The sequence below is a fragment of the Fictibacillus phosphorivorans genome, assembly GCF_007673525.1.
GTDB lineage: Bacteria > Bacillota > Bacilli > Bacillales > Fictibacillaceae > Fictibacillus > Fictibacillus phosphorivorans_C.
Window position 1 is genome coordinate 3,193,582 of record NZ_VDZU01000001.1, and the last position, 57,197, is coordinate 3,250,778.

Consider the following 57,197-nt stretch of genomic DNA (forward strand, 5'->3'; position numbering starts at 1 on the left):
TTTTTGAAGCGAGATTTCACCTTTATCTCCTTCACCATCTGTTAGAAAGACCGTGTGAAGACTTGGGAGATCCTCTCTTGGTACACGCTGATACAACTCTTCATTTGTAATCAAGAACGTTCCTTCACAGTCACTGATTCGGTCTCTTACTGCATCCGACATGAATGCTTCAAATAACGGACCCACAATAGCTCCAAGCTTTATGGCAGCTAACATCGCGATATGACAGTGATGGTGTTTTGGCAAGAAAACAAAAATAAAATCTCCGCTCTTTACACCATGCTTTTTTAAAACCGCTGCCCACTGATCTGTTGTTTCCTTTAGTTCTCTATAATTCGTTTTTATTTCTTGTGAATCGTCTATATAATGAAGAGCTGTTTTTTCACCTCTTCCTTCTTCAACATGACGATCTACACATTCATAGGCCATATTCGTCTTACCATCACTTCGTCTATTGAATCTTTCGGTAAAAGTTTCCCAAGAAAATTCTGTATTTCTTTGATCTTCTGAAATATTATGTGTTCCTTCGACTGGATGAATGGTGGCTAGTTTTGTCATTGATGTTCACCTGCTGCTTTCTTTTCAACGTTTAATAGATGTAAGATGTGAGCTTTTTGTTTAGAAAGGTAACCGTCTCCACGGGTTCTCGGTCTTTGTTTTTCTATTGAAACTTCGCTATACACTTCACCTGGCTGACCTTTTAAGATAAAGATTCGGTCACATAAATAAAGAGCTTCATCAATATCGTGAGTAACTAAGATCATCGTGGTTTTCTTTTTTTGCCATATGGATAAAAGAAGATCTTGAAGCTGCATTTTAGTAAAAGCATCTAACGCACTGAACGGTTCGTCTAATAATAGAATTTCCGGTTCCGTAATAAGCGCTCTTGCTATTGCTGTACGCTGTGCCATCCCACCTGATAAATCTTTGGGGTAATGGTTCTCAAAACCCGTTAAACCTACTAGATCTAAATACGTTTTATATTTATCCGTATTCCTCTCTTCTTTTTTCAGTCCGAATGAAATGTTCTTTTTTACAGACAACCAAGGCAGAAGGCGAGGTTCTTGAAACATCATACCGATCTGATTATTCGATCCATTTTCTATTGAAATCGTACCTTCATACTGTTGATCGAGCCCTGATAATACGCGAAGCAATGTGCTTTTCCCACAGCCGCTCGTTCCTAGAACTCCAATTATCTCCCCTTCCTTTACAGAAAGGTTGATATCTTGAAACCCGGCCGTGCCATGATTAAACGTACGTTTTAAACGATTTACCTTCAGCATTTGTTTCCCCTCCTTCTATCCTTGATTGGTCATACTGTCTTGCCATTTTAGTGAACGATGTTCGACCCATTTCAAAACGGCATCCGTTATTTTTCCTAAGACTGCAAATAGCAAAATGCTTGCAATTACCGTGTCTGGTGAGTATGTGTTTTGACCTACCACGAGCAGATAGCCTAGTCCTTCACTTGCTCCCATAAGTTCTGCCGCTACTACGAACATCCACCCAAGTCCTAACCCGCTGCGCATACCTGTAATAAATGAAGGTAATGCAGCTGGCAATATAATGCGTTTTGTTAGCTGGTAAGGTGTGAGCTGATATATTCTTCCGACCTCAATAAGCTTACGATCCACACCTTGGATTCCTGCCACAATATTTAAATAGACAGGAAAAAATACACCTACTGCGATTAATGAAATCTTGGAAGGTTCTCCAATTCCCATCCAAAGGATAAAGAGCGGTACCCACGCGAGAGAAGGGATAGATCGAATGGCTTGAAACAATGGGTCTAATAGTCTTTCTGCTGTTTTTGCATAACCTACGATTGCACCGATTACAACCGCCGCTCCCGTTCCAATTGCAAATCCTAAGAATACCCGCGTCAGGGTAATAGAGATATGACCGAACAGTGAACCATCTTGATACATACTGATTATTTTTTCTAAAATAATGGTTGGTGCTGGCAACAGATGTGCGGCGAGAAGTCCTGTTCTAGCGGCGATTTCCCACGTTATTAATAAAATGATAGGCAAGATAGAGCCTATAAGGATTCCTCTTCCTAATTGGAATATGCCTTTAGAAGCTGAGAGCTTTTGAGGGGAAGCTCTCTGGGCTATTTTCCACTTATGAGTTTCAGAAATCATCGACACTTCCTCCTCTCTCTCCTTATTGGTTGATCACTTTTTCTGCGTACTTCGGGTTGATCAATTTCTTTACCAGATCTTTGATGTTAGTATCTTTTTTGACAATCTCTTCTTTTTGGAGTACTTCGCCTGCAGCCGATATAGCTTTTTCATGCTGTGATCCTGGAACAGGTTCCTCGAAGTTGTTTCGTTGCAGTTGTTTTTTTGCGACATCTTCTTTAATCCCCGCTTCTTCTGATAAAAGTTTTGCTGCTTCCTCTGGATGTTCAATCGTCCATTTTCTAGCTTTTTCGTAAAGTTCAACCACTTGTTCTACTTGCTTTGGATGGTTTTTCGCAAATTCAGAGCGTACGTTTAACGTGCCATACGTATTAAAATCTGGATTGCGATAAATGTACTTCGCTCCGGATTCAACTTCTGTTCTAGCCATATGTGGATCTAATCCAGCCCAAGCGTCCACTTGCCCTTTTAAAAGTGCGTTCGCTCCATCGGCATGTTGTAGATTTACGATCTGTACGTCTTTTGCAGAAAGGCCGGCATCTGCAAGTGCTCGTAGTAAAAAGATGTGCGGGTCCGTACCAAATGTTGCCGCTACTTTTTTGCCTTTCAGATCTTTTACATCTTTAATCGTTGATCCATCTGCTGCAACAAGTGCTGTCCATTCTGGCTGAGAATAGATATAGACTGACTCGATCGGAGCACCTTTGTCTTTTGCGATTAAAGCTGCCGCACCAGCTGTGGATCCAAAATCAACGCTATCTGAATTCAAAAACTCGAGCGCTTTGTTACTTCCTTGACTTTGAACCCATTCCACTTCAATGCCTTCTTTTTTGAACGCCTCTTCCGCCCAGCCAAACTTTTTAAGTGCTAGACTTGTTGGAGAATAAAAGGCATAATCTAGTCGGATCTTCTCTGGTTTTTCTCCCTCTTTTGCACTGCTTGAACAGCCTGCTAACACTAAAGCGCCAGCTAAGCTTAATGCCAGTGCTGCTTTCTGCCAGATCTTCAACATGTACTTCCCTCCACGTTTATCTCTTTTTGTATGGCTATTTTTGTGAGTTACTCTTGATAGTCGTTGACTTTTGCTCCAGGATGCTCGCTTTCCAATTTCTATTTTTAAAGTTCACACGCATACGTTGAAATGGTTCCTCTTAGTCGTTGTGCTTCTTTATACGTACATCTGTTATGAACAACATCAATTCCGGCTTCTTTCGCGATTCTTGCAGCTTCTGGCGAGATGACGCCTTCTTGCAGCCAGAACACTTTTGGCTGTGTGATCGCCGCTTCTTTTGCGAGCTCGATCGCCGCTTCTGGACTTCTAAATACTTGAACCACATCGATCGGAAACGGAATGGATTTTAAATCTGGATATGCTTTTTCATCTAGCACTTCTGTCTCTCTTGGATTAACCGGAACAATTTTATAGCCAAGGCGCTGCATTTTTCTAGCTAATCTATGGCTTGGTCTAGCAGGGTTAGAACTGAGTCCTACGATTGCCAGCGTCTTAGGACGTTGAATTTCTTGACCGTTCTCGATTGCTCGATACAGTGATGATTGCAATGCCCAACGAATAACACCCTCATCGTTAATCGTGATCTCTGTTTTATCCGATCCTATTCCTGTTGCTGTTTGTATCGCACGATCAAGATCATTCGTAAGATCTTTTACGGATTCAAGTCCGATCGATAACCGAATCAGCTCTTCTGTTACGCCTGTTGCTATTAATTCTTCTCCACTCAACTGCTGATGAGTAGTAGAAGCAGGATGGATGATCAATGATTTTGCATCCCCAACATTTGCAACGTGTGACCATAAGGAGATGTTGTTGATGACCTTACGTCCTGCATCTCGCCCACCCTTGATTCCAAAGTTTACGATCGAACCAAAACCATTGCTTAAATATTTTTTAGCAAGCTCATGACTTCTGTGCGAAGAAAGACCAGGGTATGAAACCCAATCTACTGCTGGATGTTTTTCCAGGTATTCCGCTACTTCTTGTGCGTTCTTCGCATGTTTTTCCACTCGTAGATGCAGTGTTTCTAAACCTTGTAAAAGAAGAAATGCATTGTGTGGACTCAAACATGCCCCGAAATCTCGTAAAAGCTGTACGCGTAATTTAGTCGCAAAAGCTAACGTTCCAAAGTCATTTGCGTATCTTAATCCGTTATAACTGTTATCTGGCTCAGTGAATCCTGGATATTTCTCTGAGTTCCAATTAAAGCGTCCTCCGTCTACCACAACACCGCCAATAGCTGTTCCATGTCCGCCTATCCATTTTGTTGCTGAGTGAATGACGATGTCTGCTCCATAGCTTAATGGTTTGGTTACATATGGCGTTGCAAACGTATTATCAATAATTAAAGGTACACCGCTCTCATGCGCAATTTCTGCTACTGCCTCAATATCTAATACGTTAAGACTCGGGTTACCGATCGTTTCAGCAAAAAATGCTTTCGTGTTTGGAGTAACCGCTTTTCTGAAGTTCTCAGGGTCTTCTGCATCTACAAACTTTACGTTGATTCCGTATTTTGGAAGAGTAGTAGAAAACAGGTTATAAGTTCCTCCATATAGATTCGTAGCTGCAATAATTTCATCGCCTGCATGTGCGACGTTTAAGATAGCAAGAGCAATCGCTGACATACCGGAAGAAGTAGCGACAGCTGCAACACCATCTTCTAGAAGTGCAACTCTTTTCTCAAAAACATCAACAGTTGGATTTCCGATTCGGCTGTAGATATTTCCTGGCTCGTCGAGTGCGAAAAGGCTTTGCGCATGATCTGTATCAGAAAAAACGTAGGAAGTAGTCTGGTAGACAGGTACTGCTCGTGATCCTGTCGTTGGGTCAGGCGCTTGCCCCCCATGTAATAGCAATGTTTCAATATCGTATCCGTCAAAAGATTTTGTCATTGTATTCGCTCCTTCTTATTATTCAAATAAAATCTATAGGAAAACTAGGGATAAAGATTAATGCTCTTCCCTTTTGCTATATTCAATTTTTAAAATGAAATAAGTGACTAAGTGATGTTTGTGATTGAAGTATGATAAGGGGGAAAAAGAAAAACCCCCTTCCTAAGAAGAGGGTTTTGGTCCTCCTCTTATCTTTCAGATCAAAAAATAGATCTGTAGGAATTGGCACCTTTCCAAACCAAAATGTGGTTTGTTGGTTGCCGGGCTTCATCGGGCCTAGTCCCTCCGCCTCTCTGGATAAGAGATATTCAAATTATGTTTAACACATTAACGTGCTGATGTTTGTTTTGTTCTTGAATAGGATTATAGAGTATGATGTTTTAGAAAGTCAACCGTTTTTTGAAAAGTCATAAAAGTTATACAAAAGAATGAGTGTTCAACTGTCAGCTTTGAATTAAGATTATGCCCATGCTATGCCGGTTATGCTAACTTTGTTCCACTTTTTTCATCAAACCACTGAAACTCTTCGATTTTTTTTACAAGTACCGTTATTCGATTGGCAATTGCCTCTTTCTCTCCGAATCGGATTTTCTGTTCAGACGTTAATTCATCATTCTGAAGCAGCTGCCAATGCGTTACAGTTAGATCAGTAAGTTGGATAAACTCCTCTTGTTTAACTCGACGCTTTACTGCTAGATCTCCATTAGAATAACCTTCTAAAAATCCGTCTGCCATTCTTTTCAATTGATCTTCATACCGATCAAATTCGTGCCGTGCATAACGCGGTGCATTAAAAAATGTTGGGAACAAGGTACGGTAATTATTAAGAAAATTCCCCGCCAGTGAATCACCACTATATAGGATCGGTAAAGGATCGATCAAACAGACAGTACCATCTGAATAAAGCAATACGTTCTCTGGAGATGTATCTTGGTTCGTAAGTACAATCGTATGATTCTCGATCTCTCTATCTTCCATACAGTTTTGAAGGTCAATCAGAGCTGATGGAGACACGGCACCATCATATGTATGAATAAATTTTTGAAAATCATCTATGTATTCCTTGTTTTCTTCTTTCATAGATTCAGAAACATCTGACTGAAAATTCCCTTCAATATGTTTTCCGTTCCATGAGAGATAACCGAACCCTTTTAAGCCATGATGTGCAGCATTCATCTTGCGAAAGAACTCACCAAGTTCTGCTCCGATATGAAACGCTTCTACAGCCGTTAGTTGATCAAGCTTGATCGCCTTTCCCGCATAAGATTCAACGGTAAATGTTCTGTCTTTTTCTACATGATAGTTGAAAAAAGCAGGGCAGATTCCTGGTTTAACTTGGTTAGCTAGCTCATAATATGCCCTAGTCCCTGCATATTCTGAGTGAATGGCTTCTTCATCAAACTCAACGTTCTTCCCGTAGGCCTCTCCTTTCGGAAAACGAACGACCACAGCATCTCCAGAACGCAGCTGAACAAGATAAGCAAGATGCCACGCTCCTTCACCTAAATATTGAACTTGAGTCGGATCTTTAAGTTCTTCTAACCCACTTTTTTGCAGTGCATAATCAATCAAGTCAAATGTCTCTTTCATAAGAAGTTCCTCTTTCTAAAATTGAAAATACGTTACATGAAACATATATTCGGTGTCTGTCGAAAAAAATCCTTTTTTCTTAGGTTTTCTTGTAGGTCTGAAGCCTTATGGAGGGATAAGAAGAGGCGTACATGAGGAATGTAAAAGCGGTGTGGCCGTGTATTTTCGTATGGCGCTCGTATTTTTCGTATGGCGCTCGTCCAACGAGCCTAACAGACGCTGGACGAGCTCTTCAAGAACTTACAAAGTGCCGATTACCATCAATCAATCTACATATGTGACGATTTCTTCTACTGCTTTTCTTGCGAGTTTTTTCGGTTGATCTTGTGGATGCCCCAGTGAAATTACCATGTTGATCTGTTTCTTAGACGGAATTTCTAAAAAGTCGCGAATCGCATCTTGCGCAAGCAATACTGGGCCAGTCATCGGACAAGTACCAAGTCCACGCGCATGGGCTGCAAGCATCAAGTTTTGAATCGCTAAGCAGCTGCTCTTGATTCCTTCCTCTTCCCAAACCGATTCTTTAGCAAGTTCGATCGGATCAAAGATTTTTTCACGAAACTTAGACTCGTAAGGAGTGGCTAAACAGATAATCAACACAGGTGCCCCAGAGAACGCCGTCGCATACGGACCGAAAGAGCGCGTCAGCAATTTTGCTTCCTTCGTTTTGCCGTTCTCTTCAGCTCTTGCAGCCAATTTATGAATAGCATCCCACGTCATCTCTTCAATTTTCTTTACTTTATCTTTGTTTCGAATCACAATAAATTCCCACGTTTGTGAATTCGTGTCACTCGGGGCGTAACGGGCGCAATCCATGATTTCATAAATGTCTTCTTCAGCAACCGCTTGATCCGTAAACTTTCGAACACTTCTTCTGCCGTGCACGATTTCTTTAAAATCTTCGTATTTCATGATTGTCTCCTCTAGCACATGTATTGGATATTCTAAATGTATTATACAAAAGATTGGAACTCTCTACAAAATACGTAAAAGAACAGTGCTTATTTTGCACTGTTCTCTGTTGATTCTATATCTTTTTTCGTTTTAATTCTTAATCCGATTAGGATGAGTGAAGCTCCTAATAATACACTTACAATATGGATGGGATCCATATTAAGTGACTCCCTTTGAACATTTAACTTCTCTACGTACATTCCTAGCAGATAAGTACTGATCAGAACGATTATCCCAGCAGTAATGAGTCCAGCCTTAACATATGGCTTCATGGAAAAACCACCTTTTCCCTTTTACATTTAACTTATTCTTAGGAAAAGATAGAATACCTTTATTCTTTAAAAACAAATTTAGCTAACTAATTGGCTTTTGCAAGATTCATCCGTTCTTCAACGAAAGAACGCACTTCCTCTTCAGCTTTTTTCTTGATAACAAATTCTACATATCTTTCACCTGTATGAAACCGAACTAATCCCCAGCTCGGATACCCCGGGTTTTCAGCTTGAAGCCCCGTTATCCAATCCACTGAATCAATCTGATTCCAATCATAAAATTTCGTTGCCGATACAACGCCCCTCTTGCCGATCGCTCCGCGCCATATTTGAGTAAAATAAAGCAGTGTTAGAAACACAAGTAAACAAATCATTAATACATTAACGGGCATTGAGAGTTTCAACAAACCAAAACCTTGTGTGATAATGACCACGATCATAATCTCATGTGTCCAAAAATTCTTTTGTGTATATTCTCCACTATAAGAAAGTCCATAGACAGGAACTGCTCTTTTTTTGTCTTTCACATTTTTCAAAAGGTAGTAAACGGCTGCAATGATTCCTAATACGATTAAGATTCCAAAAAACACATTTAAGAAAAGTTCCATGTTTAAACACCCCACGTATCTTATATACAATAATACGAATAAACAATGGAAAAAGTTTCAAAAAAGTGAAAAGACACCTTTTAAGAGGTGCCTTCAAAATCTACCTTTATTTTCGTTCAACCATCACTAAGATCTTGCCATCTTGTAAATCCTGCATGTATCTCTCTGCATCACTTTCCGAAACGTCCATGTTTTGAAGAATTTCTTTCATATCCGTCTCATCGTGATCAAACATTGCAGCAAACGGTCCAGCTGCTAAAAGTGGTCCGACCCCTGGTACTCCGAGGCCAGGAACAGCAATCCCTCCGCCGATACCTGTTAGAAAACCTGCGATCGTGCCATATGTCGCACTGTCTGCATCATCTTCTGTAATCTTTCTTTCGTTTACATGTGTCTCGTCTGCCACATGATCAACCATCTCATCATCTTTCGCAACGATCGAAATATCAGATGGATGATATCCTTTTTCGACCAATGCCTTGATTGCGCCAACCGCTTCTTCTTCTTTCGTATATGTACCTATGATATCTTTTTTCATTTGGTTTCCCTCCAAACGCTTCTTTACAAGTAGGTTCCCCTGTTAAGCATTTTTTAAACGGTACTCAATCTTGTTCAAACCAACCTTTTTTCTTGAACCAAATGGACATAACAGCTCCTAAAAAGACCATAAAACCAAGTACATAGAAGTAACCATTCTTAGTTTGAAGCTCAGGCATGTTTACAAAGTTCATCCCATAAAGGCCCGCAATAAAGGTTAACGGCATGAATATCGTTGTAATTACAGTTAATGTTTTCATGATATTGTTCATACGGTAAGAGTTAAGAGAGATGTAATTATCACGAATATCAGATGTCATCTCTCTCGCTGAAGTCATCATATCGGTTAACCTCAGGAGATGATCATATATATCATGAAAATAGGACCTTTCATCCGCATCTAAACCCACTCGTTTTGATTCGAGCATCCGATACAGAAGCTCGCGCATAGGTACGACAGTTTTTCTTAATGTTAAGAGATCTCCTCTAATATCAAAGATCTGGTTAATGATTTTGGGTGCTTCATCATCTTCGTTGCTTTCGATGGAAATTACCCGTTCTTCTAATTCATGCATAATGGGAAAATACATATCTACCAGTTTATCCATCATCTTATGAAGAAGTTCATTTTTACCTAGTTCAGGCGGAATCGTCTCGAGCCCACTTAAATACTTCCATACAAAATCAATCTCTGGAACGTTTGTTTTATGATACGTAACCACACAGTTTTTTGTTGTGAAGATATCAACCTCAGTTGCTTCAAGTGTGTTTTTGTCTAAAGCGTGAACCACATAAAACAGGTGATCTTCATAAAATTCAACCTTTGGACGTTGCAAGGCATTCACACAGTCCTCAACAGCAAGAGGATGGAAGTCAAAAAAAGTACGCAATAAATTGGTTTCACCAGATGTCGGACAGTCAAAGTCAACCCAGAACCAATCAGGCTTCATTTCATTGATTTGCCGAAACGGTGGATTGATGATTACTTTATGATCGATGATAGCGATTGTACGGACCATGATTACACCTTCTTTCACTTATTATCATTTCCCTAATTTCTTTAACTTTTTTCAGTGGTTTGAAACATTTGTTTAGGTATGTAGCATTTATCTACAATAATCGATGCTTTTTATTTTGACAATAAAAAAACTACGATCTTTTAATGATCAATAAACAACTTTCTATTTTCCTTAATCTGTTAAAATATAGTGAAGTAAGATATGGGGGGATTGTTAGTATTGAACAAAAGAATGGTACTATCTTTTGCCTTTATTTTATTGATAGTTTCAAGTGTTTCCGTTTATAAATTCGTTCTTGAGAAGCACCGTTACTCATCTGTTTCTATAGTTCCCGAGCATCGCAAAGACCTCCCACTTTACGAGGGATTAGAATTTCAAGATCATTATTATTTGATTAAGGGCAACCATTGGTATGAGATTTATAAATTTTATAGAGATACTCTTCCGCACCATGGATGGAAGCCCGTTTATAAACATGCCTCTATAGAAGATTGGGGAGGATTTATGTTGAGGTTCCAAAAAGGTGATAAAGAACTCCATATTGATGGAGGCTGGCACCCAAATGTTAATGAAACAGAAACTACTTTTGACCTTAATCCTGTCCACCATTAAACATAATAAGTAGATGAAAAATTTATTTGTTAATATTGATGGAATCCTAACCGTATGTTGAGATGTTTAAACCCTTAGCCACTTGAAACCGCCAAGGGTTTTTACTATGCGTTTTTTTGATTCGCCTCAAGCAGTGGCTCGTACATCATGATGGCATGATTCTCGGTAACATATTCATCATCGATCTGTTTTCTTTGACGGTTAAATACTTTGCGATGAATCAAATTATGTCTTAAATATCCACCCCAATAAGCAGGCGTGATCCAATGTTCCTTTTCATACACTTCATACGATTGCAGTGGTTCTTGATCTGTCCGCCATTCTCCCACAAGGTGAGTATCCGTTAAAAATAAGTGAAGCTGGTAGGGCTGATTCGTCGTGTTCTTAATCTGCAAGTCTAAGTAGTTATAAGCACAAGTCGCTCCGCTTCCAAACGGCTGTGTACGCTTCGAGTCTGGAAACACATCATAACTGTGTCGGTGACGCTCTGTGACAGAGAGCGATGTATGCAGGGTCATCCAATAGATCAAGTTTGAGAGCTGACACAGGCCACCACCCGTACCCTTCTTAAATTTTCCGTAAAACAAGACCATTCCATCAACATACCCTTTTGAGCGTGTTGTCGTTCCAATGCTTTTCCAATACGAAAATGTTTCCCCAGGTTGGATCACGATACCGTTTAATTGTTTGATAGCAATCCTGAGGTTCTTCACTTTATTATGCTGATACCACATGTCTACATCTATTAATTTCCGAAGAAGAATCGTCTGATGTGAAAAATGAACATAGGGCAGCTGTTTATTCTTCCTTGTTTTGGCGTACGTCTTTTCATCTGTAAACCACTCTATATATCTTTTAAGCATATAATACTTTTTTCCTAACGAGATTCGTAATGCCGAACGCCGTTTCGGACGCAGGTCAAAATGGTTCATTTCCTTACTCCTTTTGCTCAATTTCATTATGGGAAATAAATTGTTTGGGGTCAGACCCCATTTCCCATTATCTTCTAATTCTTCATTTGTCATTTATTTTCCTTTGGTGCTTGCGTTATAGTGGGGATATTACAAATAAAAATTTACTTCATAAAGTTTATATTTTATGATGATAGGTAGTTTATAGAGTTGGAGGAATTATTGGATGCTCGACAAATCGTTTTTACAGATGAATACCGTATTTATAAGCATCCTCATCGAGGCACTTCCATTCGTTCTGATCGGGGTGCTTATCGCTGGTGTCATACAGATGTTTGTCACTGAGGAGATGGTGGCACGTATCATGCCTAAGAATAAGATAGGTGCTGTGTTATTCGGGGCTGTTTTAGGTGCAATCTTTCCGGCGTGTGAGTGCGGAATCGTACCGATCACAAGAAAGCTGATCGAAAAAGGTGTTCCTGTTTTTGCGGCCATACCTTTCATGCTCACAGGTCCGATCATCAACCCTGTCGTTTTATTTTCAACGTATGTTGCGTTCGGAAACAGATGGGAAGTTATGATCTATCGAGGCTCTCTTGCCATGATTGTTGCTGTTTTATTAGGTTTTATCCTTGCCGTTCAATTTAAAAATGTAAAAGTACTTAAGAATGAATTAGGTGCTGTTTCCCGCTCACCGTTTAACAACGAAACGGCAGCAACGGTCTCATCGCCAAAGATTTCTTTTTATAACAAACTGAAAGGTACGTTCGTGCATGCTGTAGAAGAATTCTTCTCTGTCGGAAAATACTTAGTGATCGGTGCTTTGATTGCTGCGAGTATGCAAACGTACGTAAAAACATCAACACTTCTAGAGATTGGACAAGGTGAAGTATCATCTTCTCTTGTGATGATGGGATTAGCCTTTATCCTCTCTCTTTGTTCAGAAGCTGATGCTTTCATCGCGTCTTCGTTTCAAAGTACATTTACAATCGGTTCAATCGTTGCGTTTCTTGTCTATGGTCCGATGCTGGATGTGAAGAACGTCCTTATGATGCTAGCGGCTTTTAAGAAAAAGCTCGTTGTTAGTCTTGTTGTATATATCACGATCCTTGTTCTAGTCGGATCTCTATTTCTTTAAAGGGGGTGCACATCTATGATTCGAATCCTGATCTTAATCGGATTTACCTTTTTGTTCATGCATCTGCATGCTACAGGGGATATTAGCAAATATATTAACATGAAATATTCATATATCTCGTTCTCTGCCATATTTATTCTTGGCTTTCTTACGCTCGTTCAGTTCTATATTTATGGAAAGAGTGATGATGGTGAACATGAACATGATGATTCATGCACACCTGATTGTGGACACGATCATCATAAAAAACCTTCTCGACTAAAAAATGTAACTGTAAACAGCATACTCATTTTCCCCATCATTTCTGGGTTATTCTTTCCTATCGCCTCTCTTGATTCTGAAACCGTAAAAACGAAAGGGTTCCACTTTAAAGGCCTTGAGAACGAAGGGGATTTTGGTGAGCACCAGTTTTTAAAGCCGGATACCAGTGTTTATTATGGAAAAGAAAGCTATAATTCTATCATGGATAAAGAACTGAAGCCCTTTACAAAAGGAAATCAGGTTGTACTTAACGATAAGAACTATCTAAAAGGCATGGAGAGCATCTATTATAAACCTGGCATTTTTCTCGGAAAAAATGTTCAGTTCAAAGGGTTTACTTACAATGCAGAAGATCAAACTGCTAAATCAAACGAACTTTTCCTTCTACGTTTTGGAATCATTCACTGTATTGCCGATTCTGGCGTTTTTGGCATGATGGTCGAATTCCCAAAAGGCACATCATTTCCTAATGACAGATGGATCGAGATTGAAGGGAGTATAGAAACCCAATATTATCAACCGTTTAAAGCCGATATTCCTTATGTAAAAGTGAAGGACTGGAAAGAAATCGAGAAACCAAAAGAAGAATATGTGTATCGAGGATATTAAAGGAACCGGACATTTTACGTCCGGTTTTTCTTTTTGCTTATATATTTTGCGATCGTATTAAATTCACGACGATTTCGCCGAGCTGTCTTCCAAGTGACAGCCCCTCATCATTATCTACTTTAAAATGGACACCAGCATATAACCTAGACATCGCGCACTCTTCCATGAGCCAGTGAATGCGATTTCTTTCTTGAGGAAAATAATAGCTTAGTATGGGTTCAGAACACCCTGCCATAACAGCATGTGCCGAAGGATAACCAGGAAAACTAGGCGTCATCAACACTGTCTTTAAGTTTTGGTCGTATTGACAGGGTCGAGCTACATCCCAAAGATATTTAAAATGCCACGTGATGACGAAAGCATCATTGATTGCAGCTTGATAAAACGCTAAAAATCTAGCAGCCTTTGTTGAAGCAAGTCCATATGTTTCCATCATCTGAAATACGACTGGAATGATCTGTTTATTCACTTCTCCGGCAGCCCACATTTGTGCAATGCGTATCTGTTCAGGTGTGATCTGCTGCATCACCTGTTGCACAATTTGAAGTTCATTGGCCCAATTAATAGTATTAGGATCCCTGATTCTCCACGTGATTTGATTACGAAACGGATCCAAGAATGTATTACTTTCTCGTGTTATAAAAAACATCGGCCAATTACCTGCTTTTGGCGTTACGGGTGTCGGGGGATAACTTTCACCCGGATAAGGTATTTTAGACCACCTCAAATAATTTCTCATCTCATCCCCCCTGTTTCACGTGATACCCCATGTTATGTGAAGGGACAAAATGATTAGAACAAAGTCATAATCTTAAAAGTGGTTAAACAAACATTTTCTATTCATATAGGAGATTAAGAGTAATTGATGTTCCCTAAGTGCCGTATATACATATACTGTTGTATAGTTGGCCAAGCTCTAACAGCTTGTGGCAGCTTTTTCAGTTGAAAGTTGGTGGAAGATTTGAAGAACGTAATAAAAAATGAAGTGTCCTTTAATGTGACTGACGATGAACAGTTCGCATCCTTTTGGAACAAGGTGTTTCCTAATCATTGGGAAGACTTTACGTTTCAAGTTTTGGATCATTTCTTACATCCGGACCGAAATTATTTAGATATAGGCTCTTGGATCGGACCCACTTTACTCTATGCAGCAAATAAGTCGAAACATTCGTTTGGCATTGAACCTGATTCAGTAGCCTATGAAGCATTGAAAACAAATATTAAGCTAAATCCAGAACTCAAAGAAAAAATTACGACTGTTAACAAAGCTCTATCTTATAAATCAGGGACGATGAACTTATATAAACGAACACAATTTGGTGATTCTAGTTCAAGTTTAGTTCGATCATTATCAGATGATTTTCAAACGGTTTCTGTAAGTACTCTTAAAGAATTAGTGTCTGATTATAAGATTACAGATCTCGCACTCATTAAAATGGATATTGAAGGAGGAGAGTATCTCCTCATTCCTTCTATGCAGAAATATTTAAAACGGTACAAGCCGCCTTTATATCTATCACTTCATCCTGAATTTCTAAAAAGCTCGATGAAAAAGAAATGTTCATACTTTTCGGAAAGAAAACTACGTAAATCTTATATAAAAAAAGTAAAAAAACTTATACAAAGTTTAGATATGTATGACTACATTTATTCCTCTCCTTCAAAGAGAATCGAAAAATCAAAATTACTTCAAGCTCTGTTAAAGAATGATGACCCGATCGAACTGCTTTTCACAACCACTGCCTTAACTTTAGATCAACGATAAGGTGTTGCCGAATGCGCACCTTTCCCTTTCATTCATTCCCTCTATTCAATCGGCTCCTCATTTGGTATCATTTCCCTTAAAACATGAGGAGCTGATTATAATGACTTTGCTTAAACAATCGTTTAACTTTGTTGCTGATTCGTATGAAAAGTACCGGCCAACTTATCCCCAAGAGCTTTTTGAGGACATTATTCGTTATGCAAACCTTGATGAGGATCATACCCTTTTGGAAGTAGGAAGTGGGACTGGTAAAGCTACAGAAGGTTTTGTTAAAGAAGGCATCTCAACCATCACTTGTATTGAATATGGCCTAAACTTAGCTCAGCTCACTCAGAAGAAGTTTTCATCGTATCCAGATCTTCGCGTAATCCATTCAAGTTTTGAAGATTGGAATCATCCAGAAAAGGTCAAATACAATCTTGTTTTTTCTGGAACAGCTTTTCATTTTATTCCTTATGAGACCGGGTATCGAAAAGCCGCCTCTCTTTTGAAAGATGATGGGGTATTAGCGCTCTTCTGGTTTGTTCATATTCCTTCTTATGAACCCGTGTACGTTTCTATTCGTAAAGCGTATGCATGCTTTGCTCCTCACTTAGAAGACAGTCATGCTCCTACCCTTGCTGAATTTATTGAGAAACAAAACAAACAGACGATGGCATCAGGAGCATTTCAAGATTTACAAACACATACATACACATGGAACCAAACCTATACAGCTGAAGAATATGTAGGATTATTAGATACACATTCTGGTCACCAATTATTAGATCCTGAACAAAAAGCATTGCTCTATGAAGAAATAAGAAATGCGATCCTAACGCAAAATTCAGGTGTGATTACAAAAACACATGCAGTTGCATTATTCTTAGCAAAAAAGAAGTGAAATTTTTAAAATCTATAAGCATTCCCCTTCAAATGTCCTGTTTTCTCTTTGTATGATATATTCCTAGGAAAGCTGTACTATTGTTTCGACAATTAAGAGGATATTTATCGATTGAGAGAGAATTATGGAGAAAACCAAGAAGGGAGGAAAAAAAATGAGTGAAGTGATCATCCGTCATCTTGTGAAACGTCATTTCACAAAGAAAAACATACAAGATCAGCATCTTCAACAGCTGCTTGTACATTTTCTTCTTTCAGCAAGGAAAGATAAACATTAAAAAAGATAAAGATATCGCCATCATATAATTCTTTTATTAAACAAGAGTATCTGATTTTTAGCAGATACTCTTTCTTATTTATGGGTGTTTAATGCTTTCGTTAATATTTTCAGAGCTTGCATGATCGTGTTTCTTTCAAATTCAGAGAGTCCTTCGATATTTTTATTGAGACGTGTACTCAAGATCGTATTTAAATGAGATAACGTACGAACTCCTTTTTCACTTAATAGAAGAAAAGAAATTCTTTTATCACTTGGATTCACGCATTTTTCAACAAGACCCATTCTCATTAATGATTTCACTTGCCTGCTGAAGGTCGTTATATCCACCCCAACGTTATCTGCAATGTGTTGCATAGAAGGCTTTGAGTGTTTACTGATCTCATAAAGAATATGACTAAGTGCTAAAGTCAAATCTTCATCTACCAAGCGACAACTGTTCTTTTGTATCGTTTCATATCTTCTACTTAAATTCTGCAGCAGATCTCTGACATCCTCCACAATTAAGCACCACCTTGTATCCACTATAAGGTATACGCCGAATTATTAAAATATTTTTAAAATAGCCTTAAAGTCAAAATAGGTTTTTTTACCTATATCCCTTCAAGGAATATCCTCTTTTTTTGGCGTATTCTGTAGATTCGAGAGTGTTTTTAGTAGAAAAGACTTATCCACATACAAGAAATAAGGTTTAATTGTTATTCTATAGTGGTACCCCATAGTTATAGAGATAAAATTTGGCAATTAAATGTTTGGGGGTATCATTGAATATGTACAGAGTGGAGCAGAAACGCAGCAAATTAGGTATGTGGCTCGAACAGCATAATAAAGATACTGATTGGTTGACCCGAACGTCTGGTATCGAAAGACAAACGATAGAAGAGCTCGCCTATAATCCAAATAAAAATCCAAGAATGATATGTTTACGGAAGATATTATATGCGGTAAAAAAGGTTGATCCTACTACTAAACTAAGTGATTTATGGGATATGAACTAATACAAGCACCTCAGACTAAAATGAGGTGCTTGTTTTTTTATGTTAATCTTTATTCAATAAATCATCTACTTTTGAACGCATAGAACTCACTACTGTTTTTTTGTATCGAACAGCAAGTAACAGCACAATTAGTCGTTTACGTAGAGACAGTTCATAATAACGTGGATTCTCTTTAAGGAAACTCTTAATGATGGAAAGCGCAGTTGGACTCACTTTATTGAAACGTTTAACTTCCTCCTCCTTTTTTAAAAATCTTAAGCTCTGTAACCAATCCTTTATGTCTGTTGTTCTAGGATGTTCATCGATCATACATAATGCATACTTACTTTTTGTGTGTTTTGTTAAATATTCATATCGATCATTACCGCTAATAACACTGTACCCCGTTTTCTTATCTCTCTTTACTACAAGCATATGCATAGAGTCCCACATTCGATTTTTTAGCATCTTCACGTGTTCCGTTAATTTTACCGTATAATCCGGCTTTATTTTAGATAGAAGAATATATTGAACATTCAACTTCATGCTATATCTCCTCTTTCCTGTGGAGCATCGTGTAAGTATTCTATGACAGTAAGTGTGCAAATGGTGCCTATGGATAATCGTCTAGGTTAGTTTTGAAAGTAGTTGATTTCCGCTATAGGTTGTTGTTTCCACAGGCAGACGTAGCTACAATATGAAACAACTTTAAGCAATAAGTAAAAAAGCCACTCCCCGCACGTTTTTTGCTAACGTAACGAGGAGTGACTCTTAAATGTTTTTATGCAGCTCTATTCTTCCGAATAAAATTACGAATATCACGATTTCCGATAAACTTCTTAGACTGCTCACACCAAAGCTTAAACGTCAATGATTTTAAACTAGTAAGAAGCGTAAGCGTTGGTACATCTTGAAGTCGTGGATCACTTTTATGTGCTTTTTCCAAGTGATAGTTCGGCACACGAGAGTTCAAGTGATGCACATGGTGAAAACCGATGTTCCCTGTAAACCATTGTAATACTTTTGGCAGTTTATAAAACGAGCTTCCTTTAAGAGCAGCTTCAACATAGTTCCATTTTTCGTTATGTTCGAAATACCCATCTTCAAACTGATGCTGAACATAAAATAACCAAACTCCTGAGAAAGTTGCAATGTAGAAGATCGGCAATTCAACTAATAAGAAAGCTTTCCAGCCAATCGTAAATCCAACTGCTAATACGATTGTTACAAGTGCGATGTTCGTTAACCAAACATGTATTTTTTCTTTCTTTGAAGCATTCTTTGCATTAAATCGATAATCGATCAAGAAAATATATAGTGGTCCGATCAAAAAGAGCACGATCGGGTTTCGGTATGTTCTGTATTGTAATCGTTTAAACCAAGAAGCTTCTGCGTACTCTTGAAGCGTCATTGTCCATACATCACCAACCCCACGTTTCTCAAGGTTTCCGTTCGTTGCATGGTGTGTTGCATGGCTATTCTTCCATTGTTCATATGAACAAAACGTAAACAGACCTGTAAAAATCCCCACGATTTGATTAGCTTTCCTGCTTTTGAAAAATGAATAGTGTGTGCAATCATGAAAGATGATAAATGTTCGAACTAGAAAGCCTGCTGCTGGCACTGCACAGAGAAGTGTCAACCAAAATGATATATTTAAACTCAAATAAGCCAATACCCATAGAATTAAGAATGGTCCTACTGAATTAACTAACTGCCATACACTCGCTGATATACGCGGGCGCTCAAATGGTGCTAATTTTTTCTTCCATTCACGAATGTCGTACTTCGAATGTTCGCTCATTAAATCAGTCTCCTTTAACTTCACATCTTCACTATCTTATCACATATTCTGAATTTAGCACCCACCTATATTTGTCGAATTGTGAACATATTATATGACTAGGTACTAAAACCACGTAAAAACCGGCCTCTCACAAGGGAGAAGGCCGGAAAATAAAATGTTATTTTTTATTTTTTTGCGTTGATATAAAGTTTGCCTGATGCTCTTTCGCTCGTTTTGTTGCCATAATCATCTGAAGCGATTACTTCAACTACTGCACCTGGTGCTTTAACATTTGTAGTTGCTGTGTAGTAGCCTTCGTAATGACCTTCAGATGTTTCACGCATTGGAAGCTCAGTTGCGTTCGCCACCCCGCCAGCATTTGTTAGCGGCATATGGATAACGAATACTGCATCCAATCCTGGCGCACTGTCGAATTCGATCTTCACAGACTCTCCGCTCTTCAGCTCTTTGTCTGTGTCTGGTTTCAAGTTTTCAACTACTGGCGCTTCAAATTGCGCATAAACGGTTACTGTCTTAGAGTGGCGATTTCCAGCTTTATCAAGCGCAACCACTTTGATCACATTTTCTCCTTCATTTAAGAGCATGCGGTGACTATAGTTACCGTTTTCATCAACTTGGGCTTTTTGTCCGTTTACTTTTACCCAATCTAGGTTCGTTTCATCAACTGTACCTTTTACAGTTACAGATTCCCGGTTTGTCTTTAGACCATCAGCCGGTGATGTGATGCTCACTTTTGGTTTTGTTTGATCAAGCGTCACTGTCACTGGTGCGGATTCATCTGTTGAACCGCTCTCAGTGAAGGCTTTAGCCGTTAAGGTGTTTGCACCCTCTTCTAACGTAACTTCAGCAGAGAATGTACCTTCGTTTGTCGTTTCTGCAGTAGCTACTTCCTCTCCATCTCTGTAGATTTCAACAGTGGTGGTCGGAGCAGCGTTACCTGTGACAGTTACTTTTTCTTCGTTTGTAAATGCTCCATCGACTGGAGAAGTAATGGATGGTGCCGTTACTTCATAGTTTACAGTCGCTCTGATCATATAGTTACCTTCTTCTTCTGGAGATTGAGACCATGCTCCACTCAAGCTCTGGAAGCTTCGTCCTGACCACTCTCCATCTTCATCTGTTGCAAGACCTGGTGTGTTCGGGTTCGCAAAGTTTTGGATATACACCATATAGAAGTCTCCTTCGACCATGATGCCGTGCTGACTTAAGTCAACATGTGTCCACTCGCCGTTACGTAATGCTGTAGCATCAAACGGTCCTGCGAGCTTTTTACCTGGTGTCCCATCCGGTCCACTTGCATCGTATACAGCTACTTGGAATGCTGTTCCACCTGGTACTGGCCATTCAGTATCCCAGAATCGGAATAGTCCTCCAGTTACAGCCGCTTTTTCATTACCATCTGCTAAAGACATCTTAACTGCCCAAGCGTTTCCTGCAGCATTCCATGCACGTGCATTTTCAGCTGTACCATCGTCATACCCAATCTCACCCGGGTAACCGATGAAAGGCTTTAACGCGATGTCTCGATCTGTTGTTTCGCCACCAGAAACGGTAACAGAAACTTCTTCTCCATAATAAGAAGGTGCAAGAACTTTAAGCGTGTATTCGCCTTCATAGGCAGAGATCTCATACGTACCATCTTCATTCGTCTGTACAGGTGCAATCGCAGCATCTTCCATGAGCATCACAGTAGCTCCTGCGATCGGTTCTCCTGTCACCTCATTCGTAACCGTACCTGACACGGTTCCTCTTGGAATTTCTTCAAGTGTAAAGTTCGCACGTGCTGTTCCGTCTGCTTCTAGTGTGATTGATTGTGTTTGCGAACGGAAACCATACGCCTCTGCTTGTACAGTATATGTTCCTGCAGCATGCGTTAAGCTATACGAACCATCTTGAGGATTCGTGTAAACAGAACGTCCTGTTTCAAGAACACTAACTTCTGCACGCATCGGAAGTGCTAGTGGAGCACCCTTACCATCTTTTGAAGGTTCTTTTTCAGAAGAAGGTTTCATCGGCTTGATTTTAGATGGATCCACTTTTGGTTTTGCTTGAGACATAGGCGCTTTTTCAACTGCTGGTGCTCCGCCAAGTTTTGCTTTTTTCGTTGGTGTAATTGGCTGGTCATGCAACTTCACATCATCTAGGTACCAGCCCGCTTTAACGACTGAACCGTCAGAAGTTACATTGAACGCAACGTAAATGCGTTGACCTGCATATTCACTTAAATCTACTTCTCCGTCAATCCAACCACCGGAAGTAGAGTTTACGCGAAGCTTTTGAGTCCAGTTTTCCATATCTGTTGATACAAACACGTGACCGTAATCATAGTTACGCTCTAGATCGTGCCACTGTTTAAATTGAAGGTATGTGTTCCCTTCAGGAAGGTCAACTGGAGGCATAACAAGTGTCATGTTAGCACTGTTCGCATAGTTTCCAGCAAGGCTTGAAGCATATACCTTTTCACCTGAGAATGCTGCACCAGGTCCGCTTGTTGGTACACCATGCTCCCAGCTGTTATTTGCTCCAAAAGATGTCCATCCTGTAGGATTTCCTTCAAAATCCTCACTGTATCCTGAAGAGATTCCAGGTAGCAGTGCAACTGTATAGTTATCAGTTGAAACGGAACTTCCTCCAAAATCGATGGCTGTCCATTTATAGATGATGGAATCACCCGTTAATGCTGATCCTGGAATAGAAGCGCTGTACGTACCTGATTTATAATCTCCACTTGTACGTTCAGCAGCCACATCTGTCCAGCTTCCGTCTTCGTTCTGATAACTTAATGCAACTGAAGTGACACTAATGTTATCTGAAACTTCTGCTTCAAGATTTAACGGCATCTCCTTGTAAGATTCAGTTGGTCCTTCATGTGTAATGGAAGGAGCTTCATTGTCTTCTCCTTCTTTCGTTACAGTTCCCTCAATTCTTCCTAATCCAGTTACTACTGAAGATACGGCTGTAAATGCGTTCACAAGTCCATGTCCATATCCATTGTTCGGAGATTCAGGGAAAGTCGCATCTGTAAGAGGAGTGGCTGAATTCAACAAGATCTCTTCAAGCTCTTCAACAGTCAGACTTGAATCAGCTTGCTTCAATAAAGCAACTACTGCTGAAACGTGTGGTCCGGCCATTGACGTACCATTCCAACCACCTTCATATGCACTTCCAGGAACCGCTGACCGGATATTTACTCCCGGTGCTGAGATTTCAGGTTTTGTCTCGTCATATGGAGAAGGTCCTTGAAGTGAGAAACTTGCTAAAGTGTTATTGATATCTGTTGCACCTGTTGCAAAAGATTCTGGATAGTTTGCTGGAGTTGCAACTGATCCAGGCCCACCTGGGTTAAAGATCGTTGTGTTACCTGCAGAGAATTCTGGGAAAATCTCAGCAGATCGCCAAGCTTGAACCATCTCTCTGTACCATTCATCAAGTCCTGCTCCGCCACCCCATGAGTTGTTTACAACATCTGGCGCTTTTTCAGGGTGCGGATTACCTTCTGCATCTTTTGGCGCTAAGATCCACTCACCGGCTTCAAGAAGATCAACATCTGATCCACCTGATGCAGAGAACGCTTTTACAGCAATCCATTTTGCTCCTGGAGCAACACCGATCTTATTGCCTCCGTTCGGTTCAGCACCTACCATTGTTCCCATCGTATGTGTACCATGTCCATCATCATCATATGGAGTAGCTTGATTACCAACAGGATCGAACCAGCTGAACTGGTGATCTGCTGCATCTGGATTTTGAGGATTGTATCCGCGATACTTTTCTTTTAGTGCGGGGTGGTTCCATTGAACACCTGTATCGATATTGGCAACAACTGTACCAGCTCCATCAATACCCATTCCCCAAACCTCAGGAGCACCTACACGTTCGATATTCCATTCAATAGAAGAAGTATCGTTTTTCGGTTGCACCTGTAGTGATGACTTTGGAAGTTGCTTTTCTGGAAGCTTTACAGAACTTACAGGTTGAATAAGCTGTCTTGTTTCATTCGGAAGAACTTTTTCAACTTCTGGAAAAGCTGCGATTTCTTCCATTACTTCTTTTGTTGCCGTAACGGCCATACCGTTAACAACATAAAAAGATTGGATTTTTTCAGCTTTACCTGCTTTTTCTTGTTTTTCTAAGTATTTTTTCGTGTGCTGTTGAGTTTCAAGCGCATTGGCGCGAAGTGTGGAAACGATCGTAGAACGTTTCATTAATTTTGTTTGATTAGAAGAAAGTTTTTGAGATTTAGCTTCTTTAGCAGCTTTTTTTGCCACTGCAGCCGTATCTACTTGTTCTTTGAACTTAATGAGGAATGTAACTTTATCCTTCTTGCTGAATTGCTCGTTCAGTTTCTTTGCAACCTTGCTCGTCTTACCGTCTAATGCTGCCTCTTTCGCTGAAGTAGAAGCCTTACCTTTAGTAGTTGCAGCATTCGATTGAGATGGGAACATCATTGGAACAATCATTAAAAAAGCTAAAAATACGGATAGCCATCGTACTTTTCTTCGTTTTTTACTCATGTAACTTTTCCCTCCCTGGTCTATTTGTTTTTGGTTGATCTAACCTAGCAAGAATTCTGTCACACCTCCTGTACTTTTTATGAAAATATAGTAATTCTTTGTTGTTATATAAAGGTTAACGGAATGACTCTGTAAGATTATGTAATATTTTGTCGCAGAAAGTACTAGTAATTGGAAAATAAATCCTTTGTATGACAGCTATTTTACTAACTCGTGACTTTTGGTTAGTCATTTTTTTCTATATATTATTTTTTTTCAGATTACGAAACTTATGGCACGGTACATATCTACTTATTTTTGTAATATAAAATAACCGAAGTGAAAAATGAGGACTCAGTCCCTTTATCGGTGTTAAAAATAAACTAGATTAATTCCAATATTTTCTTTGTTTTTTACAATGGCAGTGATATAAGAAGATTCGCCAATCCTTCAGTGAGGCATTGTTCCTTTCTTAGATGCAGGTCTTATGTTGGAAAAAGCGGTATATTTTCCTATTAAAGTTACAAACTATTAATTGAAATACTATGGATTGTAACAATATCTTCAGTTCAATCTCTATAAAATGTCGGTTTTTGACAAGGGTTCTCTCGTAAAGAATTTTGATGTAAACAAAAAAACCTTCCTCTAAACGAGGAAGGCAATGATTATTCTGGCCGTTCTAACGAAAACGTTTCTCCAAGCTTTACATAGTTCGTTCCTGCTAATCTGCCAACAGGCTTTAGCTTATCAGCATCTATTCTACCATTCTGATAGAGTTCATCTGAGATATGATAATGAACAACTCTTCCGATTAATAGATCAGTAGAGGGCTTGTCGGGTGTACCACCAAGTGGAATAATCTGTTCAACTATACATTCCATGCGTATTTTGGATTCAGCGATACCTGGAACTCCTACTTTGACCGATTGAGCTTTTGTTAAATTTGTAAGTTCAACTTCGCTCTGATCCGGCTCAAGGTTGGCAGCGGTTTGATTCACAGCATTAATATACGTTTCGTCTGGAATATGAACTACGAATTCACCTAGCTCTTCTGCATTTCGTGACGTATCTTTTTGATTACCATCTTTCCTCCCAACGGATATGGCGATCAGAGGAGGATCGGAAGTTAACGCATTAAAATAGCTGAATGGTGCAGCGTTTAGGACACCATCTGATGATAGAGTGGTAACGAACGCAATCGGTCTAGGAATTATACTTCCGGTTAGAAACTTATAGTTCTCTTTTACGGATAATTCTTGAGGATCGATAGACTTCATGATTTTTCACCCGCTTTACTATTTTTTAAGCTGTTATTGTAACTCTTGTAACTCTTTAAATAGCAGATAATGATTCAATTGTGACAATAGGCTGTCTCTATGATCTAATCGTCTTATCTTTTGACTTATTTTTAACAAATATGACTTATAGCAAGTGTTTGCTGAACCACTCAGCTGCTTCTTCCACTTCAGCTCTTGATAACTGATGGCCCATGTCATCCCATTTCAGATGTACTTTTGCGCCTGCGTTGTTCAACAATTGCTGCAACTCTTCTGTTTCTTGAGGGGGGCAGATCGGATCGTTTTTCCCTGCACCGATAAAAACAGGAAGTCCATCTAGCTTTGGAAGTTCAATTCCTCGTCTAGGGACCATCGGGTGGTGAAGAATTGCTCCTTTTAATGATTTTTCATAGTGAAAAATCAGACTTCCTGCAATGTTAGCACCGTTCGAATAGCCTACTGCTACTACTTGATCGCGGTTAAAATCATACTTATTTGCTGCTTCTTCAATAAAATCGTAAAGTTCTTTTGTTCGAAAGATTAAATCTTCTTCATCAAATACACCTTCTGATAAACGGCGGAAAAATCTCGGCATGCCGTTTTCAGAAACATTTCCTCTAACGCTCAACACAGATGATTCTGGTGAGATCATTTCTGCTAACGAAAGTAAGTCCTTCTCATTTCCTCCAGTACCGTGTAATAACAGAAGTACCGGCTTGTTTACATCTTTCCCTTTTTTGAATAGATGGATCATTGGATATCCTCCTTTAAAATTCTTGCTTCTGCGGGTTGTAGATGATTTTCAATTTGTTCTCGATGAGGCTCAAGCCATGGTGGAAGCAATAATTTCTTCCCTAACTCTTCTTCTGGCTCATCGCGAGTAAACCCTGGTGGATCAGTCGCGATCTCAAACAGTATGCCGCCTTCTTCCCTGAAATAAATAGCATTAAAATATTGTCGGTCAATGATTTCTGTTACTTGAAACTCATTTTGTTTTACATGCTGCTGCCATTGTTCATGTTCTTCATAAGATGAAGCTCGCCAAGCGATGTGGTGGACGGTACCTACTCCACTCACTCCCCTTGCTTCAGGCGATAGTTTGATATCAATCACATTTCCAATGTCACTTTTTGCATGAAACCGGATATAATCTCCGTCTTGCCCTACTTTTTCTAACCCCATCACTTCTGTAAGAACTCGCTCAGTCTCCTGTGGAGCTGCTGATAGAAGTATAGCGCCACCAAATCCTTTAATAGCATGTTGAGGAGTGACCTCGCCAAATGACCATTCGCTATTCTTACCTTCTTGCCTTGCAACAATTTCTATACGCAATCCATGAGGATCAAGAAATTCTAGATATTCTTCTTGAAAACGAACGGTCTTTTTATACTCTACCGAGAATTTCACAAGTCTTTCTTCCCAAAAAGGTAAGGAACCTTCTGGTACAACAAAAGATGTAGTTCCTACTTGACCTGAGCCTACTCTTCCTCTATAAGCATCTGGCCAAGGAAAAAACGTCATGATCGTTCCTGGACTTCCTCCTTCATCTCCAAAATAAAGGTGATACGTTCCTGGATCATCAAAGTTTACAGTTTTTTTAACAAGTCTGAGGCCAAGAACACCTGCATAAAAATCTACATTCTCTTGGGGATTACCAACAATCGCAGTTATGTGGTGAATACCATCCGTGTGCATCGTCATATCCAATACATCCTTTCAGTTACGTATAACTTATTTTTTGTAAGTTAAGTATATGATTATCACTTACTTTTGTCAAGTAACTATATTACATTGATATGAATGATTGTAAGTAAGCATGAACACCATTAACTCCTATTTATTATGGACGGACAAGAGTTTACTTAAGCCTATACCCCTTCATACTTCTGTGAAACAATAAACAAGAGGGGGTGTTTCCGACAATCTGTGACAGAAATAAAAAACCACGTGGAATCTGTAGATTCCACGTGGACAAATTTGATTTGTTGTATTTGTTTGGGGTCAGACCCCTCTTAGAAGTCGAAGTTGTCTGGATCTGGACCGATGCGACGATCCTCATTTAACGCATCAATCTTCGCCATATCTTCTAGAGATAGTTCAAAATCAAAGATATCTGCATTCTCTACGATTCGGTGTTGTTTAACAGATTTCGGAATCGTTACAACGCCATTTTGAACATCCCAACGTAGGATGATCTGAGCTACAGATTTACCGTGTTTCTCTGCTAGTTCAACCAATGATGGCTCTTCTAACAATTCACCTTGCATCAGCGGGCTCCATGCTTCGAGTTGGATGTTGTTATCTTTACAGAATAAAAGAAGCTCTTTTTGTGCCAAACGCGGATGGTATTCTACCTGGTTCACCATCGGCTTGATCTCACAGTCTGCCAAGATATCTTCTAAGTGATGCACTTGGAAATTAGACACACCAATCGCTTTTACTTTTCCGTCCTTGTAAAGCTTTTCAAGCGCACGCCACGTTTCTTTATACTTGCTCTTTACCGGCCAGTGAACAAGATACAAATCGAGATATTCGAGCCCAAGTTTGTTCATGCTCTCTTCAAACGCTGCAAGTGTTGACTCATAGCCTTGATCTTTATTCCATACTTTAGTCGTGATAAACAATTCTTCGCGAGGAACACCCGCTTCTTTTATAGCTTGTCCAACACCTTCTTCATTTTTGTAGATGGCTGCTGTATCAATACTCTTATATCCTGCTTCAATCGCCCATTTAACAGAATCTATTACTTCTTGTCCTTCTTCAACTTTAAATACACCAAGTCCAAACCATGGCATCTTAACTCCATTGTGTAAGACAGTAGTATCTTGCAATGATTTAATCGTTGTCATCTGTTTAATAGCCTCCCATTATAAAAGACAAATTTTGTTCCCTAAAAAGATATTGTCACATTCTGCTGTAGAAAGGAAACATTTCGACTTTTAGAAGGTATTTAAATCCTTCTATGGAAGTAGTATCCAACACAATATGAAAATGGGGTGTTGGTGTGAAGGACAATCTGATTCAATTTAAGACTAAAAGCGAATCATCTAAATCTATGCCTGAACAAGAATTTACCCTGATTCAGGAGATACGTGAACTTCTATCAGAATTTCACTGTAATTATCCTTTAGTAACAAAAAAAGCGATCCTACTTCGTATCGATCAACTAACAGATGAACTCATCTTCAATAAAAGATAATTAAAAAGAAAATTGTCTTTGATACACATTCAGCAGAACATCTAACTCTTGACTACACTTAACCGTTTCATTGCTGGTTAAGCCATTGCGATCCGCAACTTCTACCAGCTTCTCTTTTTTTTCTTTTATACATTCCATGAGAAGAGAGTTATTCCATTCTTTTTTCTCCACGAAAATCCGCTCCTCTTGTGTCGTTTTTATATACCTCTCGCTTATTATGACTGCTTTTCTTATCCTTGAAAATAGATTCACCAAAAGAAGAAGTAATCTTACAAAAGCGGACAATTTTTTACATAACATATCGTCAGAAAGACCCAAGAAATCCTTCAATATGATTCAATATTCAGCCGCATTCGCCTGCTTCTTACGAGTAACACTAGCATTTCCACTCGCAAAAGAAGCGTTTTTATAGTCTCTTTTCTAAAAGATTTATTTCCCTGATAAAAGAAAAAAGGATGGGCGACTTCCCATCCTTTTAACCTTTTTTATCATTGTAATAGTTTACAGAGTACATAGCTCCTTCTTCTACCATCTTGTTGTCATCAACATCCATCGGATCAGGATGACCTGCTTTATTGATAGGTAGTTGCGTACGATCGATGTGATGAGGTCGAACTCTTCGTTTCATATCCTTAAATTTCATTTTTGTTTTAATACGGTTTGGTTTGAAAGAGAGCCATACTAACGCTCCTGTACCAAGCCCAATCAAGGCCCAAGATTGTGTTTTCAATAACTTACTCGTTGTTTTCATTTGAGTTTGAGTTGAAGTTTGCATGGATAACGCCTCCTTGCTTACATTTACCCCATTTCCATACATTCGTAACATCACATTTTCTTTTCAAATATTACATCTGCCTATTTCCTCAAAATCTAAACATTTGTCCATACACGCTTTCTGGAGATTACATATACTGTATCGAAGTCGAAAGTACACTTTTAAGGAGGAGTTTTTAGAATGTATGCAAATTCACCGGTAAATGCTTCACTTGCAAACGCACCAGTATATGGTGGCGGATATGGTTATTGTGGTGGCGGAGGTTATGGAAAGAGTTTTGCGATCATAGTAGTTCTATTTGTCCTTCTGATTATTGTTGGCTGTTCGTGGGCATATAAAGGCAAAGATTGCTAATTTTATGTGCAAAAAAAAGAGGTGCGGGTTTAGTCCCCACCTCTTTTTTTATTTACAGAAACGGTTTTACTGTTTTCTTAGGAGCTACTGTCCTAACGAAATCAATAAGTCTTGTGCTAATCCACTGACACATTAATGCGAATAGAATAATCTCAAGCCCTAAAGTTAACGATGTTCCTAATAATACAAAACTATTGATAAAAAAAAGGATGGTGCCTGGCTTCTTACCAGTCCATTTAGAAATAATCAGCGCAACGATATCCATCCCACCTGAAGATGCACCGAATCTAAACAGAATACCTACCCCTGTACCGAAGATAATCGCTCCGTATACCACATCAACTAGTGTACCGTTAAAAGGAGTGATTGCATGAGTAGACATCCAATCCACAACGATGGATGTAATTGCTACACAATAGATCGTCCATAATGCTGTTTGTTTACCGAGCGTCTTTAACGCCAACAGCAACAATCCAAAATTTATCGTCCATAATGTTAAACCTAGTGATACATCGAAAAAATAATCATTTAGTATGGCAACACCCGCTACACCGCCAGAAGGGATATTGTGAGGAAAAAGAAATGCCGCCATAGCTAGTCCTTGCAAAAAAGCTCCAAACGTTAACCACAGAATTCGCCGCAAAACAAAAACCCTTTCTCTTTCGTTGTTGATTCCCTCCTTCATATTAGACCTCTTCACCTGAATTGCAAGATGTTTCACAAAATAAAACACATATACGCAAATGTCTGATCATATCTTTATAATGATTACTCCTTTTTAGAGGAATAGGGCCCTGTTCATCTCTTTTGCGGGAATAACACGAAATGTGGGAGCAGCAGAAAGGTGGACAAGAAAATTGACACAATACAGTAAAAGAGAAATCGAGATACTTGAGCAAAAAGCGCGCGACGAGCACAAAGAAGCTGAACAAGCACGTTCTGTAGTTGGTGATGTTTATATTCAAAAAAAATTCCATGAAAATCGATCAACGGTCCAACCTAAAAAAAACAAATAAAAGAAAGCAGTCGTATGGCTGCTTTTTTTATGTTTCTCTATATTTTTATGATAATGTGCCTGTTCCTAAACTTCGTAATGCATCAACAGCTCCCCTGCTATCTTCTCCAGTTGCAGAAACGCAGCAGACCCCTTGCATGCCATTTAAAAGACTCATACTAAGGTGGCTTTTTGCATTGATTCTTAACGTGTTACATTCAAAAAAGATTTGGCATTGTTCAAACTCATTCGCTTTAACGACCATCTCATGAATCCAAGTTGGTCTGATTTTCTCTTGTACCATAAAGTAAGTTTTCATTGTATGACCCTCTTTCAGTCCTCTTCATTTTTTATTTTACTAGCGAAATGTAAAGAGCGTTTTAACTCCATGTTAGAGTTTTATGGCTTATGCATTCAATTTATGAAGAATCTGAAAAATAATGGTATGAAAAAAGAACTATTTTGCAACATTATGAGTATGACTGAAAAAGGAGTACAATTATGGCTTATTACATAGCATGCGATTATGATGAACCCGATCGTCAAAGTTACAGAGGTATCGTAATCATCGATACATTAACAAACGAGGTAGCACACCGTTTCTTTTCTGGAGACTTTAATCAGGATTTCCAAGAATACAGAAGCTGGTTAGAAGACACAGAACCTTATTACTTCGAAGGTGATAGTTTGTTACATTTCGTTGGTGATCTGCATGATCCTGCATTAAACGAAAACGATGAGTTTTATCACTAGAGAACTTCTCTTCTTCATTAGCATTTGAAGAGACTGTGTAATCATTGTTGCTTTTAAGAATAATGATTTCATTCTAGATTACTCACAGCCTCTTGTAACCCGTCGAGGCAACATTCCTTAAAAATAAGCAAAATAAAAACACCATTCAAAAAAGTTGGATGGTGTTTTTTACCCATTTCTAGTCTTTATTCGTAGAATCAATGATTCGGATAGGATTGCCTGTTGCATCTTGGTAGATAGCATATCTTCCAGGAGGAATGGTGCAAGGTAATTTAACGAAGTTCAGCTTTCCCTCATGTTCATGATAGAAATCATCTACACTATCTACTAAAAATACGCCGCCTGGTCCAAGATCATGTTCATCTTCCTCAATCATCAACTGCACTTCACTATCTTTCATCGACATCCCTAGTACTTGATTACCTTCACGCCAGGCTTCAGTCATGCCAAGACCTTCATAATATTGCTGAGACTCTTGTAAATCTTTTACTGGGTGAAACAAAAACGCTAGCTTCATATCAATACCCCCTCGTAAAAAATTCGTGATCATGTGCTAGATTTATATTCATTTTTACTTTTATGTATTCGTTAAATTCCCTCTCTTCTTCTTTATTTCCTGCTCCTTTTTATAAAAAGCTCTATTTTAGAAAGTCTGTTTTCTTATGCATCGTTCCTTTCAAAATGATTGGTCTTTATTCACTCTAGAAGTTTTCTAAAAAATCTCTAAAGAGCAAGATAAAAGACTGATCTATCTACACGATGTGTGTAGTATAGGATCAGTCTTAGAAAACTTAATACGGATACGGCGGATATGGATATGGCGGATAGACAGGATAGATTGGGTACGGTCGTGGTGCTAATGCTAGACCTGCGATGGTTCCAAGTGTTAGTCCTACTAATGCAGGAGCAAAAAAGAAGCGGTTGCTGCTCTCGTCCTGACCTTCTGAACTATACGGTAGAATATACGCTTTACTCTCATCTACATGCTTAAGAACACCATGATATCTTGTGCCACAATGACAATCAATATATACCGATCTGCCTAAATAACTACGGCACAGGTGATACGTTTGGTATGACAAAGGGTAAACCTCCCAGCTTGTTTTTGCCTTCTCTACACCATATGTCCAACCTGTTATTTTGACAGAGACAAGAGTCTACCGTTTTTTATTTTTCTACTTTTGGCTTCAAAACGAGATGCTGATCCTTCGGCCATTTTTTCTGATCTAGAGCGGTTTCGTGATACTTTCCTGTTGCCCAATCTTCAACCTGATCTTCATACCAAGGGCTCAGTACATGGCCAGATTGACCTGGTCCTACTACATGATAAGATCTCGATGTATTAGACATATCGATTACCATGCGCCAAGCTCCACCATGTGTAATGTTGCCTGTTTCCCGGTCCCATCCAGCTACACCAACTGTCACTCTACTTCCACCCATACTTTGAGTAGGTGGATTAAATAATAGATGTAAAGGTTTGATGGCAGCAAGAGGATGTTCAAATGTTAGCGTATGAAAGTCTCCCCATTTCCATTTCGATGAATCGTCCCCAAATTTTTCTGATAGAAAGGTTATCATTGATTCAAAAGAGCGTTGAGTAACTTTTTCTAACCCGCCATTTTCTCTAATCCATGGGCCGGGATCTCCAGCGTTCGCCTTTCTTATCAGTTCATCCACCACTTGTTCCCTACCATCAAACATCTTCAGCATCTCTTCGCTGATTTCTTCCTTAAACAACTCATCACTAAAATGACTCATCCATATATGAAAAATTAATGGAGCAGCACTATCTTTGCTATCGGTATGATTCCATTTTTTCAGAAGTGAGATGACTTTCTTTTCCTTATCGTTCAATGGTTTTTTCATTACTTGTTGCATAAAAATCGGCAGCACTTCTTCTGCTTGTTTGTTTTTTTGATCGAACTGCAGAGATTGCATGTCTTTTGCCGTAAGCTTTTCTTTCCCTTCAAGAACTTCTACGATCCGTTGTTGTCGATAAGGTTGAGCGAATGTATCTGAAATATGATAGGGATATGAATCAGCAGTAACTTTATTGTTTGCAGTCGCAATATATCCTTTTTCTGGGTTAACACTTGTTGGCAGTTCATCCCACGGGATATATCCTTCCCACTCATATTGATCTGTCCATCCCGGAACAGGAAGTGACGTATATTCTTGTTTACGAACGGGGATCAATCCATTTGCTTTATAGGCAATCGTTCCGTCTGTACTCGCAAAAACAAAATTTTGTGCAGGAGTATGAAACGATTGAAGCGCTTTTTCAAACTGAGTCCAGTTTTTTGAGCGGTTCATCAAAATGACAGCTTCGAGCTCTTTTGACGGTTGAAGAGCAGTCCATTTTAATGAGAGAGCAGTACCTGGTTTATCATGATGTGCAAATTCAGAGATAATGGGTCCGTGTCTTGTGATCACTACTTCGTGATCTACGTCCACTTTGTCCTTTACTTTGATTCTCTCTTTTACCACATCAGCTTTTTCCCAGTTTGCCAAGTATTGAAATTCATAAGAGTTCTTTGGGTTTCTTTTCTCAACATATAGTTCTTGAACATCCGGTCCTACATTCGTAACACCCCATGCGATCGTCTTGTTATGTCCTACAATAATACCCGGTATTCCTGCGAAAATTACACCGGAAACTTCATAATCAGGAGCTTTCAGATGGGCCTGATACCAGATAGAAGGTGTACCTAGTGAAAGGTGTGGATCATTGGCAAGAAGCGGCTTACCCGATTTCGTCTTATCGCCCGCAACTACCCAGTTATTACTTCCATTATGATAGTTAGGAATTACCGATCCTGCGAAACTTTTCTCAAAATCAATACCTTCTGTTTGAAGATCCTCTAAAATGGTTGGCGCGTCCTTCGGATATCCTGGAAATAGATCCAAAGCTTTTTCTTTTGAAAACGTTTCTGTTAAATAATATCGAAATGCTTGTCCTTCCCAATGTCCACCAAGATCGAAAGCCATATATTTACCGATTACGAGGGAATCGACGGGGGTCCATTTCTCTGGCTCATACCCAACGAGCAAGAATTCTATAGGTAGCGTATTATCTTTCTTAGCCTGGTCCATATAAGCGTTCACACCATCTGCGTACCATGACAGATATTGTTTCATTTCTTTAGAATACTCATCATATGAAGCTTCTGCCGCTCTTCTTAAACCTAATGTTCTAAAGAACTTGTCACGGGTGAGTGTTTTTTCCCCAATTACCTCACTAAGCTTGCCTGATGCCTGTCTTCTGCTTAAGTCCATCTGAAACATCCTATCTTGCGCCGTTACAAAACCTTGAGCCATAAATAGGTCTTTCATCGATTCTGCTTCAATATGGGGAACTCCATCGCTATCTCTGTAAACATCTACCCGTGCTTGAAGTCCGATTAATGGAATAGCCCCATTAATTACAGGCTTGCTTTTTTGAAGCAAAAAATAGGCTGTACCTGCTGCAGATGCTAGAATAACAACGATAGCGATGCCGATGATCACTAAACTTTTTTTCCAAGTAATTCGTTTAACGGACTTTTTTTTCTGAAGCGTACTCTCCACCCATAGACCCCCTGCCACTACAATCTTCCTAATTACATTCTATAATGTGACGGATTTCCCCTGTAAAAAATTGATAAAAGTAAATGTATTGAAAAACCTCCCAACTTTTCGCCTAATTTCTCTAAATTAAGACAGGATTTTCATGAAAATGTCGAATACCTCAAAAAGCAGTTTATGACATAAATGATAAGGAGAAAGAAGATGGCTAAAATTGTAGTGGATTTTCAACTTAGTCATGGTGAGGAGAAAATTACAGAAGGAAACATCGTGATTGTTAACATCTATCCCAGCAAAGCCAATCTCCACGAACAAGTAAAAAAGCTGATCGCTGACCAATTCAATTGTTCTGCTGCAATCATCTCTATTAAACAAATCAAAATGAATGCATAAGTGTATATAATATTGTGCACGTAGACAGATGAGCCAAATAAAAAAATAGGATGTTTGAAAGTGCGTTCACCCACAGCTTTGCCGAAAGCGAGCAGCCATGAAACGAAGTTAAACTGCGTAGTAGGATAAAATGCTTTAAGAAAAGTACAAAAAAAAGAGGTGCTTCTCTCTAAAGGAAGCACCTCTATATGTATAGGGGACTTTATTATCTCATCGATTTTTAAATACCGTAAGTTCCATTAGACGTATACCGCTAGGCCTATGTTCGACCCTTTAAACGGAAAAATAGCCGGTGGTTGGACAAGTTATCTAGCTTTTGTCATGCTAAAAATACGTTTTAATGATACTTTCTATCTCATCATCCTTCATTCTGCCTGCAATCCCAGGAGTTTGAGCAAAATATTTTACCGCTTCACCGCAAGATAGACCTATCTGACTAAGTCCCTTTGCAATGGTTACGAGATAAGTTGCTGGTGGTGGATTCAAATCCTGTTCGTGCATATCAAGGTTGCAAGTGAATGTAACCATCGGATATCCTTGATCCTCACCAAGATATACCATGCGGCTATACCAGCCTTGACCAAAGTGAATATATCCTTTTTCGATGACTTCCTCCAAGTCAGCCTCTATCTCTTCACAGCTATTTTCTTGAGCTGTAACATCTAAGAATTGCTCGACAGTGACCAAGTATTTTCTGCCATACGTCTCGTATGCTTCATTTCTTTCATGTCCAATAAAAGCCACTCCACCTTCTCCCCATTTCGTTCGCTCTCTTGCAAAATAAAGGGGATATGGCAAAACAGCTTTACCGTTCTTAAGAGGCATTGCTGGATTTCTACAGCCTCTTTCCCGTTGAGTAGAACCTTCAGGCTGATCACCAAGAATATAACACAAAAAACGGTGCTCCATTAAATTCGATCCATAACTTACATACCATACATATGATGTGTCCAACGAATAATCCTCCTTAAAATTTTCCTTGAATAATAGTCATGAAAAATATCATTTCTTTATACATTGATATACACAAGGGGGATGAAAAGAATGAAAAGAAAATGCTTACTCTTCGTTTTGTGCCTATTTATATTTCTTTTCGCGATGTTCTTAGCTACACCTGTTGTTTAGATGTATTAGAATTGATTATTTTATAGGACTTTTAGTCTACCCCGAAAAAAATGAAAAACAAATGCGATTTATGCTTCAAAATGATATTGGTAAAATAATCCTATTGACCTAAATAGAGTTATTAGAAATAGTCTTTCCGATTCTTGTTTCATTTTAAAAATCGGGATAAAATGGTAATCATACAATACTTTTCCTTCTCTAGTTTCTGTACGAGTCTTACTCCTAATTTGTAAGGAGGGATGGGGATGACAGTATTTGAAGCGATGTCACTCATGATTGGTTTTTCAATGCTTGTTCTTACCATTATCCGCTCCAAAGATGATTCATAAAGACAGAGAGTTTTATTTCTATTTATTCTGCCATGCAGATGCATGGCTTATTTTTTCGGATAAATTCATCTAAAAACTAGAAATACCCTATCTATGAATTGTAAAACAAAAACCTTGCTGGAGAAACACTCTCCAAGCAAGGTTTTTTAGTTTTAACTTTCTATCTATTTTACTTCATTCTTCCTTAGATAATCTTACGCCTTTTTCACAACAATTTGTCCCTCTGCAACATTTACTGCTAGCTTCTCGACATTCTCGTCATCTAAAAGAACATCTGCAATTTTATCCTCGATATGTTCTTGAATGATCCGACGAAGTGGTCTTGCTCCGAATGCTGGGTGATACCCTAGTTTAGCAAGCTTCTGTTTTGCAGCTGAAGTTACTGTAATTGAAATGTTTTGATCTTGAAGTTGATCTGAAAGCTCTTGTAGCATCAGATCAACAATCTTCACAAGGTGTTCTTCCTTTAGTGACTGAAATTGTACGATGCTATCAAAACGGTTAAGAAATTCTGGTTTAAAATAGCCGCCTAAAGAGTCTAAAATCTGTGTCTCTTTTTCAACCTCTTCTGTATTAAAGCCAAGTTTCTTTGTTTGTTTTACAGCTGAACCTGCATTACTTGTCATGATGATCACTGTATCTTTAAAACTTACTGTACGCCCTTGGCTGTCCGTTAATCTGCCATCTTCCATGATCTGAAGGAACATGTGCTGTACGTCTGGATGAGCTTTTTCAATCTCATCGAGCAGCAGTATGCTATATGGCTTACGGCGGATCTGTTCTGTAAGTTGTCCTGCCTCTTCATGTCCTACATACCCTGGAGGTGAACCGATCAACTTGGATACAGCATGCTTTTCCATATACTCACTCATGTCGAGACGAATCATGCTTTCTTCATCACCGAAGATCTCTTTAGCTAATGTTTTGGTTAATTCAGTTTTACCTACACCCGTTGGTCCTACGAATAAGAAGGAACCAATCGGACGTTTTTTTGTCTTTAATCCTGCACGGCTTCTGCGAATCGCTTTTGCTACCTTTTCCACCGCTTCATCTTGTCCGATTACTTGAGCTGAAAGTTTTGCAGCAAGCTCTTTCATCTTAGACTGTTCATCACTTTGCAGCTTACGAACTGGAATTCCTGTTTTCTGTTCCACGATATGTTGAATATCTTCTACTTGCACAATCGCTGCCTTTTTATCTTCTTCTTGTGTTTTAAGTTTCTCATCAAGCACTAGTTCTTCTTGTCGAAGCTTAGCTGCAAGTTCATAGTTTTCATCTGCAGCAGCTTTCTCTTTTTCTTTAACAAGTTCTTCTAAGCGCTCCTCAATGGACGATTTCTCAATCGTAATATGTTGAAGGTTGCTTTTTGAACCTGCTTCATCCATAAGATCAATCGCTTTATCGGGCAAGAAACGATCTTGAATATACCGATGTGATAACGTAACACAAGCTTTTAAAGCTTCTTCTGTAAACTTAACTTGGTGATAGTCTTCATAACGCGAAGCAAGTCCCTTGAGGATCTCAAATGCTTCATCCGTCGTTGGTTCGTTAACGATTACAGGCTGGAAGCGTCGTTCAAGTGCTGCATCTTTTTCGATCTGGCGATATTCTTTAAGTGTTGTAGCACCAACCATCTGAAGTTCACCACGAGCCAGTGCTGGTTTTAAAATGTTTCCTGCATCCATTGAACCTTCAGCAGACCCTGCTCCTACGATCTGATGCACCTCATCTACAAATAGAATGACGTTCTTCCGTTTTTGAAGTTCTGCAATCAGTTGTTTCATTCTTTCTTCAAACTGACCTCTCACGCCAGTGTCTGCAACGAGTGAAGCAACATCTAATAAATAGACTTCTTTATTCAGAAGTTTTGCCGGTACATTGCCTTCTACGATCTTAGTAGCTAAGCCTTCAGCTATTGCAGTTTTCCCTACACCTGGCTCACCGATTAATACCGGGTTATTCTTTGTACGACGGTTTAAGATTTCAATCACACGACGCACTTCTTGATCACGTCCTATGACAGGATCAATGATTCCTGCTTTTGCAGCATCTGTTAAGTTCCGGCCAAATTTATCTAAGAAGCCTCCGCCGCCACGTTTTCCTTTTTGAGTTTGTTGATGATGTGGATCGTTCGCCTGGTCTGCAAAAGCTTGACCATTCATCATCTGTTGAAAAATATCATCGAAAGAAGAAAAATTCATGTTCATTCCTCCCCCAGTTGTCATTTCTTGTTTTACTTTATGATAACAATTAGAGCAGAGCACAAATTGTTTCTTTTCTTTATTCATTGAGATACTCATTTGAATCGTAGCAGGATTAACTTCACATTGTTCACAACGCATACTTGTAACCCCCTATAAGTTTTTTTGAAAAATTGTATAAATTATTTGCGATTATAACGGTATGCCCTTCGCTTCGCAACTTTTATGATTTAGGCGATTTGGTCTACTTGCAAAAGTTCGACTTTGACTTTCTTTGACCTTTCACCTTTAATCATATTATACTTTGACCTTTTTTGACTTTCAAGTATTTTGTTTGACTGTTAAAAATAACAAAAAGAGATGAGCTCTTAACTCATCTCTTCCCCAAATCAGTTCCAATTAAAAGTGATTTTTTGTCTGTAGTCTTCTGTTTCTCCGGTTGGCGTCAACCATACTTCAAGTGTGTATGCTCCTGGTTCAAGATTATTCACTAAAATGTCCTGTTTAAAAACATCCGCTTGTTTCAGTTTTAATGAAGAAAGAACCTGCATGAACATATGATTCTTCGAGTATTGGTAAACAATTTTTCCGTTCTTATCTTTGATCACATAATCAAATTTTTGACTAGACGAAAATTGAAAAACCTTCTCTTTTTCTGTTTGATTTTTTAATTCATATCGAAATAGAATACCTTTTGCATTCTGCTGTTCTTGAACATTAATCGTACTTTCAATACTTCCTGCAACGATGCCGTTCTGACCCTCTTGTCCAGATCGCTCTTCTTTGCCATCCTTAGGACTTTGTTGATTCTTATCATCTTTTTTACCATCACCTATCACTGGTTGCTCTCTCCCCTCGGATTGGTTTTGGCTGTCATTATTTCCACAGCCTGTAACGACTACTGAAATACATAATATGATCAGTATAACATGCCAGTTATTTATCCTACATTTTATCATCGTTCTTCACCTCACTTGTTAGTTTGGGCATATATACGTAATTTCATGTTTAAAAAGGATTTTTAGCTTACTTCATGTAAAATAGAGATTAAATCTATACGTAGAAGGAGTGTGTTTCTTTGGAAATGACAAAGTCAGATCTTTTGTTAGAAATGCAGAAAATAACTTCTGAAAAACGTGCCACACAAAATGAAACGGTTCTCTGGCAGCATAGCCATGATGAATCTTATCACCACCCTGTTTCTCCTGATGTAGTTGTATACCCGATATCGTCAGATGAAATTTCATCTATACTTAAATTCGCAAATGAAAACAAAATTCCTGTTGTGCCTTACGGAGCCGGTTCTAGTCTTGAGGGCCACTGTATACCCGTAAAAGGTGGCATCACATTAAACTTTCAAGAAATGAATGCAGTGCTGGAAATTCGTCCAGATGATTTTTTAGTGAAAGTACAGCCTGGCGTTACACGTACTCAGCTAAACCTAGCTCTAAAAAAATTCGGATTGTTCTTTCCAGTCGACCCCGGAGCTGATGCTACGATTGGTGGAATGGCAGCTACAAATGCAAGTGGAACAACAAGCGTAAAATATGGAATCATGCGCGATCAAGTAAGAAATCTTCAAGTCGTATTAGCGGATGGACAAATTATTCAAACCGGCGGAATGGCTGCTAAATCGTCAGCTGGCTATCACTTGACCTCCATGTTTGTAGGCTCAGAAGGTACTTTAGGGATATTTACTGAGATCACATTAAAAGTATACGGAATTCCTGAGGCAGTTCTTGCAGCAAGGTGTACGTTTCCATCTATTCAAACGGCAGTTGAAGCAGCAAGTGCAGTTCTTGGCTCTGGGACTGGTATCGCAAGGATGGAGCTGGTTGATGAACGCTCGATCGTCCAAGTGAACCACAATAGTGATACTTCGTATACAGAAGCTCCTACCTTATTTTTAGAGTTTCAAGGAAATCCAGCTAGTGTTACCTATGAAGCATCACTCACAAAGGAATTGCTCGAGAGCTTTGGTGGTTTAGAGTGGACAGAGGAACGTGATTCTAAGGCTCGGGCGAAACTTTGGGAAGCAAGACACCATTTAGCTTATGCATTTAAACATGGCTATCCAGGGAAATCGATGATGTTTACCGATGTTTGTCTTCCACTCTCCGAATTGTCTGGAGCAATCGTACACGCGAGAAAAACGATGGACGAGATAGGAGTACCGGGGGCAGTCCTCGGTCATGTAGGTGATGGTAATTTTCATGCTATCCTAATGTACGACAGCTCGCTTACAATAGAGCGCGAAAAGGCAGACATGGTCAACGCACGTATAGTTGATCATGCTCTTCAAAAAGGCGGCACGTGTACAGGAGAGCATGGTATCGGAATCGGAAAAGCAAAATATTTGGCTAAGGAACATGCAGATACTCTTCCCATCATGCTCTCTATAAAAAAACAATTGGATCCAAACGACATTTTAAACCCTGGTAAGATCATAATATAGAAATGAAACGAAGAGCTTGTATGATTCGTATTAGTGTTATAACAAACCAAGGAGGCGTTATTTCATGATCGTCGTTACAACTGAGAACATTAAAGGCTATGAGGTGAAGGAAGTAAAAGGTTCTGCTTTTGGAGTCGTTGTACGTGCTCGTGGAATCGGCGGCGACATCATGGCGGGATTACGAGGAATCATGGGCGGTGAGATCAAAGAATATACGAGCATGCTTGAAGATGCGCGAAAGCAAGCAGTTGACCGGATGGTAAAGAATGCTACCGAAATGGGTGGCAACGCAATCATCATGATGCGCTTTGATTCTGGAGAGATGGGCAATAACATGAGCGAGATCGTTGCTTATGGAACTGTTGTCGTTATTGAAAAACAATGAACATCATAAGCATCCTAATCGGCTGGCAAGTTTTGTCTATCCTTTTCTTAATCGCCTTAGCTATCATCTCCTGGATGTATTTTGATAAGCGATACAAAAAAAGTGAAACAAAAGTGCCCTCGGGCTATATTTGGACAGATGAAATATCAATCGATCCAACCTCAGGAAAAAGGGAACGTGTTTATTATAATCCTGAAACAGGCGATCGCTTTTATAAAGAAGAGTAATGAAAAAAGCTTGTCTATTTTGGGGTTTCCCTTAAAAGACAAGCTTTTTTGTAGCTGATGATGTTTAAGGTTCTTTCAAATTTTATTTTGGTGCGTTTGAAAGGTTTTATGCTCGGTCCAAGAGATTTATGCTCGATCGACGAGTTTTATGCGCGGTCCCAGGGTTTTATTCTCGGTCACAGGGGATTATCCTCTGTCGCTAACAAAAAAGCCGCCCATTCAAGCTGGGCAGCTTTCAATTCTTTTCATATTTACACTTTAAATTTATTAATCGCTTCGTTCATCTCTTCTGCTAGCTGTGAAAGCGCGTTTGATGAAGATGATATTTCCTCCATGCTTGCTAGCTGTTCTTCTGCAGAAGCAGAAACTTCTTGCGTTGACGAAGCTGCTGTTTCTGCCATCGATGAGATCACGTCGATCGAGCCAACAACATGTTCGGTACTCGCTGTCATCTGCTCTGTAGCAGCTGAGATATCGCTAACTTGTCCAGAAACCTCTGCAACGGTATCGTACAGACTTTTGAATGCTTCACCTGATTGATAGACGAGTTCTCTACCGCCATTTACTTCTATCGCACCGTTCTTCATTGCGGTAACGGCTTTTTCAGTTAGTTCCTGTATGCTAGTGATCAGTTGACCGATCTGGGAAGCAGATGCTGATGATTGCTCTGCTAATTTTCGTACTTCATCAGCAACTACCGCAAAGCCTCTGCCTTGTTCTCCTGCACGAGCTGCTTCAATTGCTGCATTCAGCGCCAGCAAGTTTGTCTGACCGGCAATATCCGTAATCACATCAACAATATTCGTAATTTCTTGAGACTGCTCACCAAGATCCTTAACAACTCTTGAGGTACTGTCCATAGAAGTGTGGATCGCATTCATCTGGCCGATCGTCTTTTGTATGGTCTCATTTCCACCTTCTGCTACCTGCATAGAACGAGCAGATGCTTCAGACATGTTCTGCATACTAACTGCGATCTGTTGAATGCCGGCAGAAAGCTGGTTCATGGCTTCTACGATATCATCTACCGTACGCACTTGTTCTTGAGATCCTCCTGCCACCTCACCTATCGTTGTCGCGATCTGTTCAGTTGCCATACTCGTTTGTTCAGCTGAAGCGGTTAATTCTTCAGAAGATGCTGCTACTTGTTCAGCAGTAGCTCTGACTTGTCTGATTAAAGCAGCAAGGTTTGTACCCATATGGTTGATGCCATCTGCGAGCATACCGATCTCATCTTTATTTTTTACAGAGATCGGATCCATCGTCAGGTCACCATCTGCGATGTCATTAAGCATATTGGACATTCTCACAACAGGTCTAGAAATCATAAGAGAGATCGTGTAACCGATTGCAAGTGCAGCCACTACAATAACGATTCCTAAAATCGTGATGAGAGAGACAACGAACTTCTCTTCGTCCGCAACGACGACTCTGCCTTCAGCCATTAGGTTTGCTTGTCTCTTGCCCATCTCTTCTGTTACAGCTCGCATGTCTCTGCCTAACGGGAAGAGAGTGCTTTTTGCATATTCATTTGCAGCTTCCATGTTACTCATTGAGTTTTGCAGAACGCGATTTGATTCCGTTTTGTAATCATTGTTCAAATAATAAATCTTCTCCAGCCTATCTTTATCTGCCTTTACTTGAACGAGTTTCATCGTTTCATTTACGAGTGTATTAATCTTCTCGTTCGCGTCGGTCAACTTTTGTTTGCTTTCGGTCGATTGCTCGAGCAAGTATTCCCTGACACTATTGTTTTGAACAGTCGCTTGAAGTTCGATCTCTTTCGCATTGTTATAGATTACCGTTCTTCTGTCCAATAGTTCACTGTATGTATGTTGCATGTCTTTTAAAAAGTAAAAGAAAACACCGCAAGTTGCAGCAAACAGAACGGCAATTGTTAAAAAAGAACCTACTAGCTTTTTTCTCAAAGTCAGTTTCATACGTCACCTCTTATAAATTTCTGTTGCTAAAAATAACCGGACAATTCAGCACAATGATTAGGTGATCATCCTGCTTAGAGACACCATTTATTAACGAATCCTCTTTTGAACGAAAACTCCCTGGTGATTGTATAGAATCTGCTTCGATATCCATAACATCGGTTGCAGCTTCCGTTAGAAGCCCTAAGAAGCTTTCTTCATTCTGTAAAATAACAATTCTTGTCTGATCTGTGATCTCTGTCTTCCCTTTACCGATCAGCTGTCCAAAATCAATGATCGGAATAACGTTCCCTCTTAAATGAATGATTCCCAATACGTCTGAAGGCATCTCTGGCATCGGTGTTATGTCCAGAACGCGCTCGATCGAAGCGACATGTTCGATCGGAAGGCCATATTGTTCAACACCAGCTGTTATTACAACAATCTTTAAAGTTTGAGTGCTAAGTGACATCTCACTTGCTCCTTTTCTAGGTATTTCTTCATTAAACAATAGTCATAAGTTCTCCCTCTTTTTATCGGTTAAGAATTTCAAATGTTTTAGTCTCAAAAATGATAATAAATCTACTAATCATTTTTAGTGTTTCTCGAGTTTATGTAACAACAATAAAAAAGCCTGAGCAAAAAATGCTCAGGCTTTTTTATTACTTATCTTTTTAAATCTACATTCTCTATCGTATTCGGCGGAATGGTTACTTGCACCTCTACAAACTGTTTCGAACCATATAATTGTGTTTCAACTACTTTACCAACAGAAGGCGTGTAGCTGCCTTGTTTCATATAGAATGGGATATTTACAGTCAAAGATTTATTTAAACGATTCGTAACTGTTGCTGTTTGGGTGACTTGAGATCCATCGTTCGGCAGTTGAAACTTATTTTCAAATGAAACAACTCCAGCTGACGTATTCCCATTTTGATATACTGGCATGGATTTATCTGGACCTTCATATACGTATGAATTGAATTTATTATCAGCTGCATTCTTCTCAAACAAACGATAGCCAACCCATGGTTTAGCTGATAATTCAATAGAAGCAGTCGTGGAAAACAAAATACCGTCTTGCTCTGTAATGTTATCGATGTGCGTATGTCCATGCAAAGATAAATTAACGTTGTTCTGCTTCATTACATCAATCAGTTCATGAGACCCTTCACCATGCCATTGCTGATCGTATTTAATACCGAGCGCCTCACCTTTTATGAGCGTTGTTAAATGCTGCGGATCATGCTTAGCATCATATTCTTCCCAATACTCGTTTACATGCGGATCTGTTGACGGCCATATGTCACGATCACGCCATAACGGATTATGGTGAGAAAATAATCCTCTTACTTGCTCAGGTTGTGCATTGGATTTGTTATCTGCTAAATCTTTTTTGATCCACTCCATCTGCTCATCACGTATCTGTCCACCCCAAGTAGGAACAGATACGGTTCCGTGTCCTTGTCTATCAAACTTGTGCCAATCAAAAGAGTTGTATCCGATCATGTGAGCATATGGTCCATAATCAAATGAGAAATATTGAGGACCGAAATATTGTTCCCAATACTTAGCACCATCAGTTAGCGTAGCATCTTGTGCATAATAATCATGGTTCCCTGGTACGATATACACAGGAACATCAAACTGTTTCAGCATGCGGTATGTTTCTTCATATTCATAGATATATTCTTTCGGATTCATCTGACCATACATTAAATCACCAGTCATCACCACAAAATCTGGTTTTAACAAATTCACTTGTTTAATCGTTTTTTGGAGATATAACCAACGTTTTGTTCGATCTGGGTGCCACAATCCAGCTTCAGTAATATTAGCTGGATCTGCAATATTACGTGGAGAGCCAACATGAATATCCGTTAGATGCATAAACTTAAATCCCTTCTTGAACTCTTTAACTACCTTTACCGAGTTTGGTTCATCATCTGTAATACGCGTTCCATTCCCGGTATAAGAAACTTGCAGATCAAATAACTCTTCTGGAACCTCATCTGGAATTTGTACCGTAACTTCATAAATAGAAGAGCTGTCCTTCCAATAAGAAGATCCTTTTTGCACATTTTTTACAGGAAGAGTAAATGTTCCATCAATCTTCGCTGCTTCCGTTGGATTTAAAGAAACTTCCCATCCTGCAGGTTCTTTATCTTTTGTATCCACCTTTATCGTCAGATCTGATCCGTTCTTTTTTATTGCCGGAGTTGACATAAGTGGATAAATAATATTTTCTACTTTTGGATCTAGTGCTAAATTAGGCACCTTATCCAAATAGTTTTCAGTGTTTCCAATCCCACCATCTTGTTTGTCTATACCAGACAAGAAGGCATGTGCTTGTCCAACAGGTATCGTTAAAGCACCTGAGATAACAAGTGCTGTTAGCTTCATTCTCCAACTCATGTTTTACTCTCCCTTCAAAATAACTTGCATCTTGAAAGTAACAGCACAACGTAAATTTCATGTAACAGCACATTAAACATTTTATGAAACAGTTATTTTACTATATTTCTTTCAATCTCTTTCTTGCTTCATTTTCTTCAAAGGAACTATACACGCGATAATCCTTTTGATCAAGAATTCGGAAGTGCTGACTGATTACATTCTGCTGAAGCCGGTAGCCTCTACGTGAATCTACTTCTTTCCACCAGACATGTCCACCCCAGGTTTTTTCTTTCGGTATCGCTACATACTCATGAACGACTAGTTCCATAACATCAAGCGGATTTCCACCTAATGCATGGTTAAGAATGTCTGAGTTTCGAAACAATGCACACATAGCAACGATTACAGTCCAGCTCGCTTTAATTCTTTCTTTTTCGATCTGCACTAACGTTTTCTTCGAAATTCCTAATATATCGGCCATCTTGTCTTGTGTATATCCAAGTTCAGTTCGTACAAGCTTGATCTTGCCTGTTAACAAGTCCACAATTTCGTCTTGTGTCATAATAAAGAGAATCTCCTTTTTATCCTTTTAGGAACATTTTACACAAAAAAACTCCTTTCAACAAAAATGAAAGGAGTTTCAGCTATACGTATATGGTTCCCAATGAGCAAGATCATAGAGCCCAGAATTAATTCGTGTACTCTCCGCTTCCAACAATGACAATAGTTCATTAGGAAGTTCACTATGATGAAGGGCTAGGTTCATCTCATCGTTTGGGGATGAGATCAGAACCGTGAACAACTTCTTATTTTCCATGTTCATACCATGAACGTGAATATAATTTAAATCCTTTACTCGATACACAAAAAAGATACGGTATTTATTCAACTCTCCCACACTCCCTTATGAACAGTGTGGTCGGATTCTTCATACATTAAACCTTATTTTGGTGAAGACGGTGCAGTTGGAAGTTCGATCTCTACTTTCGTCCCTTCGTTCTCAACCGAAGAAAACTGAATAGCTCCACCATGCTCTTCAATGATTTTAAAACACACCATCAATCCTAAGCCCGTGCCCTTTTCCTTTGTTGTATAGAAGGGTTCTCCTAGGGTTTTTAAACGTTCTGCTGGAATACCACATCCCTGATCTTTCAACTCGAGAAGGACAGAATCGTTTCGAGTTCCAATCTTAATATGAATTTCTCCGTCTTTATCCATACTTTCGATCGCGTTCTTCAACAGATTGATGAAAAGCTGTTTAAGCTGATTCTCTACACCATATACAAGCGGTATGTTATCTGATATATTTACCCAGATCTGTATGTTTTTCATGATCGCTTGGGTTTCTAGCAACCTAACAACACTATAGATCAGTTCTTGGATGTTCGTATGTTCGAAGCTAACCGCTTGCGGTTTAGCAACAAGCATGAGCTCACCGACGATGTCGTTGATCCGATTAAGTTCTGACTCCATAATTCTTAAATATTCTAACCGAATCACATCGTCTGCATCTGACAAAAGTTTCGTAAATCCTTTGAGTGAAGTTAACGGATTCCGAATTTCGTGTGCGACTCCTGCAGCAAGCTCGCCGAGAACAGAGAGCTTCTCTGATTTTAACATGAGTTCTTCTGTCTGTTTTGCTTTCGTAACATCTCTAGCAAAGGTAACTAAGCTCTCTACATGACCATCTTTCGTCATAACCGGAACACCGCGGGCCTCTAATAATATCCAATCACCATTTTTATGAACCAACCTGAACTCTGTCTGAAACGGTTCTTTTTTCACAAGAGCTCTCATGAAAAGATCAGAAAGGCTCTGTAAATCATCAGGATGAACCATTTCCAGGATAGCCCCTTTAATCTCACCATCTTCATAGCCAAGTACAGGTAAGTGTGAAGGAGATACATATTGTATGATGCCAGATGGATCAATCACAGTAATAAGATCTGTAGAATGTTCTGCGATCAAACGATATTTCGCCTCACTTTCACGTAGAGCACGCTCTACTTTTTTCTGAGAAGTAATATCACGATATACAATTACGAACCCCATAATCTTACCGTCCATGTCACATATGTTTGAAAAAGATGCAGATACGTCAAAAACGGTTCCGTCTTTGTGTATACGTTGTGTTTCATGAAGCGGAACGGATTGTCCTTGTTTTAACAAGTCAATGATCTCTTTTGATTCACCTTGCAGGTGTGCTGGTGTAATAACAGGATAGTCATCATTATCCTCCGAGAAATCCTCTTCAGCCCAGCCGAACATCTGAATGAATGCATCGTTCACCTTGATGACCTCTTGCCTTGTGTTAATAATGAGAATGGCATCTGTTGTTCCTTTTAAAACCGACTCTAATAGATCTAGAGCCACACTCAGCTCTTCTTCCTTCTGTTTATGAGGTGTTATATCACGTCCTGTGATAACAAGCACTTGCGGTTTACCATCACTCGTAAAGGTCGGTTGCTTGATGAGCTCTAGCATCACTTTACGACCGTTCTTCATCATAATCTTTTCAGCTGTTTTTATCGGTTTTCTTGTTTCCCATGCTCTCTTATCGGAAAGGCTACATCTTTCAATTGCTTCGTATGAAAGTCTTGTTTCAAGTTCCTCAAGACTTTTTCCTTTATATTCATCGTGGTTGATTCCATAAATATTAAGAGCGAACCGGTTTGCTTCTGCCCATGTTCCATCCGGATACCTTAAACAAACAAATTCGGGCAGGACATCGATCATTTCTTTTAAAGTGGCAACTGCAGGTAATTCATCCTGACTTAATACTTTCATTCTATCCACCCTTTTTTTACTAAAACTTTCTTAACGTCTATAAATTAAATAAAAGGGTCTATTTTCCTTTATTTTTTTCAGGATTTCGCACGTCAAATTCGTTTATTTTTCGCCTAAATATGACAAAAAGACGCTTTCCTCGAGGAAAGCGTCTTTCGTATCTGCTGACGATTAAACGGCTTTTACCGCTTCTTTTAGCGATTTACCTGGCTTGAAAGCAGGTACGTTGCTAGCCTGGATCATGATCTCTTCACCAGTAAGAGGATTACGTCCTTTTCTTGCGTTACGGTTTCTTGTTTCAAATGTTCCGAAACCGATAAGCTGCACGCTTTCACCGTTTTTCAAAGCATCTGTAATCGCATCTAGCACTGCATCAACGGCAAGCGCTGATTCCTTTTTGTTCATACTCGTTGCATTTCGAACTGCATCTACTAAATCCATCTTTTTCATTATAAGTTGCTCCCTTCAAACATTGAATGAACTGCTTGTGTAGCAACATTATTAACGAAAAAAATAGGTTTCATACAGAAAGATACAAAATTCCGAAAAATATTTATATAGTTTAATAATTCGTTTTCTAATCAGAACCCTTGAATGGTCATTCCACCATCAACAAATAGTGTTTGGCCGTTCACGTAATCAGCTGCTTCACTAGCTAAAAATACCGCTGGTCCCACAAGGTCCGGTAGTTCTCCTACTCTGTTTTGCGGAGTAACAGCGAGTATATCTTGTAAATATTTCTCGTCGGCTAAAAGTTTCTCTGTTAATGGTGTCTTAAAATACCACGGTCCGATGCTGTTCACATTTATGCCGTACTGTCCCCACTCAAGAGCTAAGTTCTTTGTCATCTGTATGATCGCAGCTTTAGTAGAGGCATAGACTACGCCGGTACGAAGAGCAACATGTCCAGCAACAGAAGAAATTGTAATGATCTTTCCTCCTCCAGCTTGCTTCATTCGTAGACCAGCTTGCTGTGAGAACCAAAAAGCTGAACGAAGGTTCGTGTGCATGATCGTATCCCATTCTTCATCAGATACATCTAAAGCTTTTGATCGGATATTCATTCCAGCATTGTTCATAAGTATATCGACCCTAACCTGCTCTGAATCTAGTGTTTCAAAGATTCCTTTAACCTGATCCTTGTTCGTAACGTCCGCTTCAAAAAGATACGCCTTTGTTCCTGCACGTTCAATCAACTGTGCTGTCTTTTCCAGATCAGATTGTGTTCGGGATACAATGATCACATCCGCTCCGGCTTCTGCATATCCAATCGCGATCGCTTGTCCGATCCCTCTTCCAGCACCCGTTACGAGTGCTGTTTTGCCTTTAAGTGAAAATGACGGTAGATACACGTATATGACCTCCTCTATTTAGTTAAAAAGTTCCGGGGAAATGATGAAGTAACGGACTTGATCTGACTGATAGGCTCCCACTCCCATAGCATTCATCGTATTGATGCTAATATGATAAGCTTCAAATTCCGTTTCTTCCTCGGTTTCAGAATTTTCTTCAGCAGTTACGGCTACTGCTGTCTTTTCAGTAATACCTGATCTCTCTATATTCCATAGAGAGCTGTTCTTATCAAGGTGGATTGCATCAGAGTTCGTAAAACTCACGTAATAGGAATCACCCTTGGGCACCATATTTTTTAAGCCATGCAGATCGAGAGCTTTAAAATAAATGCTAGGTGAAGAAATAAAGTTTTCACGATTTACCATTTCGAGCTCTTCATCCATAACATGTGTACTTATTTGATAATTCCCATCATGCAAAGAGATCCATGCATTCATATCTCTTCCATCTCTATAATAAGAAGTTTCATAATTAAACTGCCGAACTTCTCCATCGCTATTAAAGTTGATTTCCACATTGTTTATAGCAAGCTCTCCCTCTGCATGTAGCGCTTTCTTTACCTTCTCATACTCATTATAAAAATTCATCTCATACACATTTGTTGCTGCTTTAACATGAAGCACTTCTTCATAGAAAGCTGTTACTGAGTAGTTCACAATAATGCTTGATAAAAAAGATAACACCCCGAGAGAAGCAGCCCACTTTTTTGCATCCTTATTAAGGATAAGCTTAGGAAGAAAAAAGAGTAAGAAAATCGAAATACCTACAGGCAATACCAATGAATCAATGCGAAACGTAAACGTACCTAACAAAAAGTAACCGATCAGTTTCCACCCAATGTTAGATTCTTCATGAGTCGCTTTTTTCTTATAGATGAGGATTAATAATATAAGAAAAATACTGGACATACCCCAAGCTAGATATGATTCAAACTGCATCGTTCTCCCCCTAATTTTTGGATAATAGTATAAGTTTATCAAAAAACTCGTGAAAAAGACGCTTCTATAAATTAGAAATTCATTCAACCGAAAACCAAGCTCAGGGAAGCACACAAAAAAGCACAGCTCACTCGCTGTGCTTTTCCTAAGATTCTACCCACTCTTTTCTTAGCGTAAATAGATCTTTTAATTCGTCTGTTGATAGTTCCGTAATCCAATTTTCACTCTGAATCACTTTTTCTGAAAGTTCTTTTTTGCTCTCGAGCATCATATCAATCTTCTCTTCTAATGTGCCAAGCGTAATCATCTTGTGCACCGTCACGAATTTTTTCTGTCCGATACGATGGGCACGATCAGTCGCTTGATTCTCAACAGCTGGATTCCACCATCGATCATAATGAATAACGTGATTGGCTTCGGTCAAGTTGAGACCAGTTCCTCCAGCTTTTAGAGATAAAATAAAGATCGGATGCTCTCCGTCTTGAAAACTTTCAATCATCTGGTCACGTTTTTGCTTGCTTAGACTTCCATGCAAAAAGAGAACGGATCTGCCAAACTTTTTCTCCACATACTTCTTTATTAATTCACCCATAAAGATAAACTGTGTAAAGATCAAGCACCTTTCATCTTTTTCAAGAATTGCATCGATCAATTCAATCGTTTTTGCAAATTTAATAGACTGATCCTCAAGTTTTCCTAGCTTATCATTCTTCGTATAAAGAGCCGGATGATCGCAGATTTGCTTTAATTTGCCTAACATCGCGAGTAATAATCCACGCCTTTGCATCCCTGTAACTTTTTCTAACTGCTCAAACGTATCTTGAACAAGTCTTTCATACATAGAAGCTTGTTCTTTTGATAATGGACAATATTCTTTGATCTCTTGTTTCTCAGGCAGATTAAGCTGTACCGCTGGATCCATCTTCGTCCGTCGCAGCAGGAATGGTTGAACAAGCTGTTTTAACTGCTGTAAACGCAACGTATCATTGTCTTTCTCAACTGGTACTACAAACTTTTTCTGAAACGATGGTTCGCTCCCTAAATATCCTGGGTTTAGAAAGTCGAAGATCGCCCATAGCTCAAGAAGCCTGTTTTCTACAGGAGTTCCCGTTAACGCAATCTTGTGACGTCCGTTCAGCCTGCGGATACTTCTTGATTGTTTTGTATAACTGTTCTTGATGTTCTGTGCCTCATCGAGTACGATCGCTTCCCAAAACGTTTCACTCATCTCATTAAAATCAAGCTGGCATGTCGTATACGAAGTGATAACAACATCGAATTTTTTGTACCACTCAGTAAATTGATCTCCTTTTTTCCGGTTCCCTCCGTAATGAAGACCTACCGATAAAGTCGGTGAAAAGTTTTGAAGCTCCTTTTGCCAGTTTCCGATTACAGAAGTAGGACATACGAGCAAAAAAGTGCCTTCGTGCTTTTCTTTTTCTTTCACTTTTAAGAAATAGTCAATGGTCTGAACGGTTTTCCCTAGTCCCATATCATCTGCTAAACAACCACCAAGACCGAATTCCCGGAGAAAGTACATCCATGAACTACCTGTCTTTTGATAGTCTCTTAACGTTCCGATCAAGTTTTCAGCTTTTGGCTGAATAGGTAATGTCTTGATCTCTGTAAGCTGATCCATCCATGCGTTCAATGGTTCATCCCACTCAATGTCAAGCATCGGTCCTTCTGACTCTATTCCTTCAAGACCATCTTCAGCAGGGTTGGTTTCCATGTTTAGCAGATGTTGTTCTAACACATCTTTTAGCTGTATGCCTGTACGATCCACGTTTTTAATAAGATGCCGTACTTGTTTCATCCACTCAGGATCGACTCTGTACCATTGACCGTTTCTTCGCACGAGTCTTCTGCTGCCATCAACGAGTTTTCGAAACTCTTCTTCTGTAAGCTCTTCGTCCCCCGTTGACATTCGCCAATCAAATTGCATGATTGCATTTAATCCAAGGAAAGACGGTGCACCGCCAGATTGCTGCGATTTTGTTTTTATCTTTGCTTTTACTTTCGGTTGAAGTTCTTGAACGGTCTGCCACCATGCTGGAAGGACAACGGTAAGTCCAATCTGCCTTAACAGATCGCTTTTTAGCGTTAAAAAATCCCAAGCCTCTTTTTCGGTTATCTCATTACGAATTTCTTTACGTGTATTTGGTTTTAACCATGAGATTAATTTTGTTACGAGCTCTATATCAGATTCTAACATCTCTTTAAAAGGTTTCCATTCCTCTGGGAGAAGTGTGCTCTTTCCGAGATAAGGTACAGCTATTCCATCATCTTTTTCTTGAAGAATGACGTTCAGCTTCCATATATCTTCACTACCTTCACCATCATTAGCAGGTTCAGACAGTTCAAAAATGATATCAAAGGGCTTCGGATCTTTTCTCCAGCCAATCTTAATCAGCCATTCCTCTTCATTCAAGTGATTTAAGGCCGATATAATCTGTCGAGGTACCCCCTTCATACGATCTCTGTTAAAGTTTGAAGGCAAGTAAGTACTTCCGTCATGTGGCAATGTAGAGAGAGCTTCATTCAACCACGCCGATTCAATTCTCTCTCCATCCGTTCTCCATGCCCATACCCCTGTTTTCCATGCCTCGTAATCAGGAGTAACCTTATCTTTTTGCATCAAACGAAAGACATCGTTAGCCTCTCTTACAAAAGCCCAAGAATCTTCTTCCCAATTGTTTTCCGCCAGAAAAAAGTCGGGGTAGCGATTAAAAAGATCAAATGCTTCCCCAGCATCCAAATAAACATTCTGATCATCATCAACATCTAGCAATGTCCCGTAAAATGAAGGCTTATGCCATGTAAATAAAAGAGGTTTCCAGTCGTTTACATGCACTCTTTTTTGATGTTTTGTGGCCCATAAAACCATGTTGCCATGAAGCCATTTCGCGTGTAGCAAAAGATTGCTTGTATCGATCATGAAATAAACTTTCCTTTCCTAAGCTCTTCCTGAAAGGCTCTAAGCCGCCCATAAACTGTAGCAATCTGATTGATATACTGTGAAAAACGTTCTTCTTCTCCAAGATCAAAATATAAAGTGCGAAGCGTTTTTAAATGTTTAATGGCGGATTGATAAGATTTTCTTGTCCTCTCATTAATAAGCCTATCGATCGCTTGATGATAGATCGGCAAAGCAGATTCTTTTTGAAAAGACACGACCTCTTTTAGATCTTTTCTTTGAATCAACTCTGGTGAGTAGCCCATGATTACTTGCAGTTCCACCCATCTCTCATGCTCACCGATCACCATCAAATATTCACCATACTCATAGAACGTGATGGGTAAAAATTCGATCAGCATCTCTTCATACTGATCCTCGTCACCTGTGTGTTGAGCGTACTTCCAAAAATAGCTTAAGTATTCATGAAAAAACTCTCGAGAATCGGAATGATAATAGTACGTACCAACACCTTCTAAGAAATATGGCTTAAGATCGAGCAGCCATAACAAGAGGCGATCCCATTCTTGTTTGTCTACCAATAACTTCATCCAAACGAGATAATGAACCATGTCTACTTTTTTCTCACACTGAGTTAGTCGTTTGAAAGCAAGTTCTTCATTTCCACTTGCAAAGGCAAAATGAACAAGAGCCAGTTCGAGCATTTGAGATGTTTTGCCACTCTCTTTTTCTTCTAAAAGCTGCTTCTCATATTTAGACACCCAAGCTTGTTCAATATAAAGTAACGACCAGCTGATCTGGAATAGATAAAATAGAAGATGTCCCCACTTAGGTGGAATCTCATATAAACTCTGAAAGTTTCTTAAACTTTCTTCCACAAGCTTTTTATTCTCATTTAGTAACTTTTTGCTGTCGATCTGTTTTAATGTAATATACATTTGATCACATAGTTTCTCAACGGTAGCATCAAAGTTCGATTGCATATATGTAGCCACACCATACTGAGCTTCAAAAGAAAACAATCGGAGCAGCGTTTCGATCTGTACGTGATATTTGTATAACAACGCAATATCTTCGTCAAAGAATTGTCCTGCATTTAAGAGCGCAGGGTAATAATCTCGGTAAATATGAACAAACGTATAACTCGTATCTTTTCCGTCTGCGAGATCTCGAAAGGAGACGGTTTGCAGTTTACGTCTCTCGAATGTTTCAAACCGTTCTGAAAAATACTCACGCCATAGTTGAACAGAATGTGTGTTTTGAACTTTTTGCTCAGGCGTTTCATAATGAACTTGAGTTTCGCCCTTATCTTTATGCTCTTCAGTTGGTTTCATTCCGTCTCCCCCCTTTCTTTTTATTACCAATTATAGCAAAATACATCTAGACTCATTCATGTATATCATATCTATTTTAAAGGAAACCGATGAAATTGACCAAAGATACACATTTAACACCTAAAACAATTCCAATTTTTACCGATAACTTTAAGTGAAGTGTCTCATAAAGGCTTGTACAAGCATGAACCAAAGTATAAGTTATTTGAAAAGAAGTTCCGTGGAGTTAGGTTTATCTTTAATGATATGCCAGTCAATTGCCATAGAGACTTCTTAGTCGTTACATCCCGAAAGGAAGAACTACTTATGATAGAAAAAAGTATTCAAGAACGAATTCTCCTATTAAGAGAAGAATTATATCGAATCTCAAATCAACTAAACTATGAACTAACACACCCTAAACTGGTCACAATAAGCCAACAGCTCGACCAATTATTAAATCAGTACGCTGAAATCCAACAAAAAGCATAAAAAGCGACCTTTATCCAGGTCGTTTTTTAATTTACAGAAAGCCTTCCATCTCCTATATTCTCAATTCGACATACAACCCCAGCCTTATGTAGATTTTTGTAACATTATCACTTTTTTAGACGAAACCCTTTTTCTTTTTGTAAATTTATTGCATATTAAGTGAAGACAAAATCTCTCATGAAAGTTGTGAATGAAACATGTTATTGCAATTAATTGAGGAAAAACGTGAAGTATTGTTATGTCTTGGCAAAACATATGGTTTAACTGCTAAAGAAACAGTAATCTGCAGTCAGGAATTAGATCAGTTATTGAATCGCTTAGATGAGTTTATTGGTGAGCCTAGCGATAACTCGTAATTTTTGTCTATTTCCTGGGAAATTTGTCGTTTAAGAATCTTATTCTCTACTTTATCCTATCGTACATCATGGATATCTATTAAATTCCATAATTACCTATTATTATATGAAAATAGTAATGTAATCTGTTTGTTATCTTCTCCTAATGAGTTTGTTACATTCGATTAGTATAATTGGCAACCGAGGCGTATTTAACCAATTATACATATTAGGAGGAGTTATCATGATAAAAAAATGGGTAATTACAGGGGCTCTGGCATTCGGATTGCTCGTTTCTGCTCCCGTTAGTGGATTTGCAGCAATGGGGGATCACACTCTCCGACCGGGTACTTGGGACAATGACGTATATGAACTTCAAGGAAAATTAAAAGCGCTAGGATTCTATGATTTTGCTGTAACAACAGGTTATTATGGTCCCGTTACTAAGCAAGCCGTAACAGACTATCAACGAGCTAAGAGCTTATCAGTAGACGGTATTGCTGGACCTCAAACGTTTAACAGCATTCAAAATAACGTTACAAAAAAGAGTATGACTGTTGCTGCGACTGCCTATACGGCAAGTTGTGAAGGCTGCAGCGGTACAACTTTCAATGGTACAAATCTAAAAGAAATTCCTTATGCAAAAGTAATAGCAGTTGATCCAAACGTTATTCCTATCGGATCTGTTGTTTATGTTCCTGGTTATGGTTATGCTGTGGCTGACGATACCGGTGGTGGAATCAATGGTAAGGAAATTGATGTATTTATGAAGAACTATTCTGATGCCGTTAATTGGGGAAGAAAAAGTGTAAATATTACAATTTTAAACTAAATGAGATGAGGTCACTGTACCTCATCTTTTCTTTGCTCACAGCGTAAAAAACGCTGTGAGTTTTTTTATGTTTACATTAATTTCAAAAATATTACATTTTTTATTTTCTAAATA

61 protein-coding genes, 2 pseudogenes and 1 riboswitch (1 of these 64 running past the window's edge) are annotated in these 57,197 nt (G+C 39.1%); of the genes and pseudogenes, 21 read left to right on the forward strand and 42 right to left on the reverse strand.

The window, feature by feature from the left end:
* The 6 genes from acsA to FS458_RS16050 form a co-directional block, all read right to left on the reverse strand.
* Positions 1–558 carry the beginning of an acetate--CoA ligase gene (gene acsA, locus FS458_RS16025; RefSeq protein ID WP_144702458.1) on the reverse strand. The gene continues 1,134 nt to the left of window position 1, outside the view, so the window shows 558 of its 1,692 coding nt (coding positions 1–558); its start codon is at positions 556–558; its stop codon lies off the left edge, out of view.
* Positions 555–1,286 (reverse strand): ABC transporter ATP-binding protein, encoded by a 732-nt coding sequence (locus tag FS458_RS16030; RefSeq protein WP_144702460.1) that lies wholly within the window; start codon positions 1,284–1,286, stop codon positions 555–557. Before FS458_RS16030 ends, acsA begins: the two co-directional genes overlap by 4 nt.
* Positions 1,287–1,301: 15 nt before the next feature.
* Entirely contained in the window at positions 1,302–2,147 is an 846-nt protein-coding gene (locus FS458_RS16035) for an ABC transporter permease (RefSeq protein WP_144702463.1), read from the reverse strand.
* A gap of 22 nt (positions 2,148–2,169) precedes the next feature.
* Positions 2,170–3,159 (reverse strand): aliphatic sulfonate ABC transporter substrate-binding protein, encoded by a 990-nt coding sequence (locus FS458_RS16040; RefSeq protein ID WP_144702466.1) that lies wholly within the window; start codon positions 3,157–3,159, stop codon positions 2,170–2,172.
* 104 nt (positions 3,160–3,263) lie between these two features.
* Entirely contained in the window at positions 3,264–5,054 is a 1,791-nt protein-coding gene (locus FS458_RS16045; protein ID WP_144702469.1) for a PLP-dependent aspartate aminotransferase family protein, read from the reverse strand.
* Positions 5,055–5,239: 185 nt separating this feature from the next.
* Positions 5,240–5,358, reverse strand: a riboswitch (SAM riboswitch).
* A gap of 176 nt (positions 5,359–5,534) precedes the next feature.
* Positions 5,535–6,644: a hypothetical protein gene (locus tag FS458_RS16050; RefSeq protein ID WP_144702472.1), complete on the reverse strand. Its 1,110-nt coding sequence runs from the start codon at positions 6,642–6,644 to the stop codon at positions 5,535–5,537.
* Between the two features lie 131 nt (positions 6,645–6,775).
* Here FS458_RS16050 and FS458_RS20815 point away from each other — a divergent pair, with 131 nt between their 5' ends.
* Positions 6,776–6,925 carry a hypothetical protein gene (locus FS458_RS20815; RefSeq protein WP_186320585.1) on the forward strand — a complete coding sequence of 50 codons (150 nt, stop codon included), beginning with the start codon at positions 6,776–6,778 and terminating at the stop codon, positions 6,923–6,925.
* On the opposite strand, the gene FS458_RS16055 is transcribed toward FS458_RS20815, so the two are convergent.
* The 5 genes from FS458_RS16055 to corA all read right to left on the reverse strand — a co-directional run bounded on the left by FS458_RS16055 (position 6,909) and on the right by corA (position 10,034).
* A complete protein-coding gene (locus tag FS458_RS16055; protein WP_144702475.1) occupies positions 6,909–7,556 on the reverse strand; it encodes a nitroreductase family protein in 648 nt (215 codons plus the stop codon). The two genes, FS458_RS20815 and FS458_RS16055, sit on opposite strands and share 17 nt — an antisense overlap.
* An 89-nt stretch (positions 7,557–7,645) precedes the next feature.
* On the reverse strand, positions 7,646–7,870 hold the full coding sequence (locus FS458_RS16060; protein WP_144702478.1) for a hypothetical protein: 225 nt from the start codon (positions 7,868–7,870) through the stop codon (positions 7,646–7,648).
* 86 nt (positions 7,871–7,956) lie between these two features.
* Entirely contained in the window at positions 7,957–8,478 is a 522-nt protein-coding gene (locus FS458_RS16065; RefSeq protein ID WP_144702481.1) for a hypothetical protein, read from the reverse strand.
* 106 nt (positions 8,479–8,584) lie between these two features.
* Positions 8,585–9,016 (reverse strand): general stress protein, encoded by a 432-nt coding sequence (locus FS458_RS16070; RefSeq protein WP_144702484.1) that lies wholly within the window; start codon positions 9,014–9,016, stop codon positions 8,585–8,587.
* A gap of 64 nt (positions 9,017–9,080) precedes the next feature.
* On the reverse strand, positions 9,081–10,034 hold the full coding sequence (gene corA, locus FS458_RS16075) for a magnesium/cobalt transporter CorA (protein ID WP_144702487.1): 954 nt from the start codon (positions 10,032–10,034) through the stop codon (positions 9,081–9,083).
* Between the two features lie 219 nt (positions 10,035–10,253).
* Between corA and FS458_RS16080 the strand changes: the two genes are divergently transcribed.
* Positions 10,254–10,646 (forward strand): hypothetical protein, encoded by a 393-nt coding sequence (locus FS458_RS16080; protein ID WP_144702489.1) that lies wholly within the window; start codon positions 10,254–10,256, stop codon positions 10,644–10,646.
* Positions 10,647–10,750: 104 nt separating this feature from the next.
* Here the strand turns inward: FS458_RS16080 and FS458_RS16085 are convergent, their stop codons facing one another.
* A complete protein-coding gene (locus FS458_RS16085; RefSeq protein ID WP_144702492.1) occupies positions 10,751–11,578 on the reverse strand; it encodes a VanW family protein in 828 nt (275 codons plus the stop codon).
* Between the two features lie 205 nt (positions 11,579–11,783).
* Here FS458_RS16085 and FS458_RS16090 point away from each other — a divergent pair, with 205 nt between their 5' ends.
* Positions 11,784–12,695, forward strand: a complete 912-nt coding sequence (locus tag FS458_RS16090; protein WP_144702495.1) for a permease — start codon at positions 11,784–11,786, stop codon at positions 12,693–12,695.
* Positions 12,696–12,710: 15 nt separating this feature from the next.
* Positions 12,711–13,565: a TIGR03943 family putative permease subunit gene (locus FS458_RS16095; protein WP_144702498.1), complete on the forward strand. Its 855-nt coding sequence runs from the start codon at positions 12,711–12,713 to the stop codon at positions 13,563–13,565.
* Positions 13,566–13,602: 37 nt separating this feature from the next.
* Here FS458_RS16095 and FS458_RS16100 read toward each other — a convergent pair whose 3' ends face one another.
* The gene (locus FS458_RS16100; protein ID WP_144702501.1) at positions 13,603–14,304 is read right to left on the reverse strand and encodes a vanadium-dependent haloperoxidase; all 702 of its coding nucleotides are present in this window, start codon (positions 14,302–14,304) and stop codon (positions 13,603–13,605) included.
* Positions 14,305–14,526: 222 nt separating this feature from the next.
* Between FS458_RS16100 and FS458_RS16105 the strand changes: the two genes are divergently transcribed.
* The 3 genes from FS458_RS16105 (at position 14,527) to FS458_RS21125 (ending at position 16,490) form a co-directional block, all read left to right on the forward strand.
* The gene (locus tag FS458_RS16105) at positions 14,527–15,330 is read left to right on the forward strand and encodes an FkbM family methyltransferase (RefSeq protein ID WP_186320586.1); all 804 of its coding nucleotides are present in this window, start codon (positions 14,527–14,529) and stop codon (positions 15,328–15,330) included.
* 100 nt (positions 15,331–15,430) lie between these two features.
* Positions 15,431–16,213, forward strand: coding sequence for a class I SAM-dependent methyltransferase (locus FS458_RS16110; RefSeq protein ID WP_144702507.1), 783 nt, complete (start codon positions 15,431–15,433; stop codon positions 16,211–16,213).
* 154 nt (positions 16,214–16,367) lie between these two features.
* Positions 16,368–16,490, forward strand: coding sequence for a hypothetical protein (locus tag FS458_RS21125; protein WP_255520062.1), 123 nt, complete (start codon positions 16,368–16,370; stop codon positions 16,488–16,490).
* Between the two features lie 74 nt (positions 16,491–16,564).
* Here FS458_RS21125 and FS458_RS16115 read toward each other — a convergent pair whose 3' ends face one another.
* Positions 16,565–16,990 (reverse strand): MarR family winged helix-turn-helix transcriptional regulator, encoded by a 426-nt coding sequence (locus FS458_RS16115; protein ID WP_186320587.1) that lies wholly within the window; start codon positions 16,988–16,990, stop codon positions 16,565–16,567.
* Between the two features lie 263 nt (positions 16,991–17,253).
* Between FS458_RS16115 and FS458_RS16120 the strand changes: the two genes are divergently transcribed.
* Complete coding sequence (locus tag FS458_RS16120; protein WP_144702513.1) at positions 17,254–17,487, forward strand: XRE family transcriptional regulator; 234 nt, start codon at positions 17,254–17,256, stop codon at positions 17,485–17,487.
* A gap of 42 nt (positions 17,488–17,529) precedes the next feature.
* Here the strand turns inward: FS458_RS16120 and FS458_RS16125 are convergent, their stop codons facing one another.
* The 7 genes from FS458_RS16125 to FS458_RS16155 all read right to left on the reverse strand — a co-directional run bounded on the left by FS458_RS16125 (position 17,530) and on the right by FS458_RS16155 (position 27,892).
* Positions 17,530–18,012: a hypothetical protein gene (locus FS458_RS16125; protein WP_144702516.1), complete on the reverse strand. Its 483-nt coding sequence runs from the start codon at positions 18,010–18,012 to the stop codon at positions 17,530–17,532.
* Between the two features lie 235 nt (positions 18,013–18,247).
* Positions 18,248–19,270, reverse strand: a complete 1,023-nt coding sequence (locus FS458_RS16130) for a fatty acid desaturase (RefSeq protein WP_144702519.1) — start codon at positions 19,268–19,270, stop codon at positions 18,248–18,250.
* A gap of 167 nt (positions 19,271–19,437) precedes the next feature.
* Positions 19,438–23,787 (reverse strand): S8 family peptidase, encoded by a 4,350-nt coding sequence (locus FS458_RS16135; RefSeq protein ID WP_144702522.1) that lies wholly within the window; start codon positions 23,785–23,787, stop codon positions 19,438–19,440.
* A 644-nt stretch (positions 23,788–24,431) separates the two neighbouring features.
* Positions 24,432–25,043 (reverse strand): flavin reductase family protein, encoded by a 612-nt coding sequence (locus FS458_RS16140; RefSeq protein WP_144702525.1) that lies wholly within the window; start codon positions 25,041–25,043, stop codon positions 24,432–24,434.
* Positions 25,044–25,188: 145 nt separating this feature from the next.
* Positions 25,189–25,797 (reverse strand): alpha/beta hydrolase, encoded by a 609-nt coding sequence (locus FS458_RS16145; RefSeq protein ID WP_144702528.1) that lies wholly within the window; start codon positions 25,795–25,797, stop codon positions 25,189–25,191.
* Positions 25,794–26,744 (reverse strand): ring-cleaving dioxygenase, encoded by a 951-nt coding sequence (locus tag FS458_RS16150; protein ID WP_144702531.1) that lies wholly within the window; start codon positions 26,742–26,744, stop codon positions 25,794–25,796. Before FS458_RS16150 ends, FS458_RS16145 begins: the two co-directional genes overlap by 4 nt.
* Before the next feature lie 311 nt (positions 26,745–27,055).
* Entirely contained in the window at positions 27,056–27,892 is an 837-nt protein-coding gene (locus FS458_RS16155; protein ID WP_144702534.1) for an aldo/keto reductase, read from the reverse strand.
* A gap of 155 nt (positions 27,893–28,047) precedes the next feature.
* On the opposite strand from FS458_RS16155, the gene FS458_RS16160 reads away from it, so the two are divergent.
* Entirely contained in the window at positions 28,048–28,242 is a 195-nt protein-coding gene (locus FS458_RS16160; RefSeq protein ID WP_137790405.1) for a hypothetical protein, read from the forward strand.
* Here FS458_RS16160 and FS458_RS16165 read toward each other — a convergent pair whose 3' ends face one another.
* Positions 28,243–28,413, reverse strand: coding sequence for an aspartyl-phosphate phosphatase Spo0E family protein (locus FS458_RS16165; RefSeq protein ID WP_370568694.1), 171 nt, complete (start codon positions 28,411–28,413; stop codon positions 28,243–28,245).
* A gap of 304 nt (positions 28,414–28,717) precedes the next feature.
* On the reverse strand, positions 28,718–29,017 hold the full coding sequence (locus tag FS458_RS16170) for a hypothetical protein (protein WP_144702537.1): 300 nt from the start codon (positions 29,015–29,017) through the stop codon (positions 28,718–28,720).
* 180 nt (positions 29,018–29,197) lie between these two features.
* On the opposite strand from FS458_RS16170, the gene FS458_RS16175 reads away from it, so the two are divergent.
* Entirely contained in the window at positions 29,198–29,371 is a 174-nt protein-coding gene (locus FS458_RS16175) for a YjcZ family sporulation protein (RefSeq protein ID WP_082861284.1), read from the forward strand.
* Positions 29,372–29,423: 52 nt separating this feature from the next.
* Here FS458_RS16175 and FS458_RS16180 read toward each other — a convergent pair whose 3' ends face one another.
* Entirely contained in the window at positions 29,424–30,056 is a 633-nt protein-coding gene (locus FS458_RS16180) for a YitT family protein (protein WP_144702540.1), read from the reverse strand.
* A 172-nt stretch (positions 30,057–30,228) separates the two neighbouring features.
* Between FS458_RS16180 and FS458_RS20820 the strand changes: the two genes are divergently transcribed.
* Positions 30,229–30,387, forward strand: coding sequence for a hypothetical protein (locus FS458_RS20820; protein WP_186320588.1), 159 nt, complete (start codon positions 30,229–30,231; stop codon positions 30,385–30,387).
* Between the two features lie 45 nt (positions 30,388–30,432).
* Here FS458_RS20820 and FS458_RS16185 read toward each other — a convergent pair whose 3' ends face one another.
* Positions 30,433–30,684: an HPr family phosphocarrier protein gene (locus FS458_RS16185; RefSeq protein WP_144702543.1), complete on the reverse strand. Its 252-nt coding sequence runs from the start codon at positions 30,682–30,684 to the stop codon at positions 30,433–30,435.
* A gap of 182 nt (positions 30,685–30,866) precedes the next feature.
* Between FS458_RS16185 and FS458_RS16190 the strand changes: the two genes are divergently transcribed.
* Positions 30,867–31,118 carry a hypothetical protein gene (locus FS458_RS16190; RefSeq protein WP_144702546.1) on the forward strand — a complete coding sequence of 84 codons (252 nt, stop codon included), beginning with the start codon at positions 30,867–30,869 and terminating at the stop codon, positions 31,116–31,118.
* Positions 31,119–31,296: 178 nt separating this feature from the next.
* On the opposite strand, the gene FS458_RS16195 is transcribed toward FS458_RS16190, so the two are convergent.
* The 3 genes from FS458_RS16195 to FS458_RS16205 all read right to left on the reverse strand — a co-directional run bounded on the left by FS458_RS16195 (position 31,297) and on the right by FS458_RS16205 (position 34,688).
* Entirely contained in the window at positions 31,297–31,635 is a 339-nt protein-coding gene (locus FS458_RS16195) for a VOC family protein (protein WP_144702549.1), read from the reverse strand.
* 274 nt (positions 31,636–31,909) lie between these two features.
* Entirely contained in the window at positions 31,910–32,200 is a 291-nt protein-coding gene (locus tag FS458_RS16200; protein ID WP_137790410.1) for a hypothetical protein, read from the reverse strand.
* 85 nt (positions 32,201–32,285) lie between these two features.
* Positions 32,286–34,688: a penicillin acylase family protein gene (locus FS458_RS16205; RefSeq protein ID WP_144702552.1), complete on the reverse strand. Its 2,403-nt coding sequence runs from the start codon at positions 34,686–34,688 to the stop codon at positions 32,286–32,288.
* A 201-nt stretch (positions 34,689–34,889) separates the two neighbouring features.
* On the opposite strand from FS458_RS16205, the gene FS458_RS16210 reads away from it, so the two are divergent.
* Positions 34,890–35,078, forward strand: coding sequence for a hypothetical protein (locus tag FS458_RS16210; protein WP_144702555.1), 189 nt, complete (start codon positions 34,890–34,892; stop codon positions 35,076–35,078).
* 324 nt (positions 35,079–35,402) lie between these two features.
* On the opposite strand, the gene FS458_RS16215 is transcribed toward FS458_RS16210, so the two are convergent.
* On the reverse strand, positions 35,403–36,032 hold the full coding sequence (locus FS458_RS16215) for a hypothetical protein (protein ID WP_231607418.1): 630 nt from the start codon (positions 36,030–36,032) through the stop codon (positions 35,403–35,405).
* A gap of 410 nt (positions 36,033–36,442) precedes the next feature.
* On the opposite strand from FS458_RS16215, the gene FS458_RS20895 reads away from it, so the two are divergent.
* Positions 36,443–36,532 carry a putative holin-like toxin gene (locus FS458_RS20895; RefSeq protein ID WP_222122228.1) on the forward strand — a complete coding sequence of 30 codons (90 nt, stop codon included), beginning with the start codon at positions 36,443–36,445 and terminating at the stop codon, positions 36,530–36,532.
* Positions 36,533–36,726: 194 nt separating this feature from the next.
* On the opposite strand, the gene FS458_RS16220 is transcribed toward FS458_RS20895, so the two are convergent.
* The gene (locus FS458_RS16220) at positions 36,727–38,874 is read right to left on the reverse strand and encodes an ATP-dependent Clp protease ATP-binding subunit (protein WP_144702558.1); all 2,148 of its coding nucleotides are present in this window, start codon (positions 38,872–38,874) and stop codon (positions 36,727–36,729) included.
* A gap of 248 nt (positions 38,875–39,122) precedes the next feature.
* Positions 39,123–39,692, reverse strand: a complete 570-nt coding sequence (locus tag FS458_RS16225; protein ID WP_144702561.1) for a BsuPI-related putative proteinase inhibitor — start codon at positions 39,690–39,692, stop codon at positions 39,123–39,125.
* Between the two features lie 125 nt (positions 39,693–39,817).
* On the opposite strand from FS458_RS16225, the gene FS458_RS16230 reads away from it, so the two are divergent.
* The 3 genes from FS458_RS16230 (at position 39,818) to FS458_RS16240 (ending at position 41,800) form a co-directional block, all read left to right on the forward strand.
* Positions 39,818–41,188: an FAD-binding oxidoreductase gene (locus FS458_RS16230; protein ID WP_186320632.1), complete on the forward strand. Its 1,371-nt coding sequence runs from the start codon at positions 39,818–39,820 to the stop codon at positions 41,186–41,188.
* A gap of 64 nt (positions 41,189–41,252) precedes the next feature.
* Positions 41,253–41,573, forward strand: coding sequence for a YbjQ family protein (locus FS458_RS16235; protein ID WP_137790415.1), 321 nt, complete (start codon positions 41,253–41,255; stop codon positions 41,571–41,573).
* Positions 41,570–41,800, forward strand: a complete 231-nt coding sequence (locus FS458_RS16240; RefSeq protein WP_231607417.1) for a hypothetical protein — start codon at positions 41,570–41,572, stop codon at positions 41,798–41,800. The genes FS458_RS16235 and FS458_RS16240 overlap by 4 nt, the downstream gene beginning before the upstream one ends.
* 251 nt (positions 41,801–42,051) lie before the next feature.
* Here the strand turns inward: FS458_RS16240 and FS458_RS16245 are convergent, their stop codons facing one another.
* The 11 genes from FS458_RS16245 to FS458_RS16295 form a co-directional block, all read right to left on the reverse strand.
* On the reverse strand, positions 42,052–43,740 hold the full coding sequence (locus FS458_RS16245) for a methyl-accepting chemotaxis protein (protein WP_144702564.1): 1,689 nt from the start codon (positions 43,738–43,740) through the stop codon (positions 42,052–42,054).
* A 10-nt stretch (positions 43,741–43,750) separates the two neighbouring features.
* Positions 43,751–44,191 (reverse strand): chemotaxis protein CheW, encoded by a 441-nt coding sequence (locus FS458_RS16250; RefSeq protein WP_144702567.1) that lies wholly within the window; start codon positions 44,189–44,191, stop codon positions 43,751–43,753.
* Between the two features lie 194 nt (positions 44,192–44,385).
* Positions 44,386–46,134 (reverse strand): metallophosphoesterase family protein, encoded by a 1,749-nt coding sequence (locus FS458_RS16255; RefSeq protein WP_144702570.1) that lies wholly within the window; start codon positions 46,132–46,134, stop codon positions 44,386–44,388.
* A gap of 100 nt (positions 46,135–46,234) precedes the next feature.
* The gene (locus FS458_RS16260) at positions 46,235–46,678 is read right to left on the reverse strand and encodes a helix-turn-helix transcriptional regulator (protein ID WP_144702572.1); all 444 of its coding nucleotides are present in this window, start codon (positions 46,676–46,678) and stop codon (positions 46,235–46,237) included.
* Positions 46,679–46,756: 78 nt separating this feature from the next.
* Positions 46,757–47,005, reverse strand: coding sequence for a hypothetical protein (locus FS458_RS16265; RefSeq protein ID WP_144702575.1), 249 nt, complete (start codon positions 47,003–47,005; stop codon positions 46,757–46,759).
* Between the two features lie 53 nt (positions 47,006–47,058).
* Positions 47,059–48,903, reverse strand: a complete 1,845-nt coding sequence (locus tag FS458_RS16270) for a PAS domain-containing sensor histidine kinase (protein ID WP_144702578.1) — start codon at positions 48,901–48,903, stop codon at positions 47,059–47,061.
* A gap of 171 nt (positions 48,904–49,074) precedes the next feature.
* Positions 49,075–49,353: an HU family DNA-binding protein gene (locus FS458_RS16275; protein WP_066236049.1), complete on the reverse strand. Its 279-nt coding sequence runs from the start codon at positions 49,351–49,353 to the stop codon at positions 49,075–49,077.
* Between the two features lie 131 nt (positions 49,354–49,484).
* On the reverse strand, positions 49,485–50,255 hold the full coding sequence (locus tag FS458_RS16280; RefSeq protein ID WP_144702581.1) for an SDR family NAD(P)-dependent oxidoreductase: 771 nt from the start codon (positions 50,253–50,255) through the stop codon (positions 49,485–49,487).
* Between the two features lie 18 nt (positions 50,256–50,273).
* A complete protein-coding gene (locus FS458_RS16285; protein WP_144702584.1) occupies positions 50,274–51,194 on the reverse strand; it encodes a hypothetical protein in 921 nt (306 codons plus the stop codon).
* Positions 51,195–51,339: 145 nt separating this feature from the next.
* A complete protein-coding gene (locus FS458_RS16290) occupies positions 51,340–54,132 on the reverse strand; it encodes a DEAD/DEAH box helicase (RefSeq protein WP_144702587.1) in 2,793 nt (930 codons plus the stop codon).
* Positions 54,129–55,445 carry a hypothetical protein gene (locus FS458_RS16295; RefSeq protein WP_144702590.1) on the reverse strand — a complete coding sequence of 439 codons (1,317 nt, stop codon included), beginning with the start codon at positions 55,443–55,445 and terminating at the stop codon, positions 54,129–54,131. The genes FS458_RS16290 and FS458_RS16295 overlap by 4 nt, the downstream gene beginning before the upstream one ends.
* Before the next feature lie 306 nt (positions 55,446–55,751).
* Between FS458_RS16295 and FS458_RS16300 the strand changes: the two genes are divergently transcribed.
* The 4 genes and pseudogenes from FS458_RS16300 to FS458_RS21135 form a co-directional block, all read left to right on the forward strand.
* Positions 55,752–55,916, forward strand: a complete 165-nt coding sequence (locus FS458_RS16300) for an aspartyl-phosphate phosphatase Spo0E family protein (RefSeq protein ID WP_144702593.1) — start codon at positions 55,752–55,754, stop codon at positions 55,914–55,916.
* 197 nt (positions 55,917–56,113) lie between these two features.
* Entirely contained in the window at positions 56,114–56,272 is a 159-nt protein-coding gene (locus FS458_RS16305) for an aspartyl-phosphate phosphatase Spo0E family protein (protein WP_144702596.1), read from the forward strand.
* Between the two features lie 301 nt (positions 56,273–56,573).
* A pseudogene (locus tag FS458_RS21130) lies at positions 56,574–56,762 on the forward strand (peptidoglycan-binding domain-containing protein); the annotation flags it as partial.
* Positions 56,763–56,786: 24 nt separating this feature from the next.
* Positions 56,787–57,083 (forward strand): annotated as a pseudogene (locus FS458_RS21135) (3D domain-containing protein); the annotation flags it as partial.
* Between the last annotated feature and the right edge of the window lie 114 nt (positions 57,084–57,197).

Excerpts from the sequence above, each read along its gene's own strand:
- FS458_RS16100 (WP_144702501.1), bottom strand. The coding sequence starts at position 14,304 with ATGAGAAATTATTTGAGGTGGTCTAAAATACCTTATCCGGGTGAAAGT.
- FS458_RS16195 (WP_144702549.1), bottom strand. The coding sequence starts at position 31,635 with ATGAAGCTAGCGTTTTTGTTTCACCCAGTAAAAGATTTACAAGAGTCT.
- FS458_RS16240 (WP_231607417.1), top strand. The coding sequence starts at position 41,570 with ATGAACATCATAAGCATCCTAATCGGCTGGCAAGTTTTGTCTATCCTT.
- FS458_RS16070 (WP_144702484.1), bottom strand. The coding sequence starts at position 9,016 with ATGAAAAAAGATATCATAGGTACATATACGAAAGAAGAAGAAGCGGTT.
- FS458_RS20815 (WP_186320585.1), top strand. The coding sequence starts at position 6,776 with ATGAGGAATGTAAAAGCGGTGTGGCCGTGTATTTTCGTATGGCGCTCG.
- FS458_RS16085 (WP_144702492.1), bottom strand. The coding sequence starts at position 11,578 with ATGAACCATTTTGACCTGCGTCCGAAACGGCGTTCGGCATTACGAATC.
- FS458_RS16035 (WP_144702463.1), bottom strand. The coding sequence starts at position 2,147 with ATGATTTCTGAAACTCATAAGTGGAAAATAGCCCAGAGAGCTTCCCCT.
- FS458_RS16285 (WP_144702584.1), bottom strand. The coding sequence starts at position 51,194 with ATGCAGTTTGAATCATATCTAGCTTGGGGTATGTCCAGTATTTTTCTT.
- FS458_RS16110 (WP_144702507.1), top strand. The coding sequence starts at position 15,431 with ATGACTTTGCTTAAACAATCGTTTAACTTTGTTGCTGATTCGTATGAA.
- FS458_RS16185 (WP_144702543.1), bottom strand. The coding sequence starts at position 30,684 with ATGAAAACTTACTTTATGGTACAAGAGAAAATCAGACCAACTTGGATT.
- FS458_RS16275 (WP_066236049.1), bottom strand. The coding sequence starts at position 49,353 with ATGAAAAAGATGGATTTAGTAGATGCAGTTCGAAATGCAACGAGTATG.
- corA (WP_144702487.1), bottom strand. The coding sequence starts at position 10,034 with ATGGTCCGTACAATCGCTATCATCGATCATAAAGTAATCATCAATCCA.
- FS458_RS16175 (WP_082861284.1), top strand. The coding sequence starts at position 29,198 with ATGTATGCAAATTCACCGGTAAATGCTTCACTTGCAAACGCACCAGTA.
- FS458_RS16235 (WP_137790415.1), top strand. The coding sequence starts at position 41,253 with ATGATCGTCGTTACAACTGAGAACATTAAAGGCTATGAGGTGAAGGAA.
- FS458_RS16125 (WP_144702516.1), bottom strand. The coding sequence starts at position 18,012 with ATGAAGTTGAATGTTCAATATATTCTTCTATCTAAAATAAAGCCGGAT.
- FS458_RS16225 (WP_144702561.1), bottom strand. The coding sequence starts at position 39,692 with ATGATAAAATGTAGGATAAATAACTGGCATGTTATACTGATCATATTA.
- FS458_RS16180 (WP_144702540.1), bottom strand. The coding sequence starts at position 30,056 with ATGAAGGAGGGAATCAACAACGAAAGAGAAAGGGTTTTTGTTTTGCGG.
- FS458_RS16295 (WP_144702590.1), bottom strand. The coding sequence starts at position 55,445 with ATGAAACCAACTGAAGAGCATAAAGATAAGGGCGAAACTCAAGTTCAT.
- FS458_RS16190 (WP_144702546.1), top strand. The coding sequence starts at position 30,867 with ATGGCTTATTACATAGCATGCGATTATGATGAACCCGATCGTCAAAGT.
- FS458_RS16155 (WP_144702534.1), bottom strand. The coding sequence starts at position 27,892 with ATGACAACGATTAAATCATTGCAAGATACTACTGTCTTACACAATGGA.
- FS458_RS16040 (WP_144702466.1), bottom strand. The coding sequence starts at position 3,159 with ATGTTGAAGATCTGGCAGAAAGCAGCACTGGCATTAAGCTTAGCTGGC.
- FS458_RS16145 (WP_144702528.1), bottom strand. The coding sequence starts at position 25,797 with ATGATCCATCTATTCAAAAAAGGGAAAGATGTAAACAAGCCGGTACTT.
- FS458_RS16050 (WP_144702472.1), bottom strand. The coding sequence starts at position 6,644 with ATGAAAGAGACATTTGACTTGATTGATTATGCACTGCAAAAAAGTGGG.
- FS458_RS16095 (WP_144702498.1), top strand. The coding sequence starts at position 12,711 with ATGATTCGAATCCTGATCTTAATCGGATTTACCTTTTTGTTCATGCAT.
- FS458_RS16130 (WP_144702519.1), bottom strand. The coding sequence starts at position 19,270 with ATGAGCGAACATTCGAAGTACGACATTCGTGAATGGAAGAAAAAATTA.
- FS458_RS16290 (WP_144702587.1), bottom strand. The coding sequence starts at position 54,132 with ATGATCGATACAAGCAATCTTTTGCTACACGCGAAATGGCTTCATGGC.
- FS458_RS21125 (WP_255520062.1), top strand. The coding sequence starts at position 16,368 with ATGAGTGAAGTGATCATCCGTCATCTTGTGAAACGTCATTTCACAAAG.
- FS458_RS16270 (WP_144702578.1), bottom strand. The coding sequence starts at position 48,903 with ATGAAAGTATTAAGTCAGGATGAATTACCTGCAGTTGCCACTTTAAAA.
- FS458_RS16065 (WP_144702481.1), bottom strand. The coding sequence starts at position 8,478 with ATGGAACTTTTCTTAAATGTGTTTTTTGGAATCTTAATCGTATTAGGA.
- FS458_RS16170 (WP_144702537.1), bottom strand. The coding sequence starts at position 29,017 with ATGCAAACTTCAACTCAAACTCAAATGAAAACAACGAGTAAGTTATTG.
- FS458_RS16055 (WP_144702475.1), bottom strand. The coding sequence starts at position 7,556 with ATGAAATACGAAGATTTTAAAGAAATCGTGCACGGCAGAAGAAGTGTT.
- FS458_RS16305 (WP_144702596.1), top strand. The coding sequence starts at position 56,114 with ATGTTATTGCAATTAATTGAGGAAAAACGTGAAGTATTGTTATGTCTT.
- FS458_RS16220 (WP_144702558.1), bottom strand. The coding sequence starts at position 38,874 with ATGCGTTGTGAACAATGTGAAGTTAATCCTGCTACGATTCAAATGAGT.
- FS458_RS16090 (WP_144702495.1), top strand. The coding sequence starts at position 11,784 with ATGCTCGACAAATCGTTTTTACAGATGAATACCGTATTTATAAGCATC.
- FS458_RS16140 (WP_144702525.1), bottom strand. The coding sequence starts at position 25,043 with ATGAAGTCTATCGATCCTCAAGAATTATCCGTAAAAGAGAACTATAAG.
- FS458_RS16230 (WP_186320632.1), top strand. The coding sequence starts at position 39,818 with ATGACAAAGTCAGATCTTTTGTTAGAAATGCAGAAAATAACTTCTGAA.
- FS458_RS16135 (WP_144702522.1), bottom strand. The coding sequence starts at position 23,787 with ATGAGTAAAAAACGAAGAAAAGTACGATGGCTATCCGTATTTTTAGCT.
- FS458_RS16300 (WP_144702593.1), top strand. The coding sequence starts at position 55,752 with ATGATAGAAAAAAGTATTCAAGAACGAATTCTCCTATTAAGAGAAGAA.
- FS458_RS16150 (WP_144702531.1), bottom strand. The coding sequence starts at position 26,744 with ATGACGATGCACACGGATGGTATTCACCACATAACTGCGATTGTTGGT.
- FS458_RS16245 (WP_144702564.1), bottom strand. The coding sequence starts at position 43,740 with ATGAAACTGACTTTGAGAAAAAAGCTAGTAGGTTCTTTTTTAACAATT.
- FS458_RS16250 (WP_144702567.1), bottom strand. The coding sequence starts at position 44,191 with ATGTCACTTAGCACTCAAACTTTAAAGATTGTTGTAATAACAGCTGGT.
- FS458_RS16260 (WP_144702572.1), bottom strand. The coding sequence starts at position 46,678 with ATGACACAAGACGAAATTGTGGACTTGTTAACAGGCAAGATCAAGCTT.
- FS458_RS16060 (WP_144702478.1), bottom strand. The coding sequence starts at position 7,870 with ATGAAGCCATATGTTAAGGCTGGACTCATTACTGCTGGGATAATCGTT.
- FS458_RS16210 (WP_144702555.1), top strand. The coding sequence starts at position 34,890 with ATGGCTAAAATTGTAGTGGATTTTCAACTTAGTCATGGTGAGGAGAAA.
- FS458_RS16030 (WP_144702460.1), bottom strand. The coding sequence starts at position 1,286 with ATGCTGAAGGTAAATCGTTTAAAACGTACGTTTAATCATGGCACGGCC.
- FS458_RS16045 (WP_144702469.1), bottom strand. The coding sequence starts at position 5,054 with ATGACAAAATCTTTTGACGGATACGATATTGAAACATTGCTATTACAT.
- FS458_RS16255 (WP_144702570.1), bottom strand. The coding sequence starts at position 46,134 with ATGAGTTGGAGAATGAAGCTAACAGCACTTGTTATCTCAGGTGCTTTA.
- FS458_RS20895 (WP_222122228.1), top strand. The coding sequence starts at position 36,443 with ATGGGGATGACAGTATTTGAAGCGATGTCACTCATGATTGGTTTTTCA.